Source organism: Marivivens marinus (assembly GCF_035969385.1).
GTDB lineage: Bacteria > Pseudomonadota > Alphaproteobacteria > Rhodobacterales > Rhodobacteraceae > SELP01.
This window is the reverse complement of sequence record NZ_JAYKKJ010000001.1, coordinates 395,059-449,205: the sequence shown is the minus strand read 5'-3', so window position 1 is coordinate 449,205 and position 54,147 is coordinate 395,059. Positions and strand designations below refer to the sequence as shown.

Genomic DNA, 54,147 nt, shown 5'->3' with positions numbered 1-54,147 from the left:
TTCGTGGCTGATATTGTCGCGGGAACGTCCCCCGCAATTGGCGCAGACCTGGCCTCGGCCCTGTTGCCTGACAGGCTGCGTTAGGATCGGATTCCATTCGCCCCTTACCAGACAAAAAGAAAGGGCGGCCGATTGGCCGCCCTTTCCGTTTCTCAGCCGTCCTTGCGGATGACTTCGTTCTTCGGGTCGTAGGGGCTGTCGCAGGTCACGACGGCGTCCCAAAGCTGGTCCAGGATCTTGACCTTCAGCTTGGTGCCTTCCACGGCCAGTTCGGGTTTGACATAGCCCATCCCGATGGACTTCTCGAAGGCCACGGAATAGCCGCCCGAGGTCAGGCGACCAACACGGGTGCCGTCCTCGGCATAGAGCGCCTCGCGGCCCCACGGATCAGCATCGGCCGGACCGTCGATCAGCAGGGTGCAGCACTTGGACCGGACGCCGGTTTCCACCAACTTATCCTTGCCGTGGAATTCCTTTTCCAGATCGACAAAGCGCGGCAGGTCGGCTTCCAGCGGGGTCGCGTCACGGCCCAGTTCGTTGCCGAAGGCGCGGTAGGACTTTTCCTGACGCAGCCAGTTCTGGGCGCGGGCACCAACCAGCTTCATCCCGTGCTTTTCCCCGGCCTTTTCCAAGAGATCGAACAGGTAGTTCTGCATCTCGATCGGGTGGTGAAGTTCCCAGCCCAGTTCACCGGTATAGGCCACGCGGATCGCGTTGACCGGGCACATGCCCAGCTCGATCTTGCGGGCCGACAGCCACGGGAACCGCTTGTTCGACAGGGCAGTTTCCGGATCCGCGTCGTTGATCACCTCTTTCAGCACATCGCGGGATTTCGGCCCGGCGATGGCGAAGACGCCCCATTGGGTCGTCACATCCTGAATTTCGATGTAGCCGAACTCGTCCATCTTGTCCTCGGCGGCCTTGCGCAGGAAGTCGGCGTCGTATTCGGTCCAGGCCCCGGCAGACACGAGGTAGTAGTTGTTCTCGCCGTTACGGACGATGGTGTATTCGGTCCGGGTGGTGCCGTTCGAAGTCAGCGCATAGGTCAGGTTGATCCGGCCGACCTTGGGCAGCTTGTTACAGGTGAACCAGTCAAGGAACTGGGTTGCACCGGGGCCTTTGACGACATGCTTGGAGAAGGCCGTCGCGTCGATCAGGCCAACACCGTTGCGGATCGCCTTGGCCTCTTCGACGGCATATTGCCACCAGCCGCCGCGACGGAAGGACCGGCTGTCGTGGTCGAAGGTTTCAGGTGCATCCAGCGGGCCGTAGTAGTTCGGGCGTTCCCAGCCGTTGACGAAACCAAACTGCGCGCCGCGGGCCTTCTGCCGGTCATAGGCCGGGGCGGTCCGCAGCGGGCGGCAGGCTTCGCGTTCTTCATCCGGGTGGTGCAGGATGTAGACGTGTTCGTAGCATTCTTCGTTCTTGCGGGCCGCGAATTCGGTGGTCATCCAGTTGGACGAATACCGCTTGGGGTCGAGGCTCGCCATGTCGATTTCGGCCTCGCCGTCGACCATCATCTGGGCAAGGTAGTAGCCGGTGCCGCCTGCGGCGGTGATCCCGAAGGAAAAGCCTTCGGCCAGCCACATGTTGCGCAGGCCCGGCGCCGGGCCGACCAGCGGGTTGCCATCGGGGGTGTAGCAGATCGGGCCGTTGAAGTCGTCCTTCAGGCCGCTATCGGCACAGGACGGCACACGTTCGGCCATCGCCATGTATTGATCCGCGATCCGGTCCAGATCCAGCGGGAACAGGTCGGCGCGGAAGCTGTCCGGCACGCCATGTTCGAACCGGGCCGGGGCACCGTGTTCGTAGATGCCAAGGATCCAGCCGCCGCGTTCCTCGCGGGCGTAGGATTCATTGTCGGCGTCACGCACGACGGGGTGTTCGGGGTTGCCCGCCTCGCGCCATTTGACCAGTTCGGGGTCCTTGTCCATGACGATGAAGGTGTGTTCCACCGGGATCGCGGGCATCTTGATGCCCAGAAGCTTGGCGGTGCGCTGCGCGTGGTTGCCCGACGCGGTAACGACGTGCTCGGCCGTGATGACGACCTTTTCGTCCGTCTCGACCAGGTTGCCGCCCTTTTCCGCCATGACGGTGCAGGTGACTTCCCAATGGGTGCCGTTCCAGTGGAAGGCATCGGCCTGCATCTTGCGGACAATCTCGACCCCGCGCTGGCGGGCGCCCTTTGCCATCGCCTGCGTCACGTCGGCGGGGTTAATATAGCCGTCTTCGGTGTGATAGATCGCGCCCTTCAGGTCGTCGGTCTTGATCAGGGGCCAGCGTTCCTTGATCTGGTCCGGGGTCAGCCATTCGTATTTCACGTCACAGGTTTCGGCGGTGGACGCATACAGCATGTATTCGTCCATACGTTCCTGCGTCTGGGCCATGCGCAGGTTGCCGACCACGGCGAAACCGGCGTTCAGCCCGGTCTCTTCCTCAAGTGTCTTGTAGAAATCGACCGAGTATTTGTGGATGTGGGTGGTCGCATAGGACATGTTGAACAGCGGCAGCAGGCCAGCCGCGTGCCAGGTCGAGCCGGAGGTCAGCTCGTCCCGTTCGATCAGCATGACATCGTCCCAGCCGGCCTTGGCCAGATGGTAGGCGATCGAGGTGCCAACGGCACCGCCGCCGACGACAAGAGCTTTGACTTGAGTTTTCATTGGCCGACTCCATAGGGCAGAATTGCGGGCAATTTGTCGGAAACCATTCCCTTGCGTGGGAACCAGCCGACATATGGAAGACTGAATGCGACAGCGCCTGTTGTGAAGCCCCGCGCGGCACCGTATCAAAAGGGCAAACGAGGGACGGATCATGTACATCTGCCGCACCATCAACGACATACGCCAGACCGTCTGGTCTTTCAGGGACGCGGGTGAAACTGTTGGGCTTGTCACCACGATGGGCGCGCTTCACGCCGGACATATGTCGCTGGTCGCCGAGGCGGCGGGCGTTCACGACCGGGTCGTCGCCACGATCTTTGTGAACCCAACCCAGTTCGGAAACCCAAAGGATCTGGAAACCTATCCCCGGACCGAGGCGGACGATCTGGCCAAGCTGGAAGCGGCGGGCGTCGATGCGGTGTTCATCCCCACCGTCGAGGAAATGTATCCCGACGGAGATGAGACCATCGTTGAGACCACCCGGCTGGCCAATATGCTGCATGGGATGGTGCGCCCCGGCCATTTCCGGGGGGTCGCGACGGTCGTGACCAAGCTGTTCAACATCGTGCAGGCCGATGCCGCCTATTTCGGGGAAAAGGATTATCAGCAATTGCAGGTGATCCGCCGTATGGTGCGCGACCTGCATTTGCCGATCCACATTGTCGGCGTTGCCACAGTTCGCGAACCCGACGGGCTTGCCATGTCATCCCGCAATACCCGTCTGACCCCCGAGGATCGCGCGGCGGCTGTCTGCCTGAACCATGCGCTGACCGACGCCGAAGCGGTCGCCGCGGGTGGCGGCACCGTCGAGGATATGGCCGAGGCGATCCGCGCCCGGATCAACGCCGAGCCCCGCGCGCGACTGAAGGCGGTGGACATCGCCAAGGCCCTGAGCCTTGACCCCGCCACCGGCCCGCTGACCGGCCCGGTCGGCATCATGATTTCCGCCGAATTCGGCCCCGAGGACAACGCAGTCCTTCTGATTGACCAAAGGGAGATCGCCCCATGAGCGCCCAGAACGAACAGGTCCGCCGCACGACCGTGCCGCAAATCCGTAGCCGCAAGGGGGGCGAACCGATCGTCTCGCTCACTTCCTATCACGCCCATACGGCGGCGCTGGTCGACAAATACGCGGATTTCATCCTTGTCGGCGACAGTCTGGGTATGGTCATGCACGGGATGGAAAGCACCGTCGGCGTGCCGCTTGACCTGATGATCATGCACGGCAAAGCGGTGGTGCGCGGCACGAAAAAGGCGCTGATCGTCGTCGACATGCCCTTTGGCACTTACGAGGAAAGCCCCAACATGGCCTTCCGCAACGCCGCCAAGATCATGAAGGAAACCCAGTGCCAGGCGGTCAAGCTGGAAGGCGGGGCACGTATGGCCGAAACGATCCGCTTTCTGGTCGAACGCGGAATTCCGGTGATGGCCCATATCGGCCTGACGCCGCAATCGGTGAACACCATGGGCGGGTTCAAGGTGCAGGGCCGCGACGAAGCGGCGTGGCAGGTGCACATCAACGATGCCAAGGCCGTGGCCGAAGCGGGCGCCTTTGCGGTCGTGGTCGAGGGGGTTGTCGAAGAACTCGCCGACCGGATCACCGAAGCGGTCGATATCCCGACCATCGGCATCGGCGCCTCGGCAAATTGCGACGGGCAGATTCTCGTGCTTGAGGATATGCTCGGCCTGAATCCATGGACCCCGAAGTTCGTCAAGGTCTACGGCCAACTTGGCCCGATGATCGAAGAGGCCGTGAAGACCTACGCCGAAGAGGTCCGCGACCGCAGCTTCCCCGGCAAGGATCAGGTCTACAGGTAGTCTGGTTGCGCCCCCGCCCGACATGCTGACAGCAGGCTGTCAGCAGCCCCCCTTGAACCGGAACAAAATAGGCACAATTGTAGCGGCTCAGCCCCGGAGAGTCGTTCATGCACAACAACCGCCCCGATCAGATGCCAATGATGCACCGCGCGCCCGAACAGCGCGAGAAGCTGGAAGGCGGCAAGCGGTTCGTCATGCAGACCGAATTTCAGCCCGCGGGCGACCAGCCGACCGCGATTGCGGAATTGTCGACCGGGGTCCGCGACGGCGAACGCGATCAGGTGCTTCTGGGCGCCACCGGCACCGGCAAGACCTACACCATGGCCAAGGTGATCGAGGAAACCCAGCGCCCGGCCATCATCCTTGCCCCGAACAAGACGCTCGCCGCCCAGCTGTATGGTGAATTCAAGGGGTTCTTCCCGGACAACGCGGTCGAATATTTCGTCAGCTACTACGACTACTACCAGCCCGAAGCCTATGTGCCCCGGTCGGACACCTATATCGAGAAGGAATCCCAGATCAACGAACAGATCGACCGGATGCGCCACTCGGCCACGCGGGCGCTTCTGGAACGGGATGACGTGATCATCGTGGCCTCTGTGTCCTGCATCTACGGGATCGGGTCCGTCGAAACCTATTCCGCGATGACCCAGGACCTGCACGTCGGCAAGATGTATGACCAGCGGCAGGTCATGGCCGACCTTGTGGCCCAGCAATACCGGCGCAACGACGCGGCCTTTCAACGAGGCAGCTTTCGGGTGCGCGGCGACAGCCTCGAGGTCTGGCCAGCCCACCTTGAAGATCGGGCCTGGAAACTGTCGTTCTTCGGGGAAGAACTTGAAACCATTACCGAATTCGACCCGTTGACCGGGCAGCGCACGGATACGTTCGAGAAAATCCGCATCTACGCCAGTTCTCACTACGTCACCCCGCGCCCGACCATGCAGCAGGCGATCAAGGGGATTAAGGAAGAACTCGCTGTCCGGCTGAAGCAGTTACAGGACGAGGGCAAGCTGCTGGAAGCGCAGCGCCTCGAACAGCGCACCAATTTCGACCTTGAGATGCTGGAGGCAACCGGTGTCTGCAACGGGATCGAGAACTACTCCCGCTACCTGACGGGCCGCGCGCCGGGCGAACCGCCCCCGACGCTGTTCGAATTCATCCCCGACAACGCCATCGTTTTCGCCGATGAATCCCACGTCAGCGTCCCTCAGATCGGCGGCATGTACCGGGGCGACTACCGGCGGAAATTCACGCTGGCCGAACACGGGTTCCGCCTGCCGTCCTGCATGGACAACCGCCCCCTGAAGTTCGAGGAGTGGGACGCCATGCGCCCGCAATCCGTCTTCGTTTCCGCCACTCCGGCGGCTTGGGAGTTGGAGCAGACCGGCGGCGTTTTCACCGAACAGGTTATCCGGCCCACCGGCCTTCTGGACCCGAAGGTGGAAATCCGCCCTGTCGAAATGCAGGTCGATGATCTTCTGGACGAGGTGCGCAAGGTCAGCGCCGCGGGCTTCCGCACCCTTGTCACCACCCTGACCAAGCGCATGGCCGAGGACCTGACCGAATACATGCACGAACAGGGCATCCGCGTCCGTTATATGCACTCGGACATCGACACGATCGAACGAATCGAAATCCTGCGCGACCTGCGGCTGGGCGCCTTCGACGTGCTGGTGGGCATCAACCTGCTGCGCGAGGGGCTGGATATCCCCGAATGCGGGCTGGTGGCCATTCTGGACGCGGATAAGGAAGGGTTCCTGCGGTCCGAGACATCGCTGGTCCAGACCATCGGCCGGGCGGCGCGAAACGCCGAAGGGCGCGTCATCATGTATGCCGACCGGATCACTGGCAGCATGGAACGGGCCATGCGCGAAACCGACCGGCGCCGCGCCAAGCAGATCGCCTATAACGAGGAACACGGGATCACGCCGGCCACCGTCAAAAAGAACGTCGAGGACGTTCTGGCGGGCCTTTACAAGGGCGACGTAGACATGAACCGGGTCACCGCCAAGGTCGACAAACCCCTGCACGGCGCCAACCTGGAGGCGGTTCTGGACGGGCTGCGGACCGACATGCGCAAGGCCGCCGAGAACCTGGAATTTGAAGAGGCCGCCCGCCTGCGCGACGAGATCAAACGGCTGGAAACCGTGGACCTCGTGGTGTCCGACGACCCGCTGGCGCGGCAATACGCGGTGGAAAAAGCCGTGGAAGACGGGAAGAAGGCCGCCGGACGGTCAACAGCGGGACGGCCGGGGCAGAGGGGCGGAGTGAAGCGGCGGGGGAGGTAATCTTGGATCAAGACGATGAAGTATTGAGGGACTATTATTGGCTCGGACTTTTGAACCGCGCCGAGGAGTATCTTGCCGCCGCCGCGACGCTTCGAAAGGCAAATCCCTCAGCGGATAAACTGCCTGAGCCTGTCTATTTCCTCTATTTTCACGCAATCGAGCTGCTCCTCAAAGCAGGCTTGGCCGCAAACGGTCTTTCAGCGAGACAGATCAAAGACCAAGCGCACAACCTCGTCGCTCTGCAAACTAAGCTGGAAAAGTTTGGTATCAACTTTTCCGATGCCGAACGCGAACTGATTGCCTCTATCAAACAAGAAAGAGGGCAAACGGCGACGCGATACTATCCGGACGCGGAAGCGGGCAACTGGATAACCAGGCCCAAAGCAAGGCATCTTCATCAGGTCAGCACCACAATGTTTGGCCGATTGGCCCGTAGCGCTTTCAAAGCGACCCATACATCAATGCCTGCACATTATGCCGGGGCCTTAGAGCGTTTGACTGAAGAATAACCCCGCCCGGCGCGCCAGCGTCGGGCACGCGTCCGCCCGCCCCACGGCGGGCGCGTTCCGCGCCCACCCGGGCGGACGCTTGGTGCCATAGTGGAAAATCTCGCCTAGGAAATATCCAGCTTCAGGTCCTTCCCGACCACCCGGCCCCGGATCATTTGCCTGCCTCGTTCGGCCTCGGGGAAGTCATCCCACCAGTCGCGGAACCGGTCATTGCTGACCACCGGGGCCCTCAGCCGCCGGGCATCGGACAGGATGAACGGGTCGGCAGGGGTGCCCTTCTGGGCAACCCTGACCTGTTGCGCCCGGACACCCAGCTGCCGGGCCAGCGGGATTGGCCCCATGTATCGGTCCGCCAGCTTGTAACCAGCATTGGCATCGAACCAGATCAGCGGATGAAACCCGGCCTGTCGCAACTGCGCCACCACGCGGCGCACGGTCCGGATGTCGGCCACGTCCTGATCCCAATACATGACATTGGACCCGTCCACGACGATCCAGCGGCGGCGCAGGCGCCGACGCAGAAAGAACAGCCCAAGCAGGCCCAGCGCGGCCAGGGCCGCAAACAGAATGGGATAAGTCATGCAGGCTTGCTAGGGGCAAGCCCACACAACCTCAAGCGGAATTACGCCCCCGGCACCACGGTGAGCCCCAGCATCCGCCAGACCTGCATGCCGCCCCGGTAGTAGAACAGTTTCTCTGCCGGGTAGCCCGCCTCGATCATCCGCCGCGCGGCGGTGGGCGACTGGCCGCACCACGGGCCATTGCAGAACAGGGCCACCTGCGGCACGTCCTCGGGACATTCGAAGCCTTCGAAATCGACGATGCAGCCCAATTCGCCCAGCCGGTCGGCGGCCTCGGTATAGGGCACGGAAATCGCGCCGGGGATCGTGCCGGCCTCATACTCCGGGCGGATGCGCCCATCCATCACCACGGCGTCCGGGTCTTGCAGGAAGCCGATCATTTCCAGCTCGCCAATGGTCGTGACCCCTTCGGCGGGCGACATCGGCTGGATGCAGAAATTCGGACAGGGGCGCGAGGTCAGCGCCCAGTCCCCCTCTAGCGCGTTGGTGTTGTCCTGCACCCGCCCGATTTCGACCGGGCCGGATGGGGTTTCGATCGTGACCGACATGACATCCGGCGTGATCCCCACGGGCTCGGCCAGCGCGGGGCCCGCGCCCGCGATCAACAGGGACAGAAGGATTTTCTTCATGGGTATACTCCGGCGACTTCGTACATGACGGGTTCGAAACTTTTGCACAGGTCGTTGATGTGGCGGTTACGTTCACGCATCTCCGGGCTGCGCAGCATCGCCTTGAAATCGTCGCGGGTTTCCCACTGCGAATAATTAGCGATCCGGGTCTGGGCGTCGTTCACATGCAGGCCCGCCGCGATGAACCCCGGCTGCTTGCTGATGAAGGCCGCATAGGCATCCTGCAACGCCTCGAGCAGATCCTCGCAGGTGCCCGGCGTGGTTTCAAAGGTGGTCAGAACGGTCTGGCACCCGGCGTCCTTGCTGATGGTCGGCATGGGTCTCCTCCTTTGGCTGGTGACCCCAGCCTAGCACATCCCTAGCGGATGACATGCACCGAACAGTTTGCATGGCGCACAACCCGCGATGCAGTGGACCCAAGGAAGTAATCCGCCAACCCGGGCTTGTGCGAGGCCATCACGATCAGGTCGACCCCGTTGTCTTCGGCCCAGTCGAGGATGGTGCGCCCGGAATGGCCGCTGACCACGACGCCTTTTGCCCCGGCGATGCCGGCGGCTATCTTGTCCAGATCCGCCTGGATCGCTTCCAGCAGTCCCGCGCGATAGTCGTCGGGCATGTAATTGATCGCATAGGTCGGGATCTCCTCGACCACATGCAACAGCGTCACCTTCGATCCGCCCTCTGCCAGCGCCTTTGCGACAGAAAGAGCAGGGTCCGCGGAATGGCCTTCGTCAAACGCGACGGGAACGAGAATATGTTCGTACATACGATGTTCCTTTCTATTGCTATGGCACTATCCTGCCCTACCCGGCACCTCCGGGCCTTGATCCACATCAGTCTTTGCAGGCCGATTGCGGAATCCTCTGCCGGACTGCTTGACACAACCGGCCGTGCGGGCCAAATAGCCAGCGATGGGGCCGTAGCTCAGTTGGGAGAGCGCGTCGTTCGCAATGACGAGGTCGTCGGTTCGATCCCGATCGGCTCCACCAAATTCCCAAAATGTCTGAATGTGTCCGCCCCTGCGGCGGGCCATGGCCGGGTGTGGTAGGCCCGGAGGGACTTGAACCCCCAACCAAGGCGTTATGAGCGCCCTGCTCTAACCAATTGAGCTACAGGCCCGACCTGCCGCAGTCAGTAGCAGACAGGTCGGTCTGGTCAAGCGGGTTGGGCGTCAGACCATCATCTCTTTGGTGGCCGACAGGGTCACATCGGGATAGTCCCGGCCGACCCGGTCGATGTCCCATTGCAAGCGGGTCAGAAAGACCACGTCACCGTCGTTGTCGGACGCCATGTGCTGCTTGTTCGCGGCGGCGAATTTCTCCACCGCCATCTTGTCCCCCAGCACCCAGCGGGCCGAGGTGAACTGGGACGGCTCGAACCGGACCGGCAGGCCGTATTCCATCTCGATCCGGCTGGCGAGCACTTCGAACTGAAGCGCGCCGACAACGCCCACGATGAACCCCGACCCGATGGAGGGTTTGAACACCTTGGCCGCGCCTTCCTCGGCGAATTGCATCAGCGCCTTTTCAAGGTGCTTGGCTTTCATCGGGTCGCCCGCCCGACAGGTTTGCAGCAGTTCCGGCGCGAAGGACGGGATACCGGTGGCCCGAAGGTTTTCGCCTTCGGTCAGCGTATCCCCGATCCGCAGTTGCCCGTGGTTCGGGATGCCGATGATATCCCCGGCCCAGGCCTCTTCCGCCAACTCCCGGTCGGCGGCAAGGAACAGGACCGGGTTGGTGACGGCCATCGGCTTCTTGGACCGGACATGAAGCAGCTTCATCCCGCGGGTGAAATGCCCCGACGCAAGTCGGACAAAGGCAACGCGGTCCCGGTGTTTCGGGTCCATGTTGGCCTGCACCTTGAACACAAAGCCCACGACCTTGGGTTCCTCCGGTGCGATCTGCCGGGGCGAGGCCGCCTGCGGCTGCGGTTCGGGGCCATAGGCGCCGATCCCTTCCATCAATTCCTTGACCCCGAAAGAGTTGATCGCCGAGCCGAACCAGATCGGGGTCATCGTCCCCTCGGCCACGGCCTGCCGGTCCAGCGCGGGCAACAACTCCCGCGCCATTTCGACCTCTTCGATCAGTTTTTCCAGAAGGGCCGCCGGGACGTGTTCGGCAAGACGCGGATCGTCCAGCCCCTTGATCTCGATCGATTCCGCGACGCGGTTTCTATCGGCCCGGTCCATCAGTTCCAGCCGGTCGTTCAACAGGTCGTAGCACCCCAGGAAATCGCGCCCGACCCCGATGGGCCAGCTGGCCGGGGTCACGTCGATCGCCAGCATCTCCTGAATCTCGTCGATGATTTCGAACGTATCGCGGCTTTCCCGGTCCATCTTGTTACAGAAGGTCAGGATTGGCAGGTCGCGCAGTCGGCAAACCTCGAACAGCTTCTGGGTCTGGCTTTCGACGCCCTTGGCCCCGTCGATCACCATCACGGCGGCGTCGACCGCCGTCAGCGTCCGGTAGGTATCTTCGGAAAAGTCAGAGTGGCCGGGCGTGTCGACAAGATTGAACCGGAAGGTTCGGTAATCAAAGGACATGGCCGAGGCCGAAACGGAAATCCCCCGGTCCTGTTCCATCTTCATGAAGTCCGACCGGGTGCGCCGCGCCTCGCCCTTGGCCCGCACCTGACCGGCCATCTGGATCGCCCCGCCGAAAAGCAGGAACTTTTCCGTCAGGGTCGTTTTCCCGGCGTCGGGGTGCGAGATGATCGCAAAGGTCCGGCGGCGGGCGATTTCGGGCGGGAGAGCGGGGCGATTTGTCATGCGCGCGCTATATCCGGGCATGGATCAAAGGGCAATCGGTACAGGCGATGGACAGGCCGGGTATCGACGGTATTATCGCCCCATTTCAAGGAGAACGATATGCCGCCTGTATACGATTTGATGAATGACCCCGAATTCAGGAATGCGATGATCCGGCTTTCCTATGTCGCTTTGTTCTTGGCGGTTGGCATCACGCTGGTTGGATTTGCCTATTATGACCGGGGCCGCCAGTCCGGACCGTCGAAAGAAGACAATTGGACCATGCTTTTCGCGACCTGGCGTGACAGCCTGATCATCACTCTGCTTTTCACGTCCCAAGGACTGCTCTACCGGTTCAGAGATCTGAGCAGCTACGACGAATACCCGCAATCGATCCTGCTCTATGGACCGGCAATTCTGGCTCCGGCGCTGATGATCCTTGACGTGCTCATCTTCGTCGTGGCCGCGCTCCGGATCATCGCAATCACCAATTGGCTGCGCGTACGCCGCGCCTCTTCAGAATAGGTCCTGACGCTAGTCTGCCCCTGACGACGACGCCCGGCGCAGAAGCGCCGCGGCATCGGGCCGCGAAATCAGGCTTTCGGCGACTTCATAGTCTTGATGGGTCCGGTGTTTGTGCCCGGGCCGGTTGCCGGACACCTGCCGGCCCACCTCGTCCGGGATGGCGGCGCGGGTGCGCGGATCGACCAGCAGGCTTTCGGCTGCGATCCCTTCGGCAAAGATAATCTGGTGATCGTCAAAAAGCAGCTGGAAATAGTCGACGAACCCGCCGTCTTCCTGAAACACCGTATCGCCATTGATCAGGTGTCGCACCTTCACGAAGACCTCTGCCCGGCCCGCGCCGACCCGATCCTGCCGCTGGTAGACGAAAATCCGATGATCGGGCGACAGCCGCAGGTCATTTTCATTGTGCAAAACGCCCTTGCGGATCACTACCGGCGCAAAGGCCCCGACCGCACGCAGCGTCGCCTGCCCGATCCAGCGGATTTCCTGCGGCCCGTCATCCCGCGTCAGCACCTTGTCGCCCGGCTGCAGCAATTCGACCGGGCGCTGTTCGCCAGAGGCAAGGGTGATATGGGTGCCGCGGGTAAATGACACGCAGGCGACCTCGGCAAAGCGGGTCGTCGCCGCGTGACGGTCTATCCCGACCAGTTGGTAATCGGTACGCGGTTCCAGCGTCGCCAACGGCAAGAGGTAGACCTCCACCGCCATGCCATCCTCGACCTCGACCAGAACCAAGGCCTCGTAGGTGGCGCTGTCGGGGGCAATCAAAGTCAAGCAACTGTCCAGAACCAGAAGATTGCCCGGCTTCCCCGCCTCCGACCGGTCCAGAATACGGTAGGTCCGGCCGCTGCCATCCTGATCGACGACCATGGGTGTCCTGACCGCGCGTTCGGACAGGTGATAGATATCATCCATCACCAATTCATCCGCGAAACTCAGCCCGTCGCCTTCCGCCACGCCGGATGCGACCCGAAAATCTTCGGAGCGGTAGACTGGCAGGGTCTGGGCAGAGCTGTAGACGTCATCAGACATGACCGAAAAAGACCTTGGAACGAAGGCATCTGGAACCGAGCCACCCTATGCAGCACAGGAAATGAGGTCAACGGGCGAACAGCAGTTCTGCGTTGTTAAGGGGCCCCTGTCGCGCTACCTCTGGCGGGAACTGCCACAAAGGGGAGACCGGGAATGGATCTGGGTATCGCAGGAAAGCGCGCATTGGTCTGCGCATCGTCCAAGGGGCTGGGCCGCGGCTGCGCCGAGGCGCTGGCCGAAGCGGGTGTCGACCTGATCATGAACGCGCGCGGGTCCGAGGCGCTGGAAGCCGCCGCACAGGAGATCCGCGACAGGTTTGGAGTGAACGTGGTGACGGTCGCCGCCGATGTGACCACCCCCGACGGTCAGGCCGCTGTTCTGGACGCGGCCAAGGGCGTCGATATCCTTGTGACCAACGCCGGCGGCCCGCCGCCCGGCATGTGGACCGACTGGGACCGCGACGATTTCATCAAGGCGCTGGACGCCAATATGCTGGCCCCGATCGCCCTGATGAAGGCGCTTCTTCCGGGGATGATGGACAAGGGCTGGGGCCGGGTGGTCAACATCACCTCGCAATCGGTGAAATCTCCGATCCCTGTTCTGGGGCTGTCGAATTCGGCCCGCGCGGGCCTGACCGGCTATGTCGCGGGCACGTCGCGGCAGGTGGCGCCGCATGGGGTTACGATCAACAACATGCTGCCCGGCATCCACGCGACCGACCGCGCCGTCGGTCTTGATACCGGCGTCTCCAACGCCGAAGGGATCACTATCGACGAAGCCCGCGCCAAGCGGCAGGCGACCATCCCTGCCCGGCGCTATGGCACCGCGGCCGAATTCGGGGCCATGTGCGCCTTTCTCTGTTCCCAGCACGCCGGGTTCATCGTCGGGCAGAACATCCTGCTGGACGGGGGCGCGGTGAACACGACGATGTAGCCGCCGGACCATCCCAGCCCCGCCTGCTCTTGCCGAGCGGCGGGGCAATTGCTAGATGGACCCGATACCCGATAGCTTTAGTCGGAATTAGGACAGCCCGTGCAGCCCACACCCCGCCTAGAAATCCGCGACATCGAACGGAGCTTTGAGGGCCGCCGCGTTGTCGATGGCGTGTCGCTGTCGATCATGCCGGGGCAGGTCACCTGCCTCCTGGGGCCGTCCGGTTGCGGGAAATCGACGACCCTTCGGATCATCGCCGGGGTCGACATGCAGGACAGCGGCACGATCCACGTCGACGGGCAATTGATCTGCGATACGATCTACCGGGTGCCCCCCGAAGGGCGGGGAATTGGGCTGATGTTCCAGGATTTCGCGCTGTTTCCTCATCTGACCGTCGCCGGAAATGTGGCCTTTGGCCTCAAGGGGCGCGGGCCAGAGGTGCGGGCCCGGGTCGAGGAACTGCTGCGCAAGGTCGGGATGCTGGGTCATATCGACAATTACCCGCATCAGCTTTCGGGTGGGGAACAGCAGCGCGTCGCCCTCGCCCGCGCCTTGGCCCCCCGCCCCGGCATCATGCTGATGGACGAACCCTTTTCCGGTCTGGACGACCGGCTTCGGGACGAAATTCGCGACGAAACGCTGGACGTCCTGAAATCCGAAGGCGCGGCCGTCCTTCTGGTGACCCACGAACCGGCCGAAGCCATGCGCATGGCCGACGAGATCGCCCTGATGCGGGACGGGCGGATCGTGCAGCGCGGCGCCCCCTACAACATATACAATGCCCCCGCGGACCGGGCCGCTGCCGCCTTTTTCAGCGATATCAACGTGATCCGGGGCAAGGTGCGTGGTGCGCTGACCGAAACCGCCTTTGGCCATTTCCTCGCCCCCGGCGTGCCGGATGGGACCGAGGTGGATATCGTCATCCGACCACAGCACCTCAAGATCGACTTTGATCGCGGCGGACGCGGTCCCAACCCCACCGCGACCGAGGGCACGCCCGCGCGGGGGATCGTGCAGCGGTCCCGCTTTATGGGGTCCGAAAGCCTTGTGGAATTTCGCATGGATTTCGACGGGTCGTTGCTGCATGCGCAGGTGCCGTCGGTCTTCCTGCCGCAACCCGGAACGGCGATGTGGCTGATGATCCGCCGCGACCGCTGTTTCGTCTTTCCCGCGTCCTAGGGTCCGTCCAGCCGCGCCAGATAATCTTCGGCCGTTTTGCCCGGCTCGGGCAGGAACCCGCGCTGCGTGACTTCTGCCAATCGGATCAGGTCCACCCGCAGCAGGCGGAAATTTCCGTCCTTTTCGCACCATCCCAGCAGCGTCCAGACCCGCCCCCAGAACGACAGGTGCAGCGGGCGCAAAATATGGCTGCGCGGATCGCCCCAGATGCTGGTATAGTCGACCTCGATCACGAGATGATCGCGCAGCGCCCGCCGGATCGGGGCCAGATGGCGCGCGGCGCGCTCTGCCTCGGGCGAGGCAAAAACAAGGCTTTCGACGCCGGGGTCTTGCAGCCCCGCCGGGCTGACCGCGTTGATCTTGGCCCGCAGGCTGGCTGCCCCGCGCGCTGCGTCCCGGTCTGACAGGCTGGATGCAAGGGCCAGCCCCAGCCGCAGCGCTTCGAATTCATCGCGGTTGAGGGCCAATGGCGGCAGGCTGACCGGGGATTTCATCACATAGCCGACGCCACGTTCCCCTTCGATCGGCAGGCCGCTGTCGATCAGGGTCGCCATGTCGCGCCAGATCGTCCGGGTCGAGACACCCAGACGCGCCCCTAGATCCTGCGCGCGGTGCAATTGCCCGTCGCGCAGGTTCTGGATCAGGTCAAAAAGGCGGTCGTTGCGGGCCATGCGTGTCAGTTGGCACGGCACATGGCAGGCGGTCAACGGCGGCGCCCCCAATCACGCGGAAAACTGTCAGTTTGGTGGAATTTCGAGCCTATCAGGCATAAAAACAAGGACCATACAATATCGATCAACTGACAAAACGATGTCAGCTATGACGACAGCCCAGTCTACGAACCCTGCGGTTTTGGCTTTCCGCGCCTGTCAGTTCCTGCCTAGATGTTTCCCGAACTGACACGCAGAGTCGCGGAATATCCGCACCAAACGGGAGACATTCGTCATGGCACACGCCGCATTCATCAACAACATCGGCCCCTGGGGCTTCCTTCTGATCGCCGTCGTGGTGCTGGTCCTGTTCGGGCGCGGCAAGGTGTCGTCGCTGATGGGCGAAGTCGGCAAGGGCATCTCGTCGTTCAAGCGCGGCGTCGAGGAAGGCAAGAAAGAGCTGGAAGATGCCGCCGCCGAAACCGCCAAGGATGTCACCCCCGAAGAAGAGAACGACAAGGCCTGATCGGTCCTGTCCTGACCCTCTGGCTTAGATCGAAGGAACCGACATGTTTGGCATGGGGTGGAGCGAGCTCCTGATTATCGGGGTCGTGGCGTTGATCGTCGTCGGCCCGCAGGAATTGCCGGGGCTGTTCCGCAAGATGGGGCAATTCACTGGCAAGGCGCGGGCGATGGCCCGCGAATTCAGCCGCGCGATGGATGCCGCCGCCGATCAGGCCGGGGTCAAGGAAATCAAGAAAACGGTCGAGGCCGCCGCGAACCCCAATGCGTTGGCCTATGACAAGTTCCGCGAACAGGCTGGTCTGAAATCGCCCGACCCGGACAAGGCCGACAAACCGGCGATCAAGCCCGGAAGCGAGACGGAAAAACTTTCCAAGGAACGTCAGGAAGCCAAGGACCGGATGCTTGAGGCCGCCGCGAAAAAGGCGAACGACCGCAAGGCCCGCGAGGCCGAGGCCGCCGCAGCAGCAGAGTCCGCCCCGGAACCGGCCCCGGCGGAAACCGACACCCCCAAGACCGAGGCCAGCAAATGAGCGCGACCGACGAGATTGAAGACAGCTCTGCCCCGCTGATCGAACATCTGGCGGAACTGCGGACCCGGATCATGTGGTCGCTTCTGGCCTTCGTGGTCTGCATGGTGATCTGCTTTTCCTTCGGCGGGATCGTGCTGGACTTCCTGCTGACGCCCATCGAAAAGACCATGCGCGACCTTGGGAACCCGAACCCGGTCATGCAGTATACGGCCCCGCAGGAATACTTTTTCACGCTGGTGCGGATTTCCATGGTGGGCGGGCTGGCGCTGGCCTTCCCGGTGATCGCCTATCAGATGTGGCGGTTCGTGGCGCCGGGCCTGTACAAAAGCGAAAAGAACGCCTTCCTGCCGTTCATCATTTCTTCGCCCGTGCTGTTTCTGCTTGGCGCCGCCTTCGCCCATTACGTGGTGATCCCGCTGGCGATGAATTTCTTCCTCGGGTTTGCCGACCTTCCGTCCTACTTCGCCGCGATGGTGCTAGGGGACGAGGCCGCGAGCGAGGGGATCGAGATCGTCTTTAACGGCAAGGTCAACGAAAGCCTTGATATCACGCTCAAGATGATCGTGGCCTTTGGGCTTTGTTTCCAGCTTCCGGTTCTTCTAACCCTGATGGGCAAGGCAGGTCTGGCCAGTTCGCGCGGCCTGCGGGCCACCCGGAAATATGCGATTGTCGGTATCCTGACCGTCGCCGCGCTGGTCACCCCGCCGGATGTGGTGACGCAGGTGATCCTGTTTGCAGCCGTCTATTCCCTTTACGAACTGTCGATCTTCCTTGTGATGGCGGTAGAGCGGAAGAAGGATGAACAGGCCCGCGCCGACGGCATTATTGGCGAAGACGAAAGCCTCTTTGACATCGACGAGGAAGACGAGGCGTGAGCAAGGGAAAACCCCTGAAACGGATCGCAGAGGCGCTGGAGCGGATCGCCCCGGCCCCCTTGCCCGCCCCGGATTTCAGGGCCGCCACCGCCTTTGTCTGGCACCCGGACCCGGACCGGCTTGAACCCGTCGCTCGCGTCAACCGGATCGACGTGGCGCTTCTGGTCGGTATCAACCGGTCACGCGATACGCTGATGGCCAATACTGAACGCTTCGCCCGTGGCCTGTCGGCAAACAACGCGCTTCTTTGGGGCGCGCGCGGGATGGGGAAATCCTCTCTGGTCAAGGCGATCCATGGCGCGCTTTGCCCCGACCATCCAACGCTGAAGATTGTCGAGATCCAGCGCGAGGATCTTGCCAGCATCGGGCGTTGCCTGAACCTGCTGCGCGGTCGTGACGAACGGTTCATCCTGTTCTGCGATGACCTGTCGTTTTCAAACGACGACACGCATTACAAGGCGCTCAAGGCGGTTCTGGACGGCGGGATCGAAGGACGGCCCGACAACGTCGTGCTTTATGCCACGTCGAACCGGCGGCACCTGATGCCCCGCGACATGATCGAAAACGAACGCTCCAGCGCGATCAACCCCTCTGAGGCGGTCGAGGAGAAGGTCTCTTTGTCTGACCGCTTCGGACTTTGGCTGGGCTTCCACCCCTGCGATCAGGACGAGTACCTGTCGATGATCCGGGGCTATTGCGATGCCTATGGAGTCGAGATCGACGACGATACCCTGCGGGCCGAGGCGATCGAATGGCAGGCCACGCGCGGCAGCCGGTCTGGCCGGGTCGCATGGCAGTATTTCACCGATCTTGCCGGGCGGCACGGGGTCACGCTGGGCTGACGGGGCCAGTGGCCCCGCACCGGTTTCAGATCAGTTCAGGTAGTTGGCGGGGTTCACGCTTTCCAATCCTTCGCGCACCTCGAAGTGCAGGAATGACGGGTTTCCGGCCCGCACCTTGCCGATGGTCTGGCCCTGGCTGACCCGGTCGTCCTTTTCCACCGTCAGATTGTCGAGGTTCGTGTAGACCGTCAGCAGGTTGTTGGCGTGACGGATCACCACGATGGCAACCCCGTTGGTGTCGCGGGTCACGGCAGCGACGGTCCCTGCGGCGGCGGCCTTGACCTCGGTTCCCGCGGGGGCGCCGATGTCGATCCCTTCGTTCCGGCCACGGGCATATTCGCGGATCACAGACCCGCGCAGCGGGTAGATTAGCGGGCCGTCGCCCGATTGTGCCGAACCGGTGGAGAGGTTCGGCGCCTCGGGCGCGGGGGCCGTGACCGGCGCGGCGGGGGTGGCGTTGGTCGCCGGAAGCGCCGTCGCTGCCGAAGGCGGCGTGGGCGCGGCGCTGCCCGCGCCTGGGGCGGACGTCGCCGTGGCGGGTGCCGGAGCCCCGCCCTGCGGGATCAGCAGGAACTGCCCTTCGCGGATCGCTAGGTCGGCCCCCAGCCCGTTCCATTCCGCGATGTTGCGCACCGGAATGCCGTAGCTGCGCGAGATGGAATAGACGGTCTCGCCGCGGCGGACCTGATGCCGGATCGGCTGTTCGCCCGTTTGCGGAACCGCCTGTTCGGAGACCGGCTGGGTCGCTGCCGGCGCGTTCGCCTGCGGTCCAGCCCGGTCAATTGCGTTCGACGCCAGTGTCGTGACATCCACCGAAGACGGCTGGATCGGGCCGGTCGTCAGGGCCCCTGTCGCGGGCGAAGGTTCGGTCACGCGGGTCGGCAGGGCGATGATCTCATCCCGCCGCAAGGCCACATCCGCGTCGATCCCGTTGTAGCGGGCAAGCTCTTCGGCGCTGAGGTTCAGGCGGCCCGCAATCATGCGGACGGTTTCGCCCTGACGGGCGGCGACAACCTGATAACCGGGATAGGAAATCACGCCACGATCATCCGGGCGCGGGCGGTCCGGCAGGTTCCGGGCCGCCGTGCTGGTATCAAGCGTATTTCCGCCCAGATCCCGCAGGTCCCAGTCGAATGGCTGTTCGCAAGCCGTCAGCGTGCCCAACGCCACCCCGGCCAGCAGCAGGGGTTTCAGGGGAAACCGGAATGTCCGCATCTACTCGATCCTCGTCAGTCTGGGCGGGAAATTTATGGCCATCCCCCTGCCCCTAAATTGCCTGTCAGTCCCCAAGTCCTTCGACAAGAGGCACAAATCGCACCGGCCGCAGTTCTTCGTAATCGAACCCCGCGTCCGTCCGTGTCACCCGGATCAGGCTTTGCACCGCATCCGACTGGCCTACCGGCAGAACCATGATACCCCCAACCCGAAGCTGGGCCAATAGGGGGCCGGGCGGGTCTTCGGCGGCGGCGGTCACGAGAATGCGATCGAACGGCGCCTGTTCCGGCAGGCCAAAACAGCCGTCCGCCACCATCGCCGTGATCTTGCCCAAATCAAGCGCCTCGAAGATCGCCTTCGCCTCGGACACCAGCCGCCGGTAGCGGTCCACAGTATAGACGCGGCGGGCAAGGTGGCTAAGGATCGCGGCCTGATAGCCAGAGCCGGTGCCGACCTCCAAGACCTTGTGCCGGTCTTCGACCTGAAGGGCCTGCGTCATCAACCCAACGACAGACGGCTGCGAAATCGTTTGCCCCGCCCCAATGGGCAACGGCATATCTTCATACACCCGGTCGGCAAAAATGCCCCGGACGAAGAGCGCCCGGTCGATCCGTTCCATCGCGGTCAGCACCCGGCGGTCGGTGACCCCCTTGGAGCGCAGAGCATAGAGGAACTGCATCTTCTGTTGGGCGTCGAAGGTCACCGAAGGGCGTCCTCCAGCGCGGTCATCTGGTCATGCGCGGTCAGGTCCGCCCGCATTGGCGTCACCGAAACGTAGCCCTCAAGGTTGGCCGCCGCGTCCGACCCCGGCAGGGTCGGCACATGTTGTTCGCCGCCCTTGATCCACAGGAACTTGCGACCCGAGGGCGAATTATGCGCCTCGGCCGAAAAGGATGTGTTGCGGCGGTAGCCCTGCACGGTGGCGCGGGTGCCCAAAACTTCCGCCGCCGGGACCGGGGGGAAGTTGACATTGTAGAACAGCCGGTAGTCGCCTTCGGCCATCGGTGGCCCCGCCAGAATTTTTCGGATCACACCGGCCCCATGTTCTGCCGCTGCTTCAAACGGGTCGTCCAGCCGGGCGTTGCGCGGGCCGAAAAACTGCGACAAGGCGATTGCCGGGATGCCTTGCAAGGCGGCCTCAAGCGCCGCGCCGATGGTCCCGGAATAGAGCACGTTTTCGGCTGCGTTATTGCCCCGGTTAACCCCGGACAGGACCAGGTCGGGCCATTGGCCATCCATCACATCGTAAAGGGCGGCCAAGACGCAATCGGCGGGCGACCCTTCGGCGGCAAAGCGGCGGTCGCCCAGTTTGGCCACCATGAAGGGATGGGTGTAGCTGATGCAATGCCCGACCCCCGATTGTTCAAAGGCCGGGGCGACGGTCCAGACCTCGCCCTCTGGTCCCGCAAGATCGGCGGCGATCTGTTCCAGAACCGCCAGTCCGGGCGCATTGATCCCGTCGTCATTTGTCAGAAGAATTCGCATGGCCCGCCTTTCGCCCGATGTCCCTTCCTAGGACAGCGGTGACTGCGCGGCAAGGGATCGGGGGCAGATCACCCGCCGTGCCACCACAACGACAGGCGCACGGCATAGGGCGTCGGCGTCCAGCGCCCAAAGGCCACCCCCGCCTGGCGCAGCTTTTCCCCCACCCAGACATTGCAGGTGCGGAAGATGTCGAAATGACCCTCGGCGGCAAAGAAGGCATCGGTTCCGTTGAACCCATCCAGCGGAAGCCGCACCGGCACCGCGCCCAAATCGGCGCGGATCGCCTGCACCAGCGCGGTGAACTGACGCTCGGACAGGGACAGACGGTGCACACCCGGAACGTTTGGCACCTCGCCCACCACATCGAACCGCATGACCGCCTGATCCCCGGTCACGGCCCGCCAGACGGCAGAGGGGGCAACATCGGCATAGCTTCCGACGGTGGTGTAGAACGCAGCACTTCCCCACCCGACAACCAGCCATCGGGCGCGGGGGTCGTTCATGGGCACACCCGCCTCGGCCGCAAAGGAAAACGCCGCGACCGGCGGGTCATCAAGGGGTAAAAGGAAGTCGAAATGGATCGGCCCGGCGACCAGAAGGACCTCACGGTTAGCGGGTTCATTCGCAGCCCTGTCGCCAGTGGGAAGGACAGCACCGACCGCAGCGGCGATGAGGTAGGCCGCAATACAAGCGGCAATTAATAGACCCGAAAATCGGAAAACGCGGATCAATCCTGCGTCGCGGCCTGCTGCCCGTGCACATAGCGGCAATCGCAATAGGGACATTCGACCCAACCCTGCGCGGGCGGGATGCTCAGCCAGACGCGGGGATGGCCCAGCGCCCCTTCGCCCCCGTCACAGGCAACGCGCCAGCTGTCCACGATCTTGGTTTCCGGGGCGGGAATGGTCATGGTCTCTCTCACTGGTTGCCGCGGAGGGTGGTCCGCAATAGATCGGGGGCATACTACTGAATGCGGCGGCACGGGCAAGATGTGAAGGGGCGGAAATGACCGAGAACGCGATCGAAATCACCGGGCTGACGAAGACCTATCGCGCCTCGGGCCGCAGCCCGGCGAAAGAGGCGCTGAAAGGGATCGACCTGTCGATCCCGCGCGGGTCCATCTTTGGCCTTCTGGGGCCGAACGGCGCCGGGAAATCGACGCTGATCAACATCCTTGCCGGGCTGGTGGTCAAGGACGCGGGCCGGGTGACAATCTGGGGCTTCGATCAGGATGTGAACCCGCGCCAAAGCCGCGCCGCCATCGGGGTCATGCCGCAGGAACCACACCTAGATCCGTTCTTTAGCCCGCGCGGCAGCCTTGAGGTGCAGGCGGGTCTGTATGGGGTGCCGAAAACGCAGCGCAAGACCGACGAAATCCTTGACCTGATCGGGCTGACCGACAAGGCAGATGCCTATGCCCGGTCGCTGTCGGGCGGAATGCGGCGGCGGCTCTTGCTGGGCAAGGCGCTGGTCCATTCGCCGCGCATCCTCGTGCTGGACGAACCCACCGCCGGGGTCGATATCGAATTGCGCAACATGCTGTGGCAGAACGTCCGGCGGCTGAACGACGAGGGGATGACGATCATCCTGACGACCCACTACCTCGAAGAGGCCGAGGCGATGTGCGACGAGATCGCCATCATCAACCACGGGCAGGTCATCACCCGCGACACGACGGCGAACCTGTTGGCGAGGCTGGACCGCAAGACCATGGTGATCCACCCCGAAACCGCAGCCGCCCTGCCGCCCCTGCCCGATGGGGTAACCGGCGAGCGGCGCGAGGATGGGGCGCTGGTCTTCAGCTACGCAACTCAAGTGACCCCGGCCGAAGCGATCCTTGCCGCCGTGCGCGACGCGGGCATCTCGATCCGCGATGTAAAGACAGAAGAGGCGCATCTGGAGGACGTGTTCCTGTCCCTGACGTCCTCAAGGGAAACCGCCTAAGGGGCAGCAACTATTGCCGACAGGTTGCGCCTCGTGCCACTCATTCGCCAAGATCTACACATTCTGTTGTGCGGCCCATCAACAGATGATCGTCATTGCGGGACGAAAAGATCCTTTGAGACCACAGGGCAGAGGCGCATCGTTGGGCCGCGGTGCGGCGATCCGACGGCCCCGCAATGCACTTTATGTCTGCCACGCACATGATACGTCAAATCGCCGTGCCGGGGGGCGGCCCGGCGATGCGCGGCGGCCTGCGGCCTTGATTCCGCGCCTCCAATAGACCGACTGTGGCTCACAACAGACCGCGGAAACGACGCAGCCTCCACCTAGCCCCGGGCCGTCGCCTCATCGGGTCTTCCCTAGTGCGGCAGCATCCGGCCCAGTTGTGCCCCGCCGATGATGTGCAGGTGGAAATGCGGCACGTCCTGCACCCCGTGGGTGCGGGTGTTGGCGATGGCGCGGAAACCGGCGTCGACACCGGTGATACGGCAGACCTCGGCCACGGCGGCAAAGAACCCGGCCTGTTCCTCGGCGCTGGCGTCGCGGGCGAAATGGTCCATCGACACATAGGGCCCCTTCGGGATCACCAGCACATGCACCGGCGCCTGCGGCGCGATATCATTGAAGGCCAGCGCATGGTCGTTTTCGAACACGGTGCTGTTTGGGATCTCGCCGCGCAGGATCTTGGCGAAAATGTTCTGGTCGTCGTAGTCGAAGGTCATAGTCATCCTCAGTCCACAAAGAGGTAGGGCGTTTCCGCCAGTGTCTTGGCCGTATCATGCCCGACCGACAGGAACCGTTCCAGCACCTGTGCGTTATCGGAGACACTGGAGTGCTCCCGCATGATGGAGTGCCCAGGGAAATCCGCATCCCTGATCCGGTCGCTTTCGAACAGGATGTCATAGCGGATCGTCGGCAGCAGTTGGGCAAGGGATTCGGGCGAGGTTTCATCCCCCGCAAGCCCCACGCGCTTGGCATGGCCGATCAGATAATCATCCGAGAAATCGCATTCTAGCTCGAGCAAGCGGGTCTGCGACCGATCCGAAAAGAAGTCCTGCAAAAGATCAAGGTTTCCCGGATCGAGGCAAATGATCAGGCGATCCGTGTCATAATAATCGAATAGCATCCGCATCAGGGCACGGCGGTGGCGGGTCCGCTTTTCCAATGTCCGCTGAATGCCGCCGAGGTCCGGCAGCGGTGTGTCTTCTTCGTTGAACAGATATTCGATGGACGGGATGTTGGTATGGTGCCGGATCGCCCCTAGCAAACGCTTGGCCACGTGCCATTTCTTGCAGGCGATGATCATCAACTCGCGCTCGCGCCCAAGGCTCGATTCCGTTTCCCAGAACCGCGGCGCGAACCGGCGCCCGATCCGGCCCCGCCCGGTCAGGAACTTGAACAACCCCCGGCCTTCGTTCGATATCTTGAAATCTTCGCGGCCAGAGGCGTAGAGGCGGCCAAGCCGTTTCTTCAGTTCCTTCGCTTCCGGGCTGATCTTGCGGGCGAACAGCGCGTCTTGGCTCAGCAACAGGTCGTAGTGGTCGTTGTAGAAGGTGACCGGCATCCCGTAGTCGGTGAACATCAGGAAGGTCAGCGTTTTCGTCACGATCTCCTTCTCGGGGACGAGGTGACGCACGATGGTCTGAAAGAACGTTTCATCCGGAATCCAGGTGGTCCGGAAGAACCGCATCACGTCCTTCCGCTGGCGGGTGAAATCCAGAATCCATTCCACCGTTCGGCGACGCAGACACCACCACTGGCTGCCGATCTGGACCTGAATATCGCGCGGGATCTCCCGTTTCAGGCCCAGCCGCCGCTGCGCCCAGAACGACCAGTAGAACCGGCGCTTCTGTGTGCGTTCGTTGAACCAATGGCGATAGATCAGGCGCTCTTCCTTGATGCCGGTCTTGATCCAGTCGCTTTCAAAGAAATCGAAGCTTTCGATGTAGTCCAGATCGTGCCGGTCGAGGAACCGATGGGCATAGACCGATGACTTGATCGCCATGCAATCGCCCGAGACCATGTAGAAATGGGTTGCCCGCGGAAACGCCTCGACCGCGGCTTCAACCGCGTAGAGCGTTGCCTGAACAAGGCTCCATTCGCCCCAGCCGCATTTGATCCGCTTCTTGGCGAAAGTGACATGGCTGTTCCCGGCCAGACCCTTCTGGATCTTCTCGAACGCCTCCTTCGGGGCGCGCGCATCGAAATGGATCGAGATGTAGTCCCCGACCGCCGTCAGCTGTTGGGCCTGCTGCACGATGGCATCAGGGTCTTTGTGACACAGCAGGATGAAGGCGATTTTTGCCATAGGCGAAACAGTTTAGTTACTCACGGGCGCATAGTTTCCACTTGATAGCCTGAACAGCGCCTGAATAAACAGGCTTTGAATGGAAATTCTTTTTCGGCATAACTCCATTTCAAGAAAAGATGGGTTTGCGGAGGTGTGGCAGTATGGGTTTTCCCGGCACTTGGATGACGGAAAGCGAAAGCATGGTCTATCGCGTGGTGCCGAAATGTGCCTGTTCGACCATCGGACAGATCATGTTCTACTCGGATCACGGCACGTTCTTCGATGGGGACATCCACGATTCCACGGCAGGGCTGCACAAATGGTCCCAGGCCGACAGCCAGCCGCTGATTGAATCGAACGTGAAGAAACACAAGTCGATGTCCTTCACCTGCGTCCGTAATCCTTATACCCGGATTCTGTCGTCCTTCTTCGACAAGATCTGCGGCATTCAGCGTAATGGCCGCCGATACCGGGGCAACCTTGTGCCGACCCTGATCCAGAAATACGGGATCGAGGTGGGCAGCCCCGAGGACGGGTTCGAGTTTGACCAGATCAAGAGTTTCCGGCGCTTCCTGCTGTTCGCCCGTGACACCATCAGGTTCCGCCGCCCGATGGACCCGGATATCCATTGGTCCGCCATGTCCGGCCATATCTCGACCTTCATCGTCAACGGTGGCCGCTACGACCAGATCTTCTGGACCGAGAATTTTAACGACGGCATGGGCAAGGTTCTCAAGGCAACGAAGACCCCCAAGAAGGTCGACCTGAAAAAGATCCCGCGCTTCAACGAATCCGAAGGCCACGGCCCCAAGCGTGCGCATCCGGTCGAGGATTACTTCGACGACCTGTCGATGCATCTGGTCTATGAAATCTACAAGAAGGACTTCCAGCTCTTCAAATATGATTTCGAAGACCCGTCGAACAAGATGCCTGTGGGCGAGATTGACCTCGACGAGGTGCACGCGAAGCTGGGCGATTGATGGCCGGTTATTCCGGCACCCCACTGTGGAAAAAGCTGGGGCTGAAGGCCGGAATGCGGGCGACCGTGATCGGGGCACCGGACGGGTATCACGAAACCCTGTTGGACGGCGCACCCTTGGTCGAGTGGCTCGGACTTGGACCGGGCATTGCCTTTGTTCACATCTTCGCGCGGGATCGGGCCAACCTTGAAACCAACGTGCAGGCCGCCCTGTCCCGGATGGACCCCGACGGGATGATCTGGGCCAGCTGGCCCAAGAAGGCGTCCAAAGTGCCAACCGACATCACCGAAGACGTGATCCGCGACATTGCTCTGCCGCTGGGGCTGGTCGATGTGAAGGTCTGCGCGGTCGACGATATTTGGTCCGGGCTGAAACTGGTGATCCGGAAAGAATTGCGGTCGCGATAGGGGGCGGATCTGGCCAAGGCTGGACCTTCGGCCAAGGTGACCTAACCTTTGATCGCATCCGGAGGGCAATCGCTATGGCAGTCGTGCTAATCCTTGGCAGTGGGCCGAATGTCGTCGCGGCGCGGAATTGGCCAAAAGCCGCTTTCGACAGGATCGTTGCGATCAACAACGCATGGCAGGTTCGGCCAGATTGGGACGATCTGATCCATCCAGAGGATTTTCCCGAAAACAGGCGCCCGACCAGCTTCGGACCGGACCAACGCAGGGTGACCTACAAAGACTATGTTCCGGCACAGAACGCCTTGGGTGGGTTTGTCTATGCTGGCGGCACGATGGCCTTTACCGCCGCTTATTGGGCGCTTCACACTTTGCAGCCAGACGTCATCGCCATGATGGGCTGCGACATGGTCTATCCGACGACCGGCGCCACTCATTTCTATGGAACCGGAGCCGCCGATCCGCTGCGTCCCGACCCCACCCTTCGCAACCTCGAGGCAAAATCGGCCCGTCTTCTTGCACTGGGCGCGGCCCGGGGCTGCGCGCTCGTCAACCTTAGCACGGACCAAAGCCGGCTGGTGTTTCCGCGCGCGACGATGGCAGAGTTGCATCGCCAGCCCGTTGTGGACATCAATAGGGCCGCCATTGATACCGCCCTACGCGCAGAGGAGCGTCTGGGATATTTCGTTGCCTCGGGGCGCTATTGGGAAGAGCAGGACCGGTTTGACACCGCCCGGATCGACCAGATCGACGCCCTTTGGCTCAAAGCAGTCCCTGTTCTGCAAACAGTGCCCTGATGTTCGCCTTGGGACGCGGGCCGATATGTCCGATCACCTCGGCCGCACAGATCACGCCCATCCGGGCCGCCGTTTCCATATCGCGGCCGGTTGCCACGCCATACAGGAACCCGGCGGCGAACTGGTCCCCCGCACCGGTGGCATCCACAGGGGTCACCGGGGTCACCGGCGCCTCGAACCGCTGACCGCCCTGAAGGACCCAGACACTTTCGCCGGATCGGGTGCAGGCAACGATGTCACAGGCGGCCGAGGCCTGCGCCAAGGCGTCTTCCAGCGTGTCAGTTTGGTAAAGCGTCATCCATTCCAGCGCATTGCCGATTGCAATATCCACATCCCCCGCGATCAACCGCTGGAAATCGTCACGGTGCCGTTCGGCGCAAAAGGGATCGGAAATCGTGATCGCGGCACGGCCCCCGGCGGCCTTCATCTTGGCCGCGGCCTCTGCAAAGGCGGTTTTGCCTTCGTCCTTGTCGAACAGATAGCCTTCGAGGAACAGAATATCCGCCCCGTCAAACACATCCGGCACATCGGCCGAGGAAATATCCGCGCCTGCGCCAAGATAGGTATTCATCGACCGTTCCCCATCGGGCGACACAAAGATCATCGACCGCGAGGTCGGCAGGGGCACATCCTTGGGCGGGTTCGGAAAGGCGGTTCCCGCCTCTTCCAGCGACGCGGCATAGAACCGCCCCAGCGCGTCGTTGCGCACCTTGCCGATAAAGGCGGTCTTCAGGCCCAGCGCACCGATCCCGGCAATCGTGTTGCCGACCGACCCGCCCGGTGTTTCCACGCGGTCCCGCATCGCGGCATAAAGCAGTTCGGCCCGCTCGCGGTCCACCAGTTGCATGATCCCCTTCTCGATCCCCATCTGGTCAAGGAACATGTCATTGGCATGGCTGATCACGTCGACAATCGCATTGCCGATCCCGATGACGTTAAAGCTCATAGGTTCTTGTCCTCGAATTTACAGAGATCGCGGATCAGGCAGGCCGCGCATTTGGGTTTCCGGGCGACACAGGTATAGCGCCCGTGCAGGATCAGCCAGTGGTGGGCATGCTGCTGGTAGTCGGCGGGGATGTTGTCCTCGATCGCGCGTTCCACGGCATCGACATCCTTGCCCGGCGCGATGCCGGTCCGGTTGCCGACCCGGAAAATATGCGTATCCACGGCCTGCGTCGGCTGATGCCACCACATGTTCAGGACCACATTCGCGGTTTTGCGCCCGACACCGGGCAGCGATTGCAGGGCAGCGCGGCTGTTGGGCACCTCGCCGTCATAATCCTCGACCAGGATCCGGCTCAGCTTGATGACATTCTTCGCCTTCTGCCGGAACAGGCCGATGGTCTTGATGTGTTCGGTTAACCCTTCTTCGCCTAGGTCCAGCATCTTTTGCGGGGTATCGGCGATCTTGAACAGGGCGCGGGTGGCCTTGTTCACCCCGGCATCGGTCGCCTGCGCCGACAGGGCAACGGCCACCACCAGCGTATAGGCGTTCACATGCTCCAGCTCGCCCTTGGGTTCGGGTTCGGCGGCATGGAAACGCGCAAAGATCTCGCGGATCGTGTGATAATCAAGCTGCTTGGCCATGCCGCCTTATCCCCAACTCCACCCTCTTGGGCAACCCATGCTAAAGCTGTCGAAGGGTTTCGCGGGTAAAGGCAGCGTACCCCGGGCTTTCATGCTGCAGGTGGTCCTTCATCATCCGGTTCACCGCGGGCAGGTTGTGGAACGGGACCGACGGCAGGACGTGGTGTTCGGTGTGATAGGGCATGTTCCAGGCAAGGAACCGCAACACGCGGTTGGTATAGGTGGTGCGTGTATTGTCGAACATGTCCGCCACTTTGGGGCAGCGCCCGTGTTCCGCCATCAGGTAGAGGCGCAGCGCCGGTTGCCCAAGGAACGCGGGGAACAGCCAGATCCAGAACAGCAGCGGGCTGACCGAAAGGCTGGCAAGCGCGGCGATGTAGACCACCAGCATCACCCGCGCCTCGCGGATGATCCGGCCATGTGCCCGTGGCGGCAGGTAGTCCCCGATCGGTCGGCCCGCCACATTCCGCACCAGAACCCTGGCCATGCCCCACCAATAGGGCAGGCCCGTGACATGCCACAGGAACGGCCGCCATTGGTCCAGATGACCGCGATACCCGTCCAATTCCGGGTCCTTCCCTTCAACGTTCGTATGTCGGTGGTGGGCAAGGTGGAAATACCGAAACCATTCGAACGGCAGAAGTAACAGCACACCACAGGCTCGCCCCACCCAATCGCTTTGCCAGTCCTGGGCAAACGGGGTGCGATGGGTCGTTTCGTGTTCCAGCGTGAACAGGAAGACAAGGATCACACCGTGGACGGGAAGTATGATTTGCCACAGCGGCAGGCCCTGCCCGATCCAGAACGCCCCGACCACCAATAGCCCCAAATGACCGGCCAGATGCCACAACCCGGCACGCCCGCTGCGCCGGTTCAAACGATTCAGCTCCGCGGGTGGTAGGCGGGAAAGGAAATCCTTGTGGTCCATGCCGAACCGAACCCTTTTTGCCCGACCCTTGTCAAACCGCAAAATCCGGGTCGCGCGGGCCCCGCGCCGGCCCTATGGTTCGCGCATGGATACGGATCAATCATATCACTTCGGTGTCATGCGCCGTGCGATCGACCTGATCGACGCGCAGCCCGATGGGCCCCTGTCGCTCGACGCGCTCGCGGCCGAGATGAGCATGTCGCCCGCGCATTTCCAGCGACTGTTTTCCCAGTGGGTCGGTGTGTCGCCCAAGCGTTATCAACAATACCTTGCCCTTGGGCAGGCCAAGGCGCTGTTGCGCGACCGGTTCACCACCCTTGACGTGGCCGATGCGGTGGGCCTGTCCGGGTCAGGCCGTCTGCACGACCTGTTTATCCGGTGGGAGGCGATGACCCCCGGCGCCTATGCGCAGGCGGGCGGCGGGCTGACAATCCGGCACGGGGTATTCGACACGCCCTTTGGCCCGGCCCTTGCGATGGGCACCGACAAGGGGCTGTGCGGGCTGGGGTTCCTGTCCGAATGCACGCTGGAGGAAGGGATAGACGACCTTTGCAACCGCTGGCCCGAGGCCACCTTCGTCGAAGACCCGGCGCCACTCAGGAACTGGGTCGATGCCTCCTTTGCCCAGAAGGGAGAGGCGCATCTGCACATGATCGGCGCGCCGTTCCAACTAAAGGTGTGGGAGGCGCTGTTGCAGGTGCCAACGGGCCATGTGACCACCTATTCCGAGATTGCCGGCGCGATCGGCAAACCGCGCGCGGTCCGGGCCGTCGGCACGGCGGTGGGGCGCAACCCGGTCAGCTTCCTGATTCCCTGCCACCGGGCGCTTCGGAAATCGGGGGCCTTGGGCGGCTATCACTGGGGGTTGCCGGTCAAGCGCGCCATCCTTGCCTGGGAAAGCGCCCGCACCGGCGCGGCCTAAACGAATGGCGGAAATCGGCGCATTTCGGGCAGGTCGCCGCCTGATATTGGATATCAGCAAACGATCCGCCATATCCTGTTCCTGATCGCTCGGGGCGTGTTTGCCCGCGTCCCGGCCACAACAGAACTGGATAGAAAGAATGACGATTTCGAAGCTTTCCCTTGGTCTGGCCGGTGCCGCACTCCTGACCGCGACCGCCTGCACGGAAATGACCGACCCGAACAACCCCAACCGCAATACCCAGCAGGGCGCTGCCGCCGGAGCTGCCATCGGCGCCCTGATCGGGGCCGCCGCAGGGGACAACACCGAAGAACGCCGCCGCGGCGCGGTCGTTGGGGCCATTATCGGCGGTGGCATCGGCGCCATCGGCGGTGCCCAACTGGATCAGCAAGAGGCTGAACTGCGCGCGCAGATGGGCAACAACGCCCGCATCGTCAACACCGGCAACCAACTGATCGTGACCCTGCCGCAGGACATCCTGTTTGCAACCGACAGTGCCGCCCTGACCGGCGCGCTGCAGACCGATCTTTATACTCTGGCGCAAAGCCTCAACTCCTATCCGAACACGACGGTCAACGTAATCGGCCATACGGACAACGTGGGCGAAGCCTCTTACAACCTGAACCTCAGCCAGCGCCGGGCGCAGGCGGTGTCTTCGGTCCTGATCAACGCGGGCGTCGCCCCGTCGCGGATCCGGTCGATCGGCCGGGGCGAAGACCAGCCCATCGCCACCAACCTGACCCCCGAAGGGCGTCAGCAGAACCGCCGGGTCGAGATCGTGATTACGCCTAACAACTGATCCTGTCCGGTTTCGGCATGGCCCCGGTCCGTTTGGGCCGGGGTTTTGCTTGGGGTTGAGCGGAGGCCAAATTGGTAATATATTTTTACCAATAGAAGGGCCCCGCCATGCCATTTGAAAAGATCCGCCAGGAAAAACTGTCCCACGGCGTCGTGCGCCAGATCGAAGCGCTGATCCTGCGCGGCATCCTGCGGCCCGGCGAGCGGCTTCCCTCTGAACGGGATCTTGCCGACAAGATGGGCGTCTCGCGCCCGTCGCTACGCGAAGCCCTTTCGGACCTTCAGGACCGGGGGCTGCTGGTCAGCCGCGCCAGTGCGGGGGTCTTCGTCGCCGATGTGCTGGGGTCCGCCTTTTCGGACGCGCTGGTCAAACTCTTCTCCAGCCATGACGAGGCCGTGTTCGACTACATTTCCTTCCGGCGTGATCTGGAAGGCATGGCCGCCGCCCGGGCCGCGCGGCTTGGGTCCGACACCGATCTGAAGGTGATCGACACCATTTTTCAGAAGATGGAAGCCGCCCACAAGAAACGGAACCCGTCGGAAGAGGCCGCGCTGGACGCGGATTTTCACCTTGCGATCATCGAGGCCAGCCACAACGTCATCATGCTGCATATGATGCGATCCATGTTCCAGCTTCTGCGCGAAGGTGTCTTCTATAACCGTCAAGTCATGTTCAAGCAGCGAATGACGCGCGACAGCCTTCTCGACCAACACCGGGCGATCAACGTCGCCATTCAGGCGCGCGACCCAGAGGCCGCGCGAGCCGCTGCCGAGGCCCATATGAATTTCGTCGAACAGGCCCTGTCAGACCAGAAAACCGCGGACCGGAACGAGGCACTGGCCCAGAAGCGGTATCAGCACGAGCTTGACCGGCCCTGACATCCACCCGCAGTGAAAAGGTATTGTTAACCTTTTCCGGGCACCCTGAGCGCAGGGAGTCTCTTATGGTGCAGCCTGTTCATAGTAAGTCTCCGAGTCCGGAGTTGACCGAGGAAGAAGCGCGCTTTCTGCAGGTCAATCCTGAGGGGTTCTTTCGTGATATTCTCGCCCATTTGACCGACCTGTTGCAGGATGTGGTGGGGACCGACCTGTCCGAGGGCTTTGTCGGGACCATTGGCACCCAAATCGCGCGCAAGGTGGGGCAATCCTACGACGCGGCCCTTGGGCCGGGGCAGAATTGTCAGGACCTTCATCGCCTGGCCAAGGAGCTTGTCGATTTCAAACGGCGCATCGGCGGCAATTTCAGTGTCGAAAGCATCACCGACACCCGTATCGTCCTGGTCAATGACCGCTGCCCTTTTGGCCGCATGGTCGTGGGAAAGACCCCGCTGTGCATGATGACAATGAATGTCTTCGGGCATTTCGCGGCTAACCGTATGGGGTCCGCACACGTAACGGCGGCAAAAACAATCGCGCGGGGGCATGGCGGATGCCGGGTGATCATCGACATCGGATCTGACGCAGAGGCGATCGGGGATGGCGGTCAAACCTACTATGCAGACTAGGCACGGTTCAGACCTTGGCGTGCTCAATCAGATGGTTCGCTTCAGCGCAGAGGCCTGCGCCATTCTGGACGGCGATCTTGTCGTTCGGGCGGCCAACTGCGCGGCGCGCCGAGACTTCGGACTGTGCATCGGGGTCCATCTGGCCGATCTCACCGACGCGCCCGACGACATCGCCCAATTGATCGCCCCCTGCTTTGCCAGCACCGCGCCACATGCGCTGGCCCTCGCGCTTCGTCCGGGCACGACAGTCGAGGCGACAGGCTGGCGGATCGGCGCCGCTTTTGCCATTCAGCGCCTGATAGGGCTGCGCCTGTCCGGTGAAGCGCGGTTTCGTGGCCTGATCCACCAACGCACGGAACAGGCCCGGAAAAGGAACAATGAACTACGCCGCGACCTTTCGGCAATGGTCGAGGAATATTCGACGCTCGCATCCCGGCTTCAGCATGATCCAATGACGGGCGTCCTGTCCCGAGAGGCCTTTGTCGATGCGCTTGAACGGGACATCGCGATGGGTCAGGGGTTTAGCCTCGCGATGGTCGATATGGACGGCCTCAAGCAGATCAACGACCGCGATGGCCACCTTGCCGGTGATGATGCCATTCGTCGCCTTGCCACCGCGCTGGTGGACCTTGCGCGGCCACAGGACCGGGTCGGGCGGTTCGGCGGGGACGAATTTGCCGTTCGCATGTCTGCGGCACTGCCTGTCGATACCGCGAACCGGTTCCGGGAAAACCTTGGCACCCTGCTCAACGGTCATGATGGTGGCTCGACCCTTGCCGCCTCGGTGGGATTTGCGGTCTGGCTGGGAGAGGGCGACAGTATCGAACAAGCCATCCATCGGGCGGATCAGGATATGTATCGGGCAAAGGCCGCCTCAAAGGAAAAGGCCCGACGCTTTGTCGCGCCGGGCCCCTGATCTTCACGAACCGCGTCTTGCGATTAGTGCAGCTTGGCTTCGACCGTGGCAATAGCCTCGTCGATCAGCTTGTTGCCCTGCGTCGCGGTCATCTGGCCGGCCAGAACATCCCGCGCAACCGACACAGCGACAGACACGGCGCGGTCGCGGATTTCGCGGACAGCGGCGGTTTCAGCGCTGGCAATCTGGTCCTCGGCGGCGGCCAGACGGCGGGCAACCGATGCCTTGATCTCGGCCTTGGCGGCCTCGGCGGCTGCGGCGGCTTCGTCCTTGGCGGTCGCGACGATGCGGTCGGCCTGTTCCTGAACCTCTTTCTGCTTGCGCTCGTAAGAGGCGAGCAGGCTTTGAGCTTCTTCGCGCAGCGCCTTGGCTTCGTCCAGTTCCGACCTGATGGTCTCGGCGCGGCGGTCAAGTAGCCCCCCGATCATGCCCGGAACCTTGAAGTAGAACAGAACCCCGATGAAGACGAGGAAGCCGAGCGTCACGATGAAGTTCGTGTTGCCAAGCGAGAAGAACGGGCCCGAGGCGGCGAACGCCGGCGACGCAGCGAGCGACAAAAGGGCAGTTGTCATGAGTTTCTTCATGGTCCTTACCCCTTCAACCGTTCGGTGACCGCGGCGGAGATTGCCTTGGTGTCGGCCTTTTCACCCAGCGCGTTCACGATTTCCGCGGCGGCCGCACGGGCAACCTGGGTCACGCTCTTGGTCGCATCCTTGCGGATTTCTGCGATGGCCTTCTCGCCCTCGGCAGCCTTGGCGGCAATCTGGGCATCGGCCTTGGCCAGTTCGGCGTCAAGCTCGGCCTGAATCTCGGCACGGGCTTCGGCGACGATGGCATTTGCCTCGGCACGGGCGTCGGCAAGGGCCTTGTGATAGGCGGCTTCCGCCTCCTCGGCCTTCTGCTTCAGCTCTTCCGCGGCAGCAATATCATTTGTGATCGTGCCTGCACGCTCGGCCAGAACCGCGCCAATGCGCGGCAGGGCGATGCGGGACAGCACGAAGAAGATCACGATCAGCGTGATCGCAAGCCAGAAAATCTGGTTGGGGAACCAGTCGAAGCACAGCTGCGGCATACCAATGGCAGAACCATGGGAATCCACGCAGGTGCTGAGCGTTTCGGCTCCGTGAGTTTCAGTTGCCATCGTGGCCTCCGTCGAACCCTGTTCAGTCAACGGGGCGGCGACCATATTGGCCGCCCGCCCCGCGCGTAAGGATCAGCGGATCGCTTAGACGGCGAACATCAGCAGAAGCGCGACGAGGAACGAGAAGATCCCCAGAGCTTCGGCGAATGCGATACCGATGAAGAGGGTGGCGGTCTGCGACGCCGCAGCCGACGGGTTGCGCAGAGCGCCAGCGAGGAAGTTGCCAGCAACGTTGCCAACCCCGATTGCGGCAGCGCCGGAACCGATTGCAGCCAGACCAGCGCCGATGTGTGCGAGTTCGCCTTCCATTGGATATCTCCTTACGATTTGATTTTGGAAGTTTCGAGAAGTGGTTCAGACCTTAGTGCGACGGATGCAGAGCGTCCTTGAGGTACACGCAGGTCAGAATGGTGAACACGTAGGCCTGAATGAAGGCCACGAGGATTTCGAGACCGTACATCGCGGTGATCGCCAGCACGGACACGGGGCTGATCGCGGCAATCGCGGCAAAACCCGCGAACACCTTGATCACCGCGTGACCGGCCATGACGTTACCGGCAAGACGGATGGAATGGCTGACCGGGCGCACGAAGTACGAGATCAGCTCGATCACGGCCAGGATCGGACGCAGCGCGAGCGGCGCGCTGGACACCCAGAAGAGGCCGAGGAATTTGGTGCCGTTCTTGACGAAACCGACGATGGTCACGGTCAGGAAGACCAGCATTGCCAGAATGACGGTTACGGCGAAATGCGATGTGGTGGTGAAGGACATCGGCAGAAGGCCAAGGAAGTTGGCCATGACGATGAACATGAACAGGGTCATCACGTAGGGGAAGAACCCGACCGCATCCTTGCCGGCCACGTCTTCGACCATCTTGTAGACGAAACCATAGGCCATTTCGCCGATCGACTGGGTCCGGCTGGGGACGATCGCGCGGCCACGGGTGCCGACAACCATCAGAAGGATCACGGCAACAACGGCCAGAGCCAGCCACAGGGTCACGTTGGTGATCGTGTACCAGTGGATCGGCCCTTCGCCGAACAGCGGCTTCACGATGAACTGGTCCATCGGGTGGAAAACCAGGCTGCTGCTTTCTTCTGCGCCGTGCGTCTCAGTCGCCATTGCGTTCGTCTTTCCTGTCATCCCCGGCCGTTTCGGCCAGCTTTAAACCCTCGATCTCCTTGGCGGTTCGCAGCATGGTCAGGACACCCGCCGCAAGGCCCAGAAGTATGAACAGCACCATCAAGAAGGGGGTTGTGCCAAACAGCGCATCCAGCCCGTATCCGATGCCAAAGCCGATCCCAAGACCGGCTACAAGCTCTGTCACCATTCGCCAGGCCAGATTTGCCTGCGAATAGTCCTTCTTCATGTGGTGTTCTTCTGCCGGCCCGCCCTTCATCTGTGCGATCCGATCTTCCAGCGCCTTCAGGCGGTCTGCATCGGTTGGGTCGCGACGGTCGGACAAGGCCAGAAAGCCCCTCATGAAAGTTGGGGTCTTGCTAGTGTCCGCCGGGCAATGAGTCAAGCACGCGCACAACTTGCCCCAGCGGGCGTTAAGTCATTGAAAAATTTTCATCTAATAGCGGAGCGGCTCTGCCGGGACAGCACGCCGCACCCCACTACGGGCCCGATCTGGCCGTGATCCGCATATTCAACCGTTTGGTTGATCTTTGCGCCACACCCGAAACAGCCGCCCGTCGATGAAAAGCAACCCGCCCAGGATCACCGCGAACCCAAGGAACTGAATCGGAAGCACCGTTTCCTTTAGGACCAGCACTCCCAGAAGCAGCGATGACACCGGTGCGATAAAGGTGATGGTCGACGCCGTCGTGCCGCCGATCCGGGGGATCAGCCAAAACAACACAAGGAAAGCCGCTGCGGTCAGGACAAAGCCGATCACCAGAAGCGCGGCCCATGTTTCGGCCCGCTGGATATGCGGGACCCCTTCGGTCACCAGCGCAACAGGGACAAGAACCATCGCGCCCAGCGCAAGCGACCACGCGGTCAGGGCGGCCCTGTCCATCGCATCCATCTGGCGCAGGTAATTCATCGCCAGACCGTAACAAAGCGGCGCAATCATCGTGAACAAAAGCCCCCAAGGCGAGGACTCCGCGACCCCACCCAGAGACGGCAGCGCAAGCAGGACAATGCCGGAAAACCCCAGAACCACGCCGATGGATTTCAGGACCGTGGCCCGCTCTCCGCCCGGCCACAGATGGCTGACGACCACGACCATAATCGGGGTCATCGCGTTGATGATCCCCGCCGCGGAGGAGGTGATGACCTGCTGGCCCAAGGGATATACCGTCAACGGCACCGCATATTGCAGGAGCCCGAAGACAAACAGGTGCCCGACCATCGGCCAGCCGACCCAGCCGATCCGGCGTCGTGTGGCCAGCCAGACCCAGCACCCCAGCGCGCCCATCGACACGCGCCCGGCCGCCACCCATAGCGGCCCAAGTTCCCGCAGCAGGATTTCGTTGAAAAAGAAGGACGACCCCCAACCGAAGGCCAGCGCCACGATGATCAACCAGTATCGCAAAGCCATGTGGCACCCCCCGTCCTTCGACAAGGTCATGACAGGATTTGCCGCCCTGTCCAGTGCCATTCGCCCGCTTCCCCTGCCCCAACGGGCAGAGTAGTGTCGCGCCATGAACCCGCTTGATACCGTCTTTGCAGCCCTCGCCGATCCGACCCGTCGGGCGATCCTGTCCATGCTGCTAGAGGACGATATGGCCGTGACGGACGTGGCCGAGCCTTTCGACATGTCACTGGCCGCAATCTCCAAACATCTGACCGTCCTGACCAACGCTGGGCTGATCAGTCAGGAAAAACGGGGCCGCGTGAAGTGGTGCAAACTGGAACCCGACGCCCTGCGCGAGGCAAGCGTCTGGATGCAGGGATTTGGCCAGATGGAAAGCCTTGATCTGGACGCCTTCGAACGGTTCCTTGAATCCGAACTCGGATCAACGGACGACGAAGACTGAAACCTTGGAGCGGGCGGCCAGTTTGCCCGCGTGCGATCCGATCAGGTAGTCAACCCAGTTGGGCGCATGGCTGCCCGCGATCACAAGATCGGCGCCTGTCTCTTCAACTGCGTTGTGCAATGCGGTGTCGACCTCGGCCGGGACATCGGTGGAGAATACAAGCTTGGTCTCGACCTCCACCTCGCCATTCCCTGCCATGTCGGCCGCTAGTTTCGCCAACACCGGGGCGGCATCGGCCTTGGAATGGGGAGCGTCGGTGTAGACCGACCCGGTCACGCTGACCAGTGTGACCTTGGCCCGGTAGTGACGCGCAAGGTCGGCGGTGACATTCAGCGCCCGCTCGACCTCTTCGGGAAGGTGCAGGTCAACGGGCACCATGATATGTTCGAACATCCTTTTCTCCTGATTTGGTGCATCAAGGATAGCGATGGTCGAAAGCCCCCGCGTTGACAGGGATCAAGCCCGCAACAGCCACAAGAGCGCGGCGATAGTCATTCCGATCCCGGCCAGTATAGTCGCGGTGGGCCAGCCCATGCCAAAGGCAACATTCCACCCGATCACCCAGCTGGGCACAAGGTAGGTATAGGCCATGACCTTGGACGACGGCAGGTGCCGGACCGCATATTGCAGAAGGACAAAGGTCGCGGCGGACGAAAATACCGCCACATAGGCCAGCGTCACCCAGACAATCGTTGGCAGGGCCGCCCAGTCGGTTGCCCGGATGTCCGGCCAAGCCCAGATCGTCAACAGGACCGCCCCGGCGACCAATGTTCCAAAGGTCTGTTCCGTTGCGGTTTCGCCCCGGTTCAGCAACCGCACCAAAGACGGATAGAGCGCGTGGGCCACGCAGCCGTAGAAATAAACGATCTCGCCCCGCCCGACCTCGAACCGCATCAGGGCGGCCAGGTCGCCCCGGAAGATGACCCAAAGCGCCCCTGCCAGACCAAGGCCCAACCCAAGCAGGATACGCAGCGACAGCACCTGCCGCAGCACGATCCAGCCAAAGACCCCGGCCATGATCGGGGTCAGGGTAAAAACCGCCGCTGCGCTGACCGGTTGCGCGGTCTTCAGCCCCTCGAACATCAGCACGAAATAGATGGAAAACACCCCGCCAAGGATCACGAACCGCCACGGTGCAATCATCCAGCCACCGCGCCCGCCCGTGGTGGCAACCATGGCCAGCCCGACGATCACGGTCGCAATCCAGAACCGGACTGCGGTGATTGCGCCCGGGTCGATCAGGTTCGCCGCCCGCGCGCCCAGCGTGAACGCCCCCGCCACGAGGACCGAGAACGCCAGCATCGCCAGATGCCCCCGCGCAGGATCAGGCGTCATGCGGACCAGCCCGCGGCGGCCTCTTTCAAGTGGGTCAGGAAGGCCTGCACCTTGGACGTGCGGTGCAGGTCGACATGGGTGACAAGCCACAAGGGCGCCCCCCAGTCCTCGCGCGAGGGGATCACCTCGACCAAGTCAGGGTTGTTTTCGAAATCCCAGCGGGTCACGAACCCGATCCCCGCACCGGCCCGGACCGCGTCCAGAACCAGCCGGTTCTTCGACGTGCGGAACCCGATGCAACGGTCCGGCACGACCTGCGCTAACCATTGGTTAAAGGGCGCGCGGCTTGCCCGGTCCTCGGGGCCGATGAACTGATGGTTGCAGAAGTCGGCTTCGTCCTTCGGCAGCCCGTGTCTTTCGACATAGCAGGGCGCGGCCACCAGATGCGCCGATTGGGTCACGAATTTCTGCACCACGTTGTCGGGCTGGTCCGGGGCCTTGCCCGCGCGGATCGCCACATGCGCCTCGCCATATTCCAAACGAAACAGCCTGTCGCCGGTGACATAGTGGATGCGGATCTCTGGCCATGCCTCGCGGAACGAGGTCAGGACCGGGGTCAGCATGGGCGACATCGCCTCGATCGAGGTGACCACCAGATCGCCCTTGACCCCCTCGCCCTGCCCCTTGATCCGGCCCGCCAGCTGGGTGAACTGGTCATCGGTCGCGGCCGCCACCTGCAACAGATCGCGGCCCGCCTCGGTCGGGGTATAGCCCCGCGCATGACGCTGAAACAGCTTGACGCCCAGCCGTTCCTCGATCGCGTCGATGTGACGGATGACGGTGGCATGGTGCACGCCCAGCACATCCGCCGCGCCGCTGACCGTGCCCAGCCGTGCAACCTGATAAGCGGTGCGAACCTCGTCCCAATGATCCATGGCCATCCCTGTATTCCCTTTCGCCACCCTACCCCGACCCTTCGGGAAATCCAGCGCAAAGACCTAGGGCAACCAGTGAACGGTCACGCCGATCCTGTCGAAGAAGGCCATCGTATCGGCCCGCGACATGGCCACCGTCCTGTCGTTGACGAGGGGGTGCATATAGAACACCTCGGCCTCTTTCGCGGCGGCATCCATGTAGAAGGTCACGCCGTTTTCCGCGCCGTTGATCATCGCCAGCGGGCTGACCGCACCGGGGCGGATGCCAAGATGCTCCATCAGCCGGTCCGCGGACCCGAAGGACAGGGTGCCACCACCAAGCTCTGCCGCCAGCGCCTTGAGGTCGATGTCGCGGGTCTGCTCAAGCGTTACCAGATAGTTCCGCTTCTTCTTATCCCGCAGATACAGGTTCTTGATCCGCAGCGCCTTTTCCCCGGGCACCATGAATTCATGCTCGACCGCCTGCGAGTCTTCGACGGTCCGCAACGGAACATGGGTGTGCAGACGGTAGGTCAGCCCCCAGTCATCCAACCGCGCCAGAAGCGCGTCAGAGCTGATCGGAAGGCTGTCCTGATGGGCAGAGGTTGCGTCGGTCATTGGGTGTCTTTCATCAATTGATCAGTGCATCGCGCCACAAGCGGGGCAATCATCCCGCCGCTTCACCGTCATCACGCGCGCCTCGGCATATAACCCATCGTAGATCATCAACCGTCCGCGCAATCCTTCGCCTGCGCCGGTGATCGCCTTGACCGCCTCCAGCGCCATCATGGACCCGATCACCCCAGGCAGGGGACCGGCCACCCCGGCCTCGGCGCAGGTGGGCACCAGTCCCGGCGCGGGCGCCTCAGGGAAGACGCATTGATAGCAGGGGCCACCCTTGGCCGGGTCATAAAGGCTGATCTGACCTTCCCATTGGGTCATCGCCGCCGAGATCAGCGGCTTTCCCAGCCGTGCCGCAACCCGGTTGACCATATAGCGCGTGTCGAAATTGTCGGTCCCGTCAAGGATGAGGTCATAGTCGGCGAAAAGCGTCTCTGCCGCCGCTTCGTCCAGCCGCCGGTTGTAGGGTTTCACGGTGATGAACGGGTTGACGGCGACCATCTGTTCCAGTGCGGAAAATGCCTTGGGCTGACCGATCCGCGCGTCGGTATGGATCACCTGCCGTTGCAGGTTAGAACCGTCGACAATGTCGTCATCCACCACACCAATAGTACCGACCCCGGCGGCGGCCAGATACAGCAACGCGGGCGATCCAAGCCCCCCCGCCCCGATCACCAGAACCCGCGACTGTTTCAGCTTCTTCTGCCCCGGCCCGCCAATTTCGCGCAGCATCATGTGCCGGGCATAACGGCCAAGCTCGGCCTCGGAAAACGTGCCGGTCTGCGCGGGGGCAACCGGGGCCTGCTGCGCCCGCGCCCGGACCCGACGCAACAGGGTGCGATAGGCCAGCGCCACTGCCGCGAACCCGGCCAGCAACAACCAAAGCCGGATATCGCCGCCCGTTGCCTCGCGCAGGGGGGCACCTTCGGGAAGGGCGATCTGAATCGCCGCGACGCCCGCGAAGAGCACCCCCAGCATGACCCAGCGGGCGCGGTGAGGCGCGCCCATCGCCGCCCCGACTCCCCAAAGGACCGCGGCCATGGCAAGGACAGGGATCATCCCGCAACCCCGGTCGACCCGAAACCGCCCGCGCCACGCTCGGTCTCGGTCAGGGTGTCGGCCATTTCAAACGCAGCCTGCACCACGGGGGCCACGACGATCTGCGCGATCCGGTCGCCATGGGCGATCGTCACCGGCGCCTCGCCCGCGTTCAGCACGATCACCCCCACCGGGCCGCGATAATCGCTGTCAATGGTGCCGGGGCTGTTGGGAATGGTCAGCCCCTGTTTAAGGGCAAGTCCGGACCGGGGGCGTACCTGCACCTCGAACCCCTGCGGGATCTCCATCCGCAGCCCTGTGGGGATCAGCGCCCGTTCTCCCGGCGACAGGGTCACGCCCGCCCGCGCATCGGGCGGAAAATTGGCACGGATATCGGCCCCGGCGGCGCCAGCCGTCTGGTAGCTGGGCAAGGGCACTGCCCGGTCCGCATCTTCTAGCCAGTCCAGTTTGATCGTCGGCATCTTCGCCCCCCTCCGTCACTGTCCCGTTCTAGGGCTTGGGCCGGGGCGGATGCAACAGGCGGCGGGCCTAGCGGGTGGTCTCTTCCTCGTCCATGCGGGTGATCAGGCGGGTATCGAGAAGCTGCCCTTCCCGGAACAGGATCGGATAGGCAACCGCCGCGATCTGGCCATTGAACTCTTTCAGCGCATGGGCGGCTTCCAGATGGATATCCGACGATTCCATGCTGACCTTCTCGCCCGAAGCAAGCCGTTTGAGGTGCTTCTTGCGGGTCGATCGGTGCAGGTGCCGCATTTCGTCCTTTTCCGACAACAGTAGCCGTGCGCTTTCCACGTCGTTCGACACCAACACGCGGGAGGCAAGGTTCATATTCTGCAGGACCCGGTCGTGCATGGTCCGCAATTCCCGCAGCCCGTCGCTCGTGAACCGCACGGCCTTTTCGTCCTTTTCGGCGGCCAGCGGGATCAGGGACTTCGCGACGATATCGCCAGCCGCCTCTAGGGCGATGGCGTATTCCAGAAGATCGCGCAGTTCCTTCTGATCGGCCTTGCGCATCCGGTCCTGTGCGATGTCGGCCGCGTATTGGCGCACCGCATCAAAGGCATCGTTGACGATCTGGTCTTTCGCCCTGATCGCCTGCGCCCGGTTCCTGTCGTAATCGGTGAACTGCCCCATGACCGGGGTCATCATCTCTTCGACGACCTGTTCCATTCGCAGGATTTCCCGCCGAAGAGAGGCGAGCGCGACGGCCGGTCGGTCCAGAACACTGCGGTCCAACACTGATTTATGGGCCAGCGGCACCTCTGCGTCCCCGGTCCCGGCAACATCCGGCAAGAGCGTTCGAGTGATCGGGTCCACCACCCGTCCAAGCGGCAGCCCGAGGATCACGACGAGCGCGTTGAACCCGATGTGAAGCAGGATCAGTTCTTGCCCCGCCGCCATCCCGTGGCCAAAGACCGCAAGCCCCGTCAGGTTAACCGCGAGCAGCAAAAGCACCGCCGCCGTCCCCCGCAGCAAGAGGTTGGCAAGCGGAATGCGCCGGGCCGCCGGGGCCATCCCCCGCGTCAGCCAGACCGGGATCAGCGCCGACCCAAGGTTCGCGCCCAGCAGGATTGACAGGCCGACACCGGGGGGCAATGCCCCCATCGCAACCACCGTCACGATCATCAGGATTGCCGCGACCGAGGAATGCATGACAAAGGCCAGCGCCACCCCGACCAGAAAGGCCGAGACGAAATCCCGCTCCAGATAGGCCGACAGGGCGGGCAGGACCCCACTGTCGCGGATCGGCTCCATGGTCTCGCGGAGGAACCGCAGCGCGATCAGGATAAAGGCGATGCCAAGGATGATCCGCCCTGCCTGCCGCAGGTCGCGTCGTTCCGATTTCAGGAAAAAGAACCCGCCCAACGCCAGCAAGATGGGCACAAGCGCGTCCAGCCGCAGTGACAGGATCTGGATCAGCAGGGCAGAGCCCAGATCGGCCCCAAGAACAACAGCCAACCCGGTGCCAAAGGTCACCCCGCCCGCGCCCGCGAAACCGGCCACCAGAAGGGCGACGGCGGCAGAGCTTTGTAGCACAATAGCAAGGATCAGGCCCAGCCCGACCGCCCGCGCGGGGTGGCCCGGATCTGTGACAAGTCGGCGAAAGGCGGGACCGAAGGCCCGTTCGATGCCGGTGCGCACCATGCGCACGGCGAACAGCAGAAGCATCGTCGCCCCGGCCAGCTGCACAAGGAAGGACAGGATCGCCATGCCCGTGCCCTAGATCCGGCTTTTCACGACGACGGTTTCAATGCCCCAATCGGTCATCCGCGCCTCGAACACCGGTTTCAGCGGGCGGTCGGTGACCAGCATGTCCACGCATTCCGGCGCACAGGCGATGATTGGCGCGGTCTGGCCGAATTTCGAATGGTCGGCGACGACGATCCGGCGGCGGGCACATTCGGTGACGGCGCGGGCGACCTCTGCCTCGAACGCACCAGCCAGCAGGAACCCGTTGCGGGCATCCACGGCATCGACACTCAGCACGGCGGTGTCGATGTTGAACCGGCGGACGAAATCCACCGTGTCGGCGCCGAACGTGCCCATCTCGACCTCGCGCAGTTCCCCACAGGCCAGATAGACGCGGTTGCCGCCCCGCCCGACCAGCGACTGCGCCGGGGTGATGGCGTTGGTCACGATGGTCAGATCCCTGTGGTCCTTGAGTTGTTCCGCGACAAAGGCGGTCGTCGACCCCACATCCAGAAACACGCAAGACCCGTTGGGGATCATCCCCGCGACCTTGGTCGCGATCCGGCGCTTTTCGTCCGCCTGTTTGCCAAGACGCGACGCGACAGGTGACAGCGCATCCTTGTTCGTCAGGTAAACCCCGCCGTGCACCCGCTGCACCAATCCACCCTTGGCAAGCGCCTTGACCGTGCGGCGAATGGTTTCCTCGGACACGCCCAGCGCCTCGGCCAGGGCCGCCGTGCGGGCCGATCCGCCCAGACTGCGCAGAGTATCCAGAAGCTCCACCTCGCGATGGGTGGCATGAGGTTCGGCTGGCTTGACCATTTCGGGCCTCCTTGGCAGAGTCTCGCACCCAATTCCCACGAATGTCCAGAGAATACCACGGGAATTCACGCGCTTTTGTGCGTGAATGTGGGTTTTAGGCCAGCCCGATCAGGACAATCCCCCCGGCGACGATTGCCGCCGACCATAGCCTGCGCACTTTCGGCCCCTCGCCGAACCACAAAACCCCGAACAGGGCCGCAAAGATGACCGACGTTTCGCGCATCGCGGAGACCATGCCAAGCGGTGCAAGCGTTTTGGCATAGAGCGCCAAAGCATAGGCCGTGCCAGAGATCACGCCCCCCGCGATCCCGATCACGATCGTCCGCCCCCCCATCGCCCGCAACCGCGCGCCCCGTGTGCCCAGCACAAAGGCGGCCACGAAGACCTCTGCCGTGAACAGCCACGCGACATAGGACAGCGCCTGCCCGGACAGCCGCACACCAACCCCGTCCGCAATGGAATAGGCGGCAACGGTCAGCGCGGTGCCAAAGGCGGCAAGCAGCCCAGCAGGCGGCACCTGCGCAACCTTCCCCGGCCGGACCAAAAGGAAGATCCCCAGCGAAATCGCCCCGATCCCGAGCCATGCGACCGGCGCAAGCGCCTCTCCGACCCAAAGCCACGCAGTGAGGGCTATGATCAAAGGCGCGGCCCCCCGTGCGACGGGATAGACCACGGACAGATCGCCGCTGCGATACGCGGCATTCAGAAGGTAGTAATAGCCCCAGTGAATGACCGTCGAGGCAAGGATATAGATCCATGACTCGGGGGCGGGCGCGGGAAGGTTGGCGGCCAGCGCCACACCGGGGATGACATGGCCCAACGCGATCAGGCCCAGCATGACCGTCCGGTCCCCCGCCCCTTTGACCAGCGCATTCCAAAGCGCGTGCAGGAAGGCCGCGCAGAGGACGATTGCGATGACGCCAACGCTCACGCGGCGGCCCGCGTCGCGGCGATAACGATATCCAACGCCCGGTCCAGATCGGCCCGGCCGATTGTCAGGGGCGGCGACAGGGTCAGAACGTTTCCGGCACTGATCTTGAACGACAGCCCCTGTTCCAGACAGGCATAATAGATGCGTTCGGCCCGGGCCGGGTCCGGCGTCCGCGCGTCCCGGTCCGACACGATTTCGACCCCGAACATCAGACCCCGGCCACGAATATCACCGGCGACGGGGCATTCCGCTAGGACCTCGGTCAGGCGGCCCATCGCATGGGCACCCAACGTGGCGGCCCGGTCCACCAGCCCCTCGTCTTCGATGATCTCCAGCGTGGTCAGCGCCGCCCGCGCGGTCACCGGGTTCTTTTCGTGGGTATAGTGGCCGATGGCGAAATCGCCCGCCACGTTCAGCCCTTCGCGCGCCATGACCGCCGCAATTGGCAGCACCCCACCGCCCAACGCCTTACCCAGCGTGACGATGTCCGGGATGATCCCGTCATGGTCAAAGGCGAACATGCGGCCCGTCTTGCCCAGCCCCGTAGGAATCTCATCCATGATCAAAAGCGCACCGTGCCGGTGGCAGGCCTCTTGCACCGCTTTCCAGTAACCCGGCGGCGGCACGACCGGCACCGCGCGCATTGGTTCGGCGATCACGGCGGCCACGTCACCTTCGCGTGCCAGAACATAGTCAACCATCTTCGCGCAGGCCAACCCGCAGGCGTCCGGCCCCGGATGCCCATAGGCACAGTGGTAACAGTGGAACGGCGCGACATGTTCCGCCCCCGGCAACAGCGGCCCGGCAATATGGCTGCGAAAGGTCGCCTCGCCCCCGACGCTGGCCGCGCCAAAGCCCGCCCCGTGGAACGCATCCCAGAAACTGAGCGTCTTGAACCGGCCCGTCGCCGCCCGCGCGATCCGCAGGGCGACCTCGTTCGCGTCGGACCCGCCGGTGGCGAACAGGACCCGCCAGCCATCGCCGGGGGCCAGCGCCGCCAGCCGTTCGGCCAGTTGCACCGAGACGTCATTGGTGAACCGGCGCGGCGAGAACGGCAGCCGGTCCAGCTGGTCCTTGATCGCCGCGATCAAGCGCGGGTGGCCATAGCCGATGTGATGCACGGAGTTGCCATGGAAATCCATGTATCGGCGTCCGGCGGTATCCTCGATCCAGATGCCTTCGGCCCGGGCGATGGTCGACACGCAGGGCGAGGACAAGGACTGGTGTAGAAACGCATCCGCATCCCGGCCCAGAAGGGCGCGGGTTGCCGGATCATCCTGCCGCGCCGACCAATCGGCCCGCGCGGCGGATGTATTCGATTCACCTTCCGTATGATGGCCGGTCATGGCCAGGGCAGGGAGAACGTCTTGACGTTGGTGAAGAACTTCATTGCTTCGATGACCCCTTCCTTCACTCCGTTTCCGCTGTCCTTGATGCCGCCAAAGGGCGACATTTCGATCCGGTATCCGGGCTGTTCCCAAATATTCACCGTGCCCACGTTCAGCCCCTCGATAAAGGCCTGCATGCGGCGGAAGTCATTGGTGCAGACGCCGGACGACAGGCCAAAGGCGGTCGAGTTGGAGATTCGCATCACCTCGGCATCGTCATCGGGGACGCGCACGATGGGAATGATTGGGCCAAAGGTCTCTTCCATCACCAATTCGCTTTCGTGGGGGACATGGTCCACCACGATCGGCGGCAACAGGGCCCCTTTACGGCCCGGATCATACAGCACCTTCGCCCCCTGTTCGGCGGCCATGTAGACCCGTTTTTCGAACAGCTCAGCCGCCTGCGCATGGATCACGCAGCCGAGTTCGGTTGCCGGGTCCTGCGGGTCGCCGAACCGGATCGCCTTGGCCTTTTCCAGAACCTTGGGCACGAACCGGTCTGCCACGCTCTCCTGCACAAGGATGCGTTTGACCGCCGTGCAGCGCTGGCCGGAGTTGCCTGTCGCGCCTGCCACGGCAATGGCGGCGGCCTTGTCCAGATCGGCATCGTCCAGATCGTTGAGGATGATCAGCGGGTCATTCCCGCCCAGTTCCAGCGCGGTCCGCTTGTAGCCCGCCTTTTCAGCGATCATCTTGCCCACCGGCACCCCGCCGGTGAAGGTGATGATGTCGATGTTCGGGTTGGTGATCATCTCATCCCCGATATCGGCGGGCAATCCGGTCACCACCTGAAACATCTCGGGCGGCAACCCGGCCTCGTAGAGGATATCCGCCAGCGTCAGAGCGGTCAGCGGGGTCAGTTCCGTCGGCTTGCAGACCATCGTGTTGTTGGTGGCAATCGACGGCGCGATCTTGTGGCTGACCATGTTCAGCGGGTGGTTGAACGGGGTGATCGCGGAAATGGTGCGCACCGGTTCGCGCTTGGTGAATATCTTCCGCGCCTTGCCGTTGTGGGTCAGGTCGCAGGAAAAGATTTCCCCGTCGTCCTTCAATGCCTCGGCGGCCGCGAATTGATAGACATCCTGCGCCCGCTTGGTTTCATAGATCGCGTGCTGGTGGCAGATGCCCAGTTCCAGCGTCAGCCATTTGGCAAGGTAATCCCGGCGCTGGCCGATGATCTCGCCGGCCTTCTTCAAAATCTCGCTGCGTTCATAGCGGGTCAGCTTCGATTGATAGTTGGCGGCAATCTCAAACGCGCGGCGGGCGTGTTCGGCGGTTCCGGCGGGGACAGTGCCGACCACCTCGTTGGTATAGGGATAGCGGACCTCGATCACCTTGTCGGTGAACACCACCTCGCCGCCGATGCGCATTCCTTCGTTGCGAATCTCCATTGGCAAATCTCCTTACAGGGCCGCGGCGCGGGTGGCGTAGAAGAACGCATCGAAATTCCGCAGGGCGGGCGCGTTCGGCAGGTCGGGCATGACCCGGTTCACGATGAACGGCACCTCTTGTTCCGTCAGCCCGCCGTGGCTGCGCAGCGGTTCTTTCAGCGCCGCCAGATCGTGCCGGTGGGCCGAGGTTCCGATGGTCATATTCACGGTTGAAATCATCGTCAGGTCACCAATCCGGTCGGCGGGCAGTTCATAGGTCGCGACCGCCTCTTCCTTGGTCAGAACCTCCAACATCTGCGGCAGAGCCTTCAGTCGGGCGATGATGTCCGCGCGGTCTGCCCCGTCCGGCAGATAAGCGGTGGCGAAACTGCCCAGCGCGCCGTGGTGCACGACGTAGGGGTCGGTGATCGGCAGGATGACGCGGGCAGCGCCCTCTCCCAGCCAACCGTCCATCAGGTCCTGCGCATAGATCACCGCAGGTTCGCCGTTCTCGTCGTGCTTGGGCTTCATCCCGTGGTCGGCAGTGACGACGATGGCCGCGCCCAGCGCGTCCAGTTCGGTCAGGTAACGGTCGAACATCGCGTAGAAGTCCTTGGCCCCCTGTTCGTCCGGCGCAAACTTGTGCTGGATGTAGTCGGTGGTGGACAGATACATGATGTCGGGCTGCCATTCGCGCAGCAGCTTCACCCCGGCTGCAAAGACGAACTCGGACAGCTCTGCCGAATAGACCTCGGGCACCGGCATTCCCAGCCAGTCGCTGGCATTGTCGATGCCGTGCTCGGCCTTGGTGGTTGTCCCCGACCGTTCCGACGAAAACGCAACCGCCCTGTCCTCGTCGAATTTCAGGCCCGACCCGAGAAGCGCGCGCAGCTTGTCTTTGGCCGTCACCATCGCAACCCGCGCGCCAGCCTCGTAGAACTTGCTGAAGATGGTCGGCGCGCGCAGGAACCGCACGTCGTTCATCATCACCTCTTCGCCTGTATCCGGGTCGAACAGGAAGTTGCCGCAAATGCCGTGCACCGCGGGCGGGCGGCCCGTGGCGATGGACAGGTTATTGGGGTTGGTGAACGACGGGATCACCGAATGGGCCAGCCTGTCTGTCCCGGTTTCGCGCATCCGCTTCAGCGTCGGCATCAGCCCCTCGGCAATGGCCACCTCGAGATATTCAGGTTCGCATCCGTCCAGACAGATCGCGATGGCGCAGGTCTTGGGGGCGGGATAGGTGCGGTCGTTCGCCGTCACCTCGGTGGAAATGGTCATCAGGTCTGGTCCTTCGTCTTCTCAGGCTGCGAGTTTCTTGCGTTCTTCAAGCGCGGCGGCGGGCGGGGCGGCGTCGTCCACGCCCATCTCGGCCAGCGCATCGCGGGCGGCGTCCACCACCCGTGTCATGACATGTTCATCTATCCGGCCGATGCAGCCGACGCGGAAACTGTCCACCACCGTCAGCTTGCCGGGGTAGATGATAAACCCCTTCGCCTTCATCAGGTCATAGAAGGTGGGGAAGTGGAATTTCGGATCTGCCGGGCAGAAAAAGGTCACGATGATCGGCGACAGCCAGCGGTCGGCCAGCAGGGTTTCAAACCCAAGGCCGCGCATCCCCTCGACCATCACATCGCGGTTACGGGCATAGCGGGCCCCACGGGCCGGAACCCCGCCCTCGGCCGCGTGGATCTTCAGCGCCTCAAGAAAGGCAGCGACCACATGGGTCGGCGGGGTAAACCGCCATTGGCCGGTCTTTTCCATCGTCGCCCATTGCGCGTGAACGTCCAGCGACAGGGAATGGCTGTTGCCCTTCGCCGCCTCGATCGCGGACTTACGGGCAATGACAAAGCCGAACCCCGGCACCCCTTCGATGCATTTGTTGGCCGACGAGACGAAGGCCTCATAGCGGATCTTCCCCGGCTCCAGCGGCAGGGCGCCAAAGGCCGACATGCTGTCGATCAACAATTTGCGGCCAGCGGCATAGGTCGCCTCTGAAATCTCCTCGATCGGGTTGAGGATGCCGCTGGAGGTTTCACAATGGATCGCCAGCACATGGGTAATCGCCGGATCGGCGGCGAGAATCTCTGCCACCTCTGCGCCGCGCGGTGGCAGGTAGTCGCCCTTGTCCAAAAGATGTTTGGCCCGCCCCAGATAGTCCAGCGTCGTTGCCGCCCGCAGCCCATAGGCCCCGTTGGCCAGCACCAGCACCTTACCGTCGCGGGGCACGAAACTGCCAAGCATCGCCTCGACGCAGAACGACCCGGACCCCTGCATCGGGACGCAGTCAAATTCGGACGCCCCGTCGCCCAGCATATCCAGCAGGCGGCGGCGCAGGTCGCGGGTCATGGCGCGGAAATCATCGTCCCAGCTGCCCCAATCCTTCAGCATGGCCTGCTTTACCTCATAGGCGGTGGTCAGCGGACCGGGGGTCAGCAGATAGGGCTCTCCCATCTTGGGGGGTGGAAAGGCGGTCATGGCGCGCTCCCTCGGGTGGCAACTGCTGGTCAGGTTGCGGGACTACGCAGTATATGTAAAATCTTTATATTCTATCCATCCATAAGGATTGTATATCCATGCGCTACAGCCAGCTTAGGGCGTTTCACCATGTGGCAGTTCACGGTGGGTTTTCCGCTGCCGCCGCGGCCCTGCACCAGACCCAGCCGGCCCTGTCGGATCAGGTCAAGCGGCTGGAACAGGATCACGACGTCCTGCTGTTTTCGCGGGATGGGCGCCGCGTGCGCCTGACCCCTGCGGGCGAAGACCTGCTGCTGCTGACCCGCCAGTATTTCGAGGTGGAAGACCGGATCGCCAGCCACCTGCAACAGGCGCGGGCGGCGGTGACCGGCACCCTGCGGATCGTCGCGGATTCGGCCCTGCATGTGACTGACGCGCTGGGCGCCTTCCGGGCACGGCACCCGGACGTCTTTGTCCGCCTCACCACCGGAAATTCGCAGCAGGTGCTGGCCGCCCTGCGCAATTATGACGCCGAGATTGGCATTCTGGGCAGCCTTGACCCAGCCCCGGACCTTGATTGCCGCGATCTTGGCGAAACCCCGATTGTCGCCATCGTCGCGCGCGGGTTCCTGCCACCCGGCACCGTCAGCCTGTCCTTGTCCGACCTGCGCCAGATGCCGCTTGTGTTCCGCGAAACGGGGTCGCGCACCCGGGCCGCGCTGGAAACCGCCGCTCGGTCTGCGGGCGCGCGCCTGACCCCGGTGATAGAGGTAGAGGGCCGCGAAGCCATGCGAGAGGTCGTCGCCTCGGGCGCGGGCATCGGCTTCGTGTCCGAAGCGGAACTTGGCTATGACCCACGGATCGAACGGGTCCCCCTGTCCGGCATGTCGCTGGCCATGACCGAAACGCTGGTCAACCTGTCGATGCGGCGCGACCTGCCGGTGATCCGGGCCTTCCTGAGGGAAATCGACGGCGCTAGCTGAACACCTGCTGCAAAAGCGCGGCATGAAGCGCGGGCGTTGCCGCCGCGACCACCCGCCCGTCCGACTCGAGCGTCAAGGGCTGCCCCTGCCAGTCTGTGATGATCCCGCCCGCCTCTTCAACCAGAAGCGACACCGGCAGGTAATCATAGGGTTCCAGCCCGCAATCGACGACCACATCGACATGCCCTGACGCCAGCAGGCCATAGGGTGCGCAGTCATAGGAAAATCGGCGGTTCTGGCCAAGTTGCATCACCCTCGAAAGAAGCTCCGGTTCGGTCCGCCACAGCCGTTCACCTTCGTTGACATAGATCGTTGCCGCCAACGGATCGGTGCAACCGGAAACGGCGATTGGCTGGCCGTTCAGGACCGCCCCACCACCACGCGCCGCCGCGTAGAATTCATTCACCGCCGGCAGGGCCACGGCAGAGGCCTGCACGACCCCGGCCACCATGCGGGCCAAAAGCATTCCAAACAGCGGGTGCCCTGAAATGAAACTGCGGGTGCCGTCGATTGGATCGATAATCCACAACGCGGCGCTTTCGCCCTCTGCCCTTCCGAACTCCTCGCCGAATATGCCGTCATCCGGAAACTCGGCAGCGATCCTTGCCCGGATGGCTTGTTCCGTCGCCCGGTCGGCCCGCGTTACTGGGCTTTGGTCGGCCTTGTGATCGACGTCCAGCGGCGCGCGGAAATGGTCCAGCGCCACAGGGGCCGCAGAGCGCAGGAATTCAATCGCGCGGTCACGAATCCGTATCGCCTCGGCCACTTCGCCAGACCTGAAATGCGCCGCGTTTTGGCGGCTATTTGTGGAATTCGAGGAAAATTCGGGCACTTCCACACCCATATTTGATCATGTCACCGCTATTTGCGCATATATTCCCACAAATATCCACGTTTTTCTTGATCCGACTCGGCAGAGCGTATTTGCTTCGATTCGAAGACACCTAAAGAGGGCTGACGTGGACCACCGTCGAAACGTCCTGTTCGTCATCATCGACCAGCTGCGTGCGGATTGTCTGCACGGCGCGTTGGCCGGTCACGTTGACCTGCCCACCCTGAATGGCCTGATGGCGGAAGGGGTTTCGTTTCGCCGGCACTATTCGGTTACAAACCCCTGCGGCCCGTCTCGGGCGTCGATCCTGACCGGACAATACGCCATGAACCACCGGGCGGTGCGCAACGGCACCCCCCTGCCCCATGACACGCCGAATATCGCGACCGAGGTCCGCAAGGGTGGCTGGTTGCCGCTGCTTTATGGCTATACCGACAGCGCGGCGGACCCGCGTGTGCACGCGGCAGGTGATCCCGTGCTTACGTCCTACGAGCAGGTCATGCCGGGGTTCGTCGAGGCCGTGGAAATGCGGCTGGAGGAAAGCTGGCCCTGGCGCGCCGACCTGTTGGCTAAGGGCTACGATGTGCCGCCCTACCCGGATATCTTCCGCCCCAAGGGCGACCGCCCGGACGATCCGGCGATCTACAGCGCGGACGACAGCGACACCGCCTTTCTGACCAACCGGTTGATCGACGATCTGCGGGCAAGACCGAAAGGCTGGTTCGCGCATCTGACCTATATCCGGCCGCATCCGCCACTTGTTGCGCCCGCGCCCTATAACCGGATGTATGACCCTGCCGCGCTGCCGCGCCCTACGCAGCCACGCGAAAAACGGACCGAGGCGGCGGCGCATCCGTTCAACGCCTCGGCGCTGACGGCAAAGAGCTTGGCGTCGAACGTCGAAGGCTTTCCCGATCTGCCCGAAACAGAAGAGACTGCCGCGATGCTGCGGTCGATCTACCTTGGGCTGGCGACCGAAGTGGACCACCACCTTGGCCGCATCGTCGCCTTTCTGAAGGACAGCGGACAGTGGGACGACACGCTTCTGGTTGTGACCGCAGACCACGGTGAATTGCTGGG

At 62.9% G+C, this 54,147-nt stretch carries 62 protein-coding genes and 2 tRNA genes (2 of these 64 cut by a window edge); 25 read left to right on the top strand and 39 right to left on the bottom strand.

Annotated features, from left to right (window positions below):
• Window positions 1-84: the final stretch of an NAD(P)/FAD-dependent oxidoreductase gene (locus tag U3648_RS02320; protein ID WP_420857619.1), read on the top strand. Its footprint begins 990 nt before the window's first position; 84 of the gene's 1,074 nt are visible here — the last part of the coding sequence; its start codon lies beyond the left edge, outside the window; its stop codon occupies window positions 82-84.
• Between the two features lie 68 nt (window positions 85-152).
• On the opposite strand, the gene U3648_RS02315 is transcribed toward U3648_RS02320, so the two are convergent.
• The gene (locus U3648_RS02315; RefSeq protein ID WP_420857618.1) at window positions 153-2,660 is read right to left on the bottom strand and encodes a GcvT family protein; all 2,508 of its coding nucleotides are present in this window, start codon (window positions 2,658-2,660) and stop codon (window positions 153-155) included.
• 151 nt (window positions 2,661-2,811) lie between these two features.
• Between U3648_RS02315 and panC the strand changes: the two genes are divergently transcribed.
• From panC to U3648_RS02295, 4 genes are all read left to right on the top strand, one after another.
• Entirely contained in the window at window positions 2,812-3,669 is an 858-nt protein-coding gene (gene panC, locus U3648_RS02310; RefSeq protein WP_420857617.1) for a pantoate--beta-alanine ligase, read from the top strand.
• Window positions 3,666-4,478 carry a 3-methyl-2-oxobutanoate hydroxymethyltransferase gene (panB, locus tag U3648_RS02305; RefSeq protein ID WP_420857616.1) on the top strand — a complete coding sequence of 271 codons (813 nt, stop codon included), beginning with the start codon at window positions 3,666-3,668 and terminating at the stop codon, window positions 4,476-4,478. The genes panC and panB overlap by 4 nt, the downstream gene beginning before the upstream one ends.
• A 107-nt stretch (window positions 4,479-4,585) precedes the next feature.
• Entirely contained in the window at window positions 4,586-6,769 is a 2,184-nt protein-coding gene (uvrB, locus tag U3648_RS02300; protein WP_420857615.1) for an excinuclease ABC subunit UvrB, read from the top strand.
• Between the two features lie 2 nt (window positions 6,770-6,771).
• Complete coding sequence (locus U3648_RS02295; protein WP_420857614.1) at window positions 6,772-7,278, top strand: hypothetical protein; 507 nt, start codon at window positions 6,772-6,774, stop codon at window positions 7,276-7,278.
• 104 nt (window positions 7,279-7,382) lie between these two features.
• Here U3648_RS02295 and U3648_RS02290 read toward each other — a convergent pair whose 3' ends face one another.
• From U3648_RS02290 to U3648_RS02275, 4 genes are read right to left on the bottom strand one after another with little or no spacing between them, the layout of a single operon-like run.
• Window positions 7,383-7,859: an NYN domain-containing protein gene (locus U3648_RS02290; RefSeq protein ID WP_420857613.1), complete on the bottom strand. Its 477-nt coding sequence runs from the start codon at window positions 7,857-7,859 to the stop codon at window positions 7,383-7,385.
• Between the two features lie 41 nt (window positions 7,860-7,900).
• Complete coding sequence (locus tag U3648_RS02285; protein ID WP_420857612.1) at window positions 7,901-8,488, bottom strand: rhodanese-like domain-containing protein; 588 nt, start codon at window positions 8,486-8,488, stop codon at window positions 7,901-7,903.
• The gene (locus tag U3648_RS02280) at window positions 8,485-8,805 is read right to left on the bottom strand and encodes an antibiotic biosynthesis monooxygenase family protein (RefSeq protein ID WP_420857611.1); all 321 of its coding nucleotides are present in this window, start codon (window positions 8,803-8,805) and stop codon (window positions 8,485-8,487) included. Before U3648_RS02280 ends, U3648_RS02285 begins: the two co-directional genes overlap by 4 nt.
• Window positions 8,806-8,846: 41 nt before the next feature.
• Window positions 8,847-9,254: a universal stress protein gene (locus tag U3648_RS02275; RefSeq protein ID WP_420857610.1), complete on the bottom strand. Its 408-nt coding sequence runs from the start codon at window positions 9,252-9,254 to the stop codon at window positions 8,847-8,849.
• 147 nt (window positions 9,255-9,401) lie between these two features.
• On the opposite strand from U3648_RS02275, the gene U3648_RS02270 reads away from it, so the two are divergent.
• Window positions 9,402-9,477, top strand: a tRNA-Ala gene (locus U3648_RS02270).
• A 53-nt stretch (window positions 9,478-9,530) separates the two neighbouring features.
• Here U3648_RS02270 and U3648_RS02265 read toward each other — a convergent pair.
• Together U3648_RS02265 and U3648_RS02260 are read right to left on the bottom strand one after the other, a co-directional pair.
• Window positions 9,531-9,607, bottom strand: a tRNA-Ile gene (locus tag U3648_RS02265).
• 52 nt (window positions 9,608-9,659) lie between these two features.
• On the bottom strand, window positions 9,660-11,255 hold the full coding sequence (locus tag U3648_RS02260) for a peptide chain release factor 3 (protein WP_420857609.1): 1,596 nt from the start codon (window positions 11,253-11,255) through the stop codon (window positions 9,660-9,662).
• A 99-nt stretch (window positions 11,256-11,354) separates the two neighbouring features.
• On the opposite strand from U3648_RS02260, the gene U3648_RS02255 reads away from it, so the two are divergent.
• Entirely contained in the window at window positions 11,355-11,759 is a 405-nt protein-coding gene (locus U3648_RS02255) for a hypothetical protein (RefSeq protein WP_420857608.1), read from the top strand.
• 9 nt (window positions 11,760-11,768) lie between these two features.
• Here the strand turns inward: U3648_RS02255 and U3648_RS02250 are convergent, their stop codons facing one another.
• Entirely contained in the window at window positions 11,769-12,791 is a 1,023-nt protein-coding gene (locus tag U3648_RS02250; RefSeq protein ID WP_420857607.1) for a Hint domain-containing protein, read from the bottom strand.
• Between the two features lie 153 nt (window positions 12,792-12,944).
• Between U3648_RS02250 and U3648_RS02245 the strand changes: the two genes are divergently transcribed.
• Both U3648_RS02245 and U3648_RS02240 read left to right on the top strand, forming a co-directional pair.
• Window positions 12,945-13,724 carry an SDR family oxidoreductase gene (locus tag U3648_RS02245; RefSeq protein ID WP_420857606.1) on the top strand — a complete coding sequence of 260 codons (780 nt, stop codon included), beginning with the start codon at window positions 12,945-12,947 and terminating at the stop codon, window positions 13,722-13,724.
• A gap of 99 nt (window positions 13,725-13,823) precedes the next feature.
• On the top strand, window positions 13,824-14,903 hold the full coding sequence (locus U3648_RS02240) for an ABC transporter ATP-binding protein (protein WP_420857605.1): 1,080 nt from the start codon (window positions 13,824-13,826) through the stop codon (window positions 14,901-14,903).
• Here the strand turns inward: U3648_RS02240 and U3648_RS02235 are convergent.
• A complete protein-coding gene (locus U3648_RS02235; protein ID WP_420857604.1) occupies window positions 14,900-15,574 on the bottom strand; it encodes a helix-turn-helix transcriptional regulator in 675 nt (224 codons plus the stop codon). The genes U3648_RS02240 and U3648_RS02235 overlap by 4 nt on opposite strands.
• A gap of 274 nt (window positions 15,575-15,848) precedes the next feature.
• Here U3648_RS02235 and U3648_RS02230 point away from each other — a divergent pair, with 274 nt between their 5' ends.
• Genes U3648_RS02230 through U3648_RS02215 form a run of 4 tightly spaced genes read left to right on the top strand, consistent with a single transcriptional unit; the run spans window position 15,849 to window position 18,325 of the window.
• Window positions 15,849-16,079, top strand: a complete 231-nt coding sequence (locus U3648_RS02230; protein WP_129679139.1) for a twin-arginine translocase TatA/TatE family subunit — start codon at window positions 15,849-15,851, stop codon at window positions 16,077-16,079.
• Between the two features lie 43 nt (window positions 16,080-16,122).
• Window positions 16,123-16,608: a Sec-independent protein translocase protein TatB gene (tatB, locus tag U3648_RS02225; protein ID WP_420857603.1), complete on the top strand. Its 486-nt coding sequence runs from the start codon at window positions 16,123-16,125 to the stop codon at window positions 16,606-16,608.
• Window positions 16,605-17,483 carry a twin-arginine translocase subunit TatC gene (gene tatC, locus U3648_RS02220; RefSeq protein WP_420857602.1) on the top strand — a complete coding sequence of 293 codons (879 nt, stop codon included), beginning with the start codon at window positions 16,605-16,607 and terminating at the stop codon, window positions 17,481-17,483. The genes tatB and tatC overlap by 4 nt, the downstream gene beginning before the upstream one ends.
• Complete coding sequence (locus U3648_RS02215; RefSeq protein WP_420857601.1) at window positions 17,480-18,325, top strand: ATP-binding protein; 846 nt, start codon at window positions 17,480-17,482, stop codon at window positions 18,323-18,325. Before tatC ends, U3648_RS02215 begins: the two co-directional genes overlap by 4 nt.
• Before the next feature lie 30 nt (window positions 18,326-18,355).
• Here U3648_RS02215 and U3648_RS02210 read toward each other — a convergent pair whose 3' ends face one another.
• The 5 genes from U3648_RS02210 to U3648_RS02190 form a co-directional block, all read right to left on the bottom strand.
• Window positions 18,356-19,540 carry a peptidoglycan DD-metalloendopeptidase family protein gene (locus U3648_RS02210; protein ID WP_420857600.1) on the bottom strand — a complete coding sequence of 395 codons (1,185 nt, stop codon included), beginning with the start codon at window positions 19,538-19,540 and terminating at the stop codon, window positions 18,356-18,358.
• A 64-nt stretch (window positions 19,541-19,604) separates the two neighbouring features.
• On the bottom strand, window positions 19,605-20,219 hold the full coding sequence (locus U3648_RS02205) for a protein-L-isoaspartate(D-aspartate) O-methyltransferase (protein WP_420857701.1): 615 nt from the start codon (window positions 20,217-20,219) through the stop codon (window positions 19,605-19,607).
• A gap of 20 nt (window positions 20,220-20,239) precedes the next feature.
• Entirely contained in the window at window positions 20,240-21,025 is a 786-nt protein-coding gene (gene surE / locus U3648_RS02200; RefSeq protein WP_420857599.1) for a 5'/3'-nucleotidase SurE, read from the bottom strand.
• Between the two features lie 68 nt (window positions 21,026-21,093).
• Window positions 21,094-21,810, bottom strand: a complete 717-nt coding sequence (locus U3648_RS02195; RefSeq protein WP_420857598.1) for a TIGR02117 family protein — start codon at window positions 21,808-21,810, stop codon at window positions 21,094-21,096.
• Window positions 21,753-21,935, bottom strand: coding sequence for a zinc-finger domain-containing protein (locus tag U3648_RS02190; protein WP_420857597.1), 183 nt, complete (start codon window positions 21,933-21,935; stop codon window positions 21,753-21,755). Before U3648_RS02190 ends, U3648_RS02195 begins: the two co-directional genes overlap by 58 nt.
• A gap of 95 nt (window positions 21,936-22,030) precedes the next feature.
• Here U3648_RS02190 and U3648_RS02185 point away from each other — a divergent pair, with 95 nt between their 5' ends.
• Window positions 22,031-22,969 (top strand): ABC transporter ATP-binding protein, encoded by a 939-nt coding sequence (locus U3648_RS02185; RefSeq protein ID WP_420857596.1) that lies wholly within the window; start codon window positions 22,031-22,033, stop codon window positions 22,967-22,969.
• A 359-nt stretch (window positions 22,970-23,328) separates the two neighbouring features.
• Here U3648_RS02185 and U3648_RS02180 read toward each other — a convergent pair whose 3' ends face one another.
• Complete coding sequence (locus tag U3648_RS02180; protein ID WP_129680131.1) at window positions 23,329-23,691, bottom strand: HIT domain-containing protein; 363 nt, start codon at window positions 23,689-23,691, stop codon at window positions 23,329-23,331.
• An 8-nt stretch (window positions 23,692-23,699) separates the two neighbouring features.
• Window positions 23,700-25,277 carry a DUF5928 domain-containing protein gene (locus U3648_RS02175; RefSeq protein WP_420857595.1) on the bottom strand — a complete coding sequence of 526 codons (1,578 nt, stop codon included), beginning with the start codon at window positions 25,275-25,277 and terminating at the stop codon, window positions 23,700-23,702.
• Window positions 25,278-25,420: 143 nt separating this feature from the next.
• On the opposite strand from U3648_RS02175, the gene U3648_RS02170 reads away from it, so the two are divergent.
• The 3 genes from U3648_RS02170 to U3648_RS02160 all read left to right on the top strand — a co-directional run bounded on the left by U3648_RS02170 (window position 25,421) and on the right by U3648_RS02160 (window position 27,440).
• A complete protein-coding gene (locus U3648_RS02170; protein WP_420857594.1) occupies window positions 25,421-26,239 on the top strand; it encodes a sulfotransferase family protein in 819 nt (272 codons plus the stop codon).
• Window positions 26,239-26,646, top strand: coding sequence for a hypothetical protein (locus U3648_RS02165; protein WP_420857593.1), 408 nt, complete (start codon window positions 26,239-26,241; stop codon window positions 26,644-26,646). Before U3648_RS02170 ends, U3648_RS02165 begins: the two co-directional genes overlap by 1 nt.
• Window positions 26,647-26,720: 74 nt before the next feature.
• The gene (locus tag U3648_RS02160) at window positions 26,721-27,440 is read left to right on the top strand and encodes a hypothetical protein (RefSeq protein WP_420857592.1); all 720 of its coding nucleotides are present in this window, start codon (window positions 26,721-26,723) and stop codon (window positions 27,438-27,440) included.
• On the opposite strand, the gene U3648_RS02155 is transcribed toward U3648_RS02160, so the two are convergent.
• The 3 genes from U3648_RS02155 to U3648_RS02145 are packed head-to-tail and all read right to left on the bottom strand — an operon-like array spanning window position 27,406 to window position 29,955.
• Window positions 27,406-28,386: an adenosine kinase gene (locus tag U3648_RS02155; RefSeq protein ID WP_420857591.1), complete on the bottom strand. Its 981-nt coding sequence runs from the start codon at window positions 28,384-28,386 to the stop codon at window positions 27,406-27,408. The genes U3648_RS02160 and U3648_RS02155 overlap by 35 nt on opposite strands.
• Window positions 28,383-29,027 carry an endonuclease III gene (nth, locus tag U3648_RS02150; protein ID WP_420857590.1) on the bottom strand — a complete coding sequence of 215 codons (645 nt, stop codon included), beginning with the start codon at window positions 29,025-29,027 and terminating at the stop codon, window positions 28,383-28,385. Before nth ends, U3648_RS02155 begins: the two co-directional genes overlap by 4 nt.
• Window positions 29,028-29,067: 40 nt before the next feature.
• Window positions 29,068-29,955: a fatty acid desaturase gene (locus U3648_RS02145; RefSeq protein ID WP_420857589.1), complete on the bottom strand. Its 888-nt coding sequence runs from the start codon at window positions 29,953-29,955 to the stop codon at window positions 29,068-29,070.
• Between the two features lie 85 nt (window positions 29,956-30,040).
• Between U3648_RS02145 and U3648_RS02140 the strand changes: the two genes are divergently transcribed.
• From U3648_RS02140 to U3648_RS02120, 5 genes are all read left to right on the top strand, one after another.
• Window positions 30,041-30,877 carry a methylated-DNA--[protein]-cysteine S-methyltransferase gene (locus U3648_RS02140; RefSeq protein WP_420857588.1) on the top strand — a complete coding sequence of 279 codons (837 nt, stop codon included), beginning with the start codon at window positions 30,041-30,043 and terminating at the stop codon, window positions 30,875-30,877.
• 139 nt (window positions 30,878-31,016) lie between these two features.
• Window positions 31,017-31,676, top strand: a complete 660-nt coding sequence (locus U3648_RS02135) for a YiaD family glycine zipper/OmpA-like lipoprotein (protein ID WP_420857587.1) — start codon at window positions 31,017-31,019, stop codon at window positions 31,674-31,676.
• A gap of 107 nt (window positions 31,677-31,783) precedes the next feature.
• Window positions 31,784-32,554, top strand: coding sequence for an FCD domain-containing protein (locus tag U3648_RS02130; RefSeq protein WP_420857586.1), 771 nt, complete (start codon window positions 31,784-31,786; stop codon window positions 32,552-32,554).
• Window positions 32,555-32,658: 104 nt separating this feature from the next.
• Complete coding sequence (locus tag U3648_RS02125) at window positions 32,659-33,180, top strand: methanogen output domain 1-containing protein (RefSeq protein WP_420857585.1); 522 nt, start codon at window positions 32,659-32,661, stop codon at window positions 33,178-33,180.
• A gap of 31 nt (window positions 33,181-33,211) precedes the next feature.
• On the top strand, window positions 33,212-34,096 hold the full coding sequence (locus U3648_RS02120) for a sensor domain-containing diguanylate cyclase (protein ID WP_420857584.1): 885 nt from the start codon (window positions 33,212-33,214) through the stop codon (window positions 34,094-34,096).
• A 23-nt stretch (window positions 34,097-34,119) separates the two neighbouring features.
• On the opposite strand, the gene U3648_RS02115 is transcribed toward U3648_RS02120, so the two are convergent.
• The 6 genes from U3648_RS02115 to U3648_RS02090 form a co-directional block, all read right to left on the bottom strand.
• On the bottom strand, window positions 34,120-34,680 hold the full coding sequence (locus tag U3648_RS02115; protein WP_420857583.1) for a F0F1 ATP synthase subunit B: 561 nt from the start codon (window positions 34,678-34,680) through the stop codon (window positions 34,120-34,122).
• A 5-nt stretch (window positions 34,681-34,685) separates the two neighbouring features.
• The gene (locus U3648_RS02110; protein ID WP_420857582.1) at window positions 34,686-35,237 is read right to left on the bottom strand and encodes a F0F1 ATP synthase subunit B'; all 552 of its coding nucleotides are present in this window, start codon (window positions 35,235-35,237) and stop codon (window positions 34,686-34,688) included.
• 84 nt (window positions 35,238-35,321) lie between these two features.
• The gene (locus U3648_RS02105; RefSeq protein WP_108827259.1) at window positions 35,322-35,546 is read right to left on the bottom strand and encodes a F0F1 ATP synthase subunit C; all 225 of its coding nucleotides are present in this window, start codon (window positions 35,544-35,546) and stop codon (window positions 35,322-35,324) included.
• 52 nt (window positions 35,547-35,598) lie between these two features.
• Window positions 35,599-36,360 carry a F0F1 ATP synthase subunit A gene (locus U3648_RS02100; RefSeq protein ID WP_420857581.1) on the bottom strand — a complete coding sequence of 254 codons (762 nt, stop codon included), beginning with the start codon at window positions 36,358-36,360 and terminating at the stop codon, window positions 35,599-35,601.
• Window positions 36,350-36,721 carry an AtpZ/AtpI family protein gene (locus tag U3648_RS02095; RefSeq protein WP_420857580.1) on the bottom strand — a complete coding sequence of 124 codons (372 nt, stop codon included), beginning with the start codon at window positions 36,719-36,721 and terminating at the stop codon, window positions 36,350-36,352. Before U3648_RS02095 ends, U3648_RS02100 begins: the two co-directional genes overlap by 11 nt.
• Before the next feature lie 168 nt (window positions 36,722-36,889).
• Window positions 36,890-37,846 carry a DMT family transporter gene (locus U3648_RS02090; protein WP_420857579.1) on the bottom strand — a complete coding sequence of 319 codons (957 nt, stop codon included), beginning with the start codon at window positions 37,844-37,846 and terminating at the stop codon, window positions 36,890-36,892.
• Between the two features lie 43 nt (window positions 37,847-37,889).
• On the opposite strand from U3648_RS02090, the gene U3648_RS02085 reads away from it, so the two are divergent.
• Entirely contained in the window at window positions 37,890-38,225 is a 336-nt protein-coding gene (locus tag U3648_RS02085; protein ID WP_420857578.1) for an ArsR/SmtB family transcription factor, read from the top strand.
• On the opposite strand, the gene U3648_RS02080 is transcribed toward U3648_RS02085, so the two are convergent.
• From U3648_RS02080 to U3648_RS02020, 13 genes are all read right to left on the bottom strand, one after another.
• Window positions 38,205-38,618 carry a universal stress protein gene (locus U3648_RS02080; RefSeq protein WP_420857577.1) on the bottom strand — a complete coding sequence of 138 codons (414 nt, stop codon included), beginning with the start codon at window positions 38,616-38,618 and terminating at the stop codon, window positions 38,205-38,207. The genes U3648_RS02085 and U3648_RS02080 overlap by 21 nt on opposite strands.
• 63 nt (window positions 38,619-38,681) lie before the next feature.
• On the bottom strand, window positions 38,682-39,560 hold the full coding sequence (locus U3648_RS02075) for a DMT family transporter (protein ID WP_420857576.1): 879 nt from the start codon (window positions 39,558-39,560) through the stop codon (window positions 38,682-38,684).
• Entirely contained in the window at window positions 39,557-40,435 is an 879-nt protein-coding gene (locus U3648_RS02070; RefSeq protein ID WP_420857700.1) for a LysR family transcriptional regulator, read from the bottom strand. Before U3648_RS02070 ends, U3648_RS02075 begins: the two co-directional genes overlap by 4 nt.
• 63 nt (window positions 40,436-40,498) lie before the next feature.
• A complete protein-coding gene (locus U3648_RS02065; RefSeq protein WP_420857575.1) occupies window positions 40,499-41,032 on the bottom strand; it encodes a prolyl-tRNA synthetase associated domain-containing protein in 534 nt (177 codons plus the stop codon).
• A gap of 21 nt (window positions 41,033-41,053) precedes the next feature.
• Window positions 41,054-42,094 carry a HesA/MoeB/ThiF family protein gene (locus U3648_RS02060; RefSeq protein WP_420857574.1) on the bottom strand — a complete coding sequence of 347 codons (1,041 nt, stop codon included), beginning with the start codon at window positions 42,092-42,094 and terminating at the stop codon, window positions 41,054-41,056.
• On the bottom strand, window positions 42,091-42,555 hold the full coding sequence (dut, locus tag U3648_RS02055) for a dUTP diphosphatase (protein WP_420857573.1): 465 nt from the start codon (window positions 42,553-42,555) through the stop codon (window positions 42,091-42,093). Before dut ends, U3648_RS02060 begins: the two co-directional genes overlap by 4 nt.
• A gap of 67 nt (window positions 42,556-42,622) precedes the next feature.
• On the bottom strand, window positions 42,623-44,305 hold the full coding sequence (locus tag U3648_RS02050; protein WP_420857572.1) for a Na/Pi cotransporter family protein: 1,683 nt from the start codon (window positions 44,303-44,305) through the stop codon (window positions 42,623-42,625).
• Window positions 44,306-44,314: 9 nt separating this feature from the next.
• Complete coding sequence (locus tag U3648_RS02045) at window positions 44,315-45,106, bottom strand: DeoR/GlpR family DNA-binding transcription regulator (RefSeq protein WP_420857571.1); 792 nt, start codon at window positions 45,104-45,106, stop codon at window positions 44,315-44,317.
• Between the two features lie 94 nt (window positions 45,107-45,200).
• A complete protein-coding gene (locus U3648_RS02040) occupies window positions 45,201-46,037 on the bottom strand; it encodes an EamA family transporter (RefSeq protein ID WP_420857570.1) in 837 nt (278 codons plus the stop codon).
• Window positions 46,034-47,383, bottom strand: coding sequence for a (R)-1-hydroxy-2-aminoethylphosphonate ammonia-lyase (gene pbfA / locus U3648_RS02035; RefSeq protein ID WP_420857569.1), 1,350 nt, complete (start codon window positions 47,381-47,383; stop codon window positions 46,034-46,036). The genes U3648_RS02040 and pbfA overlap by 4 nt, the downstream gene beginning before the upstream one ends.
• A complete protein-coding gene (gene phnY, locus U3648_RS02030) occupies window positions 47,380-48,816 on the bottom strand; it encodes a phosphonoacetaldehyde dehydrogenase (protein ID WP_420857568.1) in 1,437 nt (478 codons plus the stop codon). Before phnY ends, pbfA begins: the two co-directional genes overlap by 4 nt.
• A 12-nt stretch (window positions 48,817-48,828) precedes the next feature.
• Window positions 48,829-50,076 (bottom strand): phosphonoacetate hydrolase, encoded by a 1,248-nt coding sequence (phnA, locus tag U3648_RS02025; protein WP_420857567.1) that lies wholly within the window; start codon window positions 50,074-50,076, stop codon window positions 48,829-48,831.
• 21 nt (window positions 50,077-50,097) lie between these two features.
• Window positions 50,098-51,273 carry a 2-aminoethylphosphonate--pyruvate transaminase gene (locus U3648_RS02020; RefSeq protein WP_420857566.1) on the bottom strand — a complete coding sequence of 392 codons (1,176 nt, stop codon included), beginning with the start codon at window positions 51,271-51,273 and terminating at the stop codon, window positions 50,098-50,100.
• Window positions 51,274-51,371: 98 nt separating this feature from the next.
• Between U3648_RS02020 and U3648_RS02015 the strand changes: the two genes are divergently transcribed.
• Window positions 51,372-52,235, top strand: a complete 864-nt coding sequence (locus U3648_RS02015; RefSeq protein WP_420857565.1) for a LysR substrate-binding domain-containing protein — start codon at window positions 51,372-51,374, stop codon at window positions 52,233-52,235.
• On the opposite strand, the gene U3648_RS02010 is transcribed toward U3648_RS02015, so the two are convergent.
• Window positions 52,228-53,001 carry an inositol monophosphatase family protein gene (locus tag U3648_RS02010; protein WP_420857564.1) on the bottom strand — a complete coding sequence of 258 codons (774 nt, stop codon included), beginning with the start codon at window positions 52,999-53,001 and terminating at the stop codon, window positions 52,228-52,230. The two genes, U3648_RS02015 and U3648_RS02010, sit on opposite strands and share 8 nt — an antisense overlap.
• Window positions 53,002-53,194: 193 nt before the next feature.
• Between U3648_RS02010 and U3648_RS02005 the strand changes: the two genes are divergently transcribed.
• Window positions 53,195-54,147: the 5' portion of a sulfatase-like hydrolase/transferase gene (locus U3648_RS02005; protein ID WP_420857563.1), read on the top strand. Its footprint extends 562 nt past the window's final position; 953 of the gene's 1,515 nt are visible here — the first part of the coding sequence; it begins with the start codon at window positions 53,195-53,197; its stop codon lies off the right edge, out of view.

Bases quoted from the DNA above. Each gene is read 5' to 3' on its own strand.
- U3648_RS02315 (WP_420857618.1), bottom strand. From the start codon at position 2,660: ATGAAAACTCAAGTCAAAGCTCTTGTCGTCGGCGGCGGTGCCGTTGGC.
- panC (WP_420857617.1), top strand. From the start codon at position 2,812: ATGTACATCTGCCGCACCATCAACGACATACGCCAGACCGTCTGGTCT.
- panB (WP_420857616.1), top strand. From the start codon at position 3,666: ATGAGCGCCCAGAACGAACAGGTCCGCCGCACGACCGTGCCGCAAATC.
- uvrB (WP_420857615.1), top strand. From the start codon at position 4,586: ATGCACAACAACCGCCCCGATCAGATGCCAATGATGCACCGCGCGCCC.
- U3648_RS02290 (WP_420857613.1), bottom strand. From the start codon at position 7,859: ATGACTTATCCCATTCTGTTTGCGGCCCTGGCCGCGCTGGGCCTGCTT.
- U3648_RS02285 (WP_420857612.1), bottom strand. From the start codon at position 8,488: ATGAAGAAAATCCTTCTGTCCCTGTTGATCGCGGGCGCGGGCCCCGCG.
- U3648_RS02280 (WP_420857611.1), bottom strand. From the start codon at position 8,805: ATGCCGACCATCAGCAAGGACGCCGGGTGCCAGACCGTTCTGACCACC.
- U3648_RS02275 (WP_420857610.1), bottom strand. From the start codon at position 9,254: ATGTACGAACATATTCTCGTTCCCGTCGCGTTTGACGAAGGCCATTCC.
- U3648_RS02260 (WP_420857609.1), bottom strand. From the start codon at position 11,255: ATGACAAATCGCCCCGCTCTCCCGCCCGAAATCGCCCGCCGCCGGACC.
- U3648_RS02255 (WP_420857608.1), top strand. From the start codon at position 11,355: ATGCCGCCTGTATACGATTTGATGAATGACCCCGAATTCAGGAATGCG.
- U3648_RS02250 (WP_420857607.1), bottom strand. From the start codon at position 12,791: ATGTCTGATGACGTCTACAGCTCTGCCCAGACCCTGCCAGTCTACCGC.
- U3648_RS02245 (WP_420857606.1), top strand. From the start codon at position 12,945: ATGGATCTGGGTATCGCAGGAAAGCGCGCATTGGTCTGCGCATCGTCC.
- U3648_RS02235 (WP_420857604.1), bottom strand. From the start codon at position 15,574: ATGGCCCGCAACGACCGCCTTTTTGACCTGATCCAGAACCTGCGCGAC.
- U3648_RS02230 (WP_129679139.1), top strand. From the start codon at position 15,849: ATGGCACACGCCGCATTCATCAACAACATCGGCCCCTGGGGCTTCCTT.
- tatB (WP_420857603.1), top strand. From the start codon at position 16,123: ATGTTTGGCATGGGGTGGAGCGAGCTCCTGATTATCGGGGTCGTGGCG.
- tatC (WP_420857602.1), top strand. From the start codon at position 16,605: ATGAGCGCGACCGACGAGATTGAAGACAGCTCTGCCCCGCTGATCGAA.
- U3648_RS02210 (WP_420857600.1), bottom strand. From the start codon at position 19,540: ATGCGGACATTCCGGTTTCCCCTGAAACCCCTGCTGCTGGCCGGGGTG.
- U3648_RS02205 (WP_420857701.1), bottom strand. From the start codon at position 20,219: ATGCAGTTCCTCTATGCTCTGCGCTCCAAGGGGGTCACCGACCGCCGG.
- surE (WP_420857599.1), bottom strand. From the start codon at position 21,025: ATGCGAATTCTTCTGACAAATGACGACGGGATCAATGCGCCCGGACTG.
- U3648_RS02195 (WP_420857598.1), bottom strand. From the start codon at position 21,810: ATGTCCCTATTGCGATTGCCGCTATGTGCACGGGCAGCAGGCCGCGAC.
- U3648_RS02190 (WP_420857597.1), bottom strand. From the start codon at position 21,935: ATGACCATTCCCGCCCCGGAAACCAAGATCGTGGACAGCTGGCGCGTT.
- U3648_RS02185 (WP_420857596.1), top strand. From the start codon at position 22,031: ATGACCGAGAACGCGATCGAAATCACCGGGCTGACGAAGACCTATCGC.
- U3648_RS02180 (WP_129680131.1), bottom strand. From the start codon at position 23,691: ATGACCTTCGACTACGACGACCAGAACATTTTCGCCAAGATCCTGCGC.
- U3648_RS02175 (WP_420857595.1), bottom strand. From the start codon at position 25,277: ATGGCAAAAATCGCCTTCATCCTGCTGTGTCACAAAGACCCTGATGCC.
- U3648_RS02170 (WP_420857594.1), top strand. From the start codon at position 25,421: ATGGGTTTTCCCGGCACTTGGATGACGGAAAGCGAAAGCATGGTCTAT.
- U3648_RS02165 (WP_420857593.1), top strand. From the start codon at position 26,239: ATGGCCGGTTATTCCGGCACCCCACTGTGGAAAAAGCTGGGGCTGAAG.
- U3648_RS02160 (WP_420857592.1), top strand. From the start codon at position 26,721: ATGGCAGTCGTGCTAATCCTTGGCAGTGGGCCGAATGTCGTCGCGGCG.
- U3648_RS02155 (WP_420857591.1), bottom strand. From the start codon at position 28,386: ATGAGCTTTAACGTCATCGGGATCGGCAATGCGATTGTCGACGTGATC.
- nth (WP_420857590.1), bottom strand. From the start codon at position 29,027: ATGGCCAAGCAGCTTGATTATCACACGATCCGCGAGATCTTTGCGCGT.
- U3648_RS02145 (WP_420857589.1), bottom strand. From the start codon at position 29,955: ATGGACCACAAGGATTTCCTTTCCCGCCTACCACCCGCGGAGCTGAAT.
- U3648_RS02140 (WP_420857588.1), top strand. From the start codon at position 30,041: ATGGATACGGATCAATCATATCACTTCGGTGTCATGCGCCGTGCGATC.
- U3648_RS02135 (WP_420857587.1), top strand. From the start codon at position 31,017: ATGACGATTTCGAAGCTTTCCCTTGGTCTGGCCGGTGCCGCACTCCTG.
- U3648_RS02130 (WP_420857586.1), top strand. From the start codon at position 31,784: ATGCCATTTGAAAAGATCCGCCAGGAAAAACTGTCCCACGGCGTCGTG.
- U3648_RS02120 (WP_420857584.1), top strand. From the start codon at position 33,212: ATGGTTCGCTTCAGCGCAGAGGCCTGCGCCATTCTGGACGGCGATCTT.
- U3648_RS02115 (WP_420857583.1), bottom strand. From the start codon at position 34,680: ATGAAGAAACTCATGACAACTGCCCTTTTGTCGCTCGCTGCGTCGCCG.
- U3648_RS02110 (WP_420857582.1), bottom strand. From the start codon at position 35,237: ATGGCAACTGAAACTCACGGAGCCGAAACGCTCAGCACCTGCGTGGAT.
- U3648_RS02105 (WP_108827259.1), bottom strand. From the start codon at position 35,546: ATGGAAGGCGAACTCGCACACATCGGCGCTGGTCTGGCTGCAATCGGT.
- U3648_RS02100 (WP_420857581.1), bottom strand. From the start codon at position 36,360: ATGGCGACTGAGACGCACGGCGCAGAAGAAAGCAGCAGCCTGGTTTTC.
- U3648_RS02095 (WP_420857580.1), bottom strand. From the start codon at position 36,721: ATGAGGGGCTTTCTGGCCTTGTCCGACCGTCGCGACCCAACCGATGCA.
- U3648_RS02090 (WP_420857579.1), bottom strand. From the start codon at position 37,846: ATGGCACTGGACAGGGCGGCAAATCCTGTCATGACCTTGTCGAAGGAC.
- U3648_RS02085 (WP_420857578.1), top strand. From the start codon at position 37,890: ATGAACCCGCTTGATACCGTCTTTGCAGCCCTCGCCGATCCGACCCGT.
- U3648_RS02080 (WP_420857577.1), bottom strand. From the start codon at position 38,618: ATGTTCGAACATATCATGGTGCCCGTTGACCTGCACCTTCCCGAAGAG.
- U3648_RS02075 (WP_420857576.1), bottom strand. From the start codon at position 39,560: ATGACGCCTGATCCTGCGCGGGGGCATCTGGCGATGCTGGCGTTCTCG.
- U3648_RS02070 (WP_420857700.1), bottom strand. From the start codon at position 40,435: ATGGATCATTGGGACGAGGTTCGCACCGCTTATCAGGTTGCACGGCTG.
- U3648_RS02065 (WP_420857575.1), bottom strand. From the start codon at position 41,032: ATGACCGACGCAACCTCTGCCCATCAGGACAGCCTTCCGATCAGCTCT.
- U3648_RS02060 (WP_420857574.1), bottom strand. From the start codon at position 42,094: ATGATCCCTGTCCTTGCCATGGCCGCGGTCCTTTGGGGAGTCGGGGCG.
- dut (WP_420857573.1), bottom strand. From the start codon at position 42,555: ATGCCGACGATCAAACTGGACTGGCTAGAAGATGCGGACCGGGCAGTG.
- U3648_RS02050 (WP_420857572.1), bottom strand. From the start codon at position 44,305: ATGGCGATCCTGTCCTTCCTTGTGCAGCTGGCCGGGGCGACGATGCTT.
- U3648_RS02045 (WP_420857571.1), bottom strand. From the start codon at position 45,106: ATGGTCAAGCCAGCCGAACCTCATGCCACCCATCGCGAGGTGGAGCTT.
- pbfA (WP_420857569.1), bottom strand. From the start codon at position 47,383: ATGACCGGCCATCATACGGAAGGTGAATCGAATACATCCGCCGCGCGG.
- phnY (WP_420857568.1), bottom strand. From the start codon at position 48,816: ATGGAGATTCGCAACGAAGGAATGCGCATCGGCGGCGAGGTGGTGTTC.
- phnA (WP_420857567.1), bottom strand. From the start codon at position 50,076: ATGACCATTTCCACCGAGGTGACGGCGAACGACCGCACCTATCCCGCC.
- U3648_RS02020 (WP_420857566.1), bottom strand. From the start codon at position 51,273: ATGACCGCCTTTCCACCCCCCAAGATGGGAGAGCCCTATCTGCTGACC.
- U3648_RS02015 (WP_420857565.1), top strand. From the start codon at position 51,372: ATGCGCTACAGCCAGCTTAGGGCGTTTCACCATGTGGCAGTTCACGGT.